This is a genomic window from Planococcus rifietoensis (assembly GCF_001465795.2).
Classification (GTDB): Bacteria; Bacillota; Bacilli; order Bacillales_A; family Planococcaceae; genus Planococcus; species Planococcus rifietoensis.
The window spans coordinates 1,510,290-1,566,501 of sequence record NZ_CP013659.2; the positions used below are offsets into that span (position 1 = coordinate 1,510,290).

Annotated in this window: 63 protein-coding genes, 1 other RNA gene and 1 pseudogene (2 of these 65 only partly in view); 13 read left to right on the top strand and 52 right to left on the bottom strand. The window is 46.9% G+C overall.

Going from position 1 to position 56,212, the window contains the following annotated elements; all coding sequences use genetic code 11:
- The 4 genes from AUC31_RS07440 to AUC31_RS07455 form a co-directional block, all read right to left on the bottom strand.
- On the bottom strand, positions 1-1,790 hold the 5' portion of the coding sequence (locus AUC31_RS07440; protein WP_058380652.1) for a 2-oxoglutarate dehydrogenase E1 component. 1,039 nt of this gene lie to the left of the window's left edge; only the first 1,790 of its 2,829 coding nucleotides appear in the window; its start codon is at positions 1,788-1,790; its stop codon lies off the left edge, out of view.
- Positions 1,791-2,034: 244 nt separating this feature from the next.
- Positions 2,035-3,681, bottom strand: a complete 1,647-nt coding sequence (locus AUC31_RS07445; protein ID WP_058380651.1) for a diguanylate cyclase domain-containing protein — start codon at positions 3,679-3,681, stop codon at positions 2,035-2,037.
- Between the two features lie 18 nt (positions 3,682-3,699).
- On the bottom strand, positions 3,700-4,647 hold the full coding sequence (gene dapF, locus AUC31_RS07450) for a diaminopimelate epimerase (protein WP_058380650.1): 948 nt from the start codon (positions 4,645-4,647) through the stop codon (positions 3,700-3,702).
- Between the two features lie 23 nt (positions 4,648-4,670).
- Positions 4,671-5,747, bottom strand: a complete 1,077-nt coding sequence (locus AUC31_RS07455) for an undecaprenyldiphospho-muramoylpentapeptide beta-N-acetylglucosaminyltransferase (RefSeq protein WP_058380649.1) — start codon at positions 5,745-5,747, stop codon at positions 4,671-4,673.
- 109 nt (positions 5,748-5,856) lie between these two features.
- Between AUC31_RS07455 and AUC31_RS07460 the strand changes: the two genes are divergently transcribed.
- Together AUC31_RS07460 and AUC31_RS07465 are read left to right on the top strand one after the other, a co-directional pair.
- The gene (locus tag AUC31_RS07460; RefSeq protein ID WP_058380648.1) at positions 5,857-7,206 is read left to right on the top strand and encodes an MATE family efflux transporter; all 1,350 of its coding nucleotides are present in this window, start codon (positions 5,857-5,859) and stop codon (positions 7,204-7,206) included.
- A 321-nt stretch (positions 7,207-7,527) separates the two neighbouring features.
- On the top strand, positions 7,528-8,088 hold the full coding sequence (locus AUC31_RS07465) for an alpha/beta fold hydrolase (RefSeq protein WP_058380647.1): 561 nt from the start codon (positions 7,528-7,530) through the stop codon (positions 8,086-8,088).
- A gap of 54 nt (positions 8,089-8,142) precedes the next feature.
- On the opposite strand, the gene AUC31_RS07470 is transcribed toward AUC31_RS07465, so the two are convergent.
- The 19 genes from AUC31_RS07470 to AUC31_RS07560 form a co-directional block, all read right to left on the bottom strand.
- Positions 8,143-8,382, bottom strand: coding sequence for a hypothetical protein (locus tag AUC31_RS07470; RefSeq protein WP_058380646.1), 240 nt, complete (start codon positions 8,380-8,382; stop codon positions 8,143-8,145).
- The gene (locus tag AUC31_RS07475; protein ID WP_058380645.1) at positions 8,379-9,260 is read right to left on the bottom strand and encodes a CobW family GTP-binding protein; all 882 of its coding nucleotides are present in this window, start codon (positions 9,258-9,260) and stop codon (positions 8,379-8,381) included. Before AUC31_RS07475 ends, AUC31_RS07470 begins: the two co-directional genes overlap by 4 nt.
- 63 nt (positions 9,261-9,323) lie before the next feature.
- Positions 9,324-10,853: a lmo1851 family serine protease gene (locus tag AUC31_RS07480; protein ID WP_058383632.1), complete on the bottom strand. Its 1,530-nt coding sequence runs from the start codon at positions 10,851-10,853 to the stop codon at positions 9,324-9,326.
- A gap of 103 nt (positions 10,854-10,956) precedes the next feature.
- Complete coding sequence (deoD, locus tag AUC31_RS07485) at positions 10,957-11,661, bottom strand: purine-nucleoside phosphorylase (RefSeq protein WP_058380644.1); 705 nt, start codon at positions 11,659-11,661, stop codon at positions 10,957-10,959.
- A 69-nt stretch (positions 11,662-11,730) separates the two neighbouring features.
- Positions 11,731-11,946, bottom strand: a complete 216-nt coding sequence (locus AUC31_RS07490) for a YozE family protein (RefSeq protein WP_058380643.1) — start codon at positions 11,944-11,946, stop codon at positions 11,731-11,733.
- A 52-nt stretch (positions 11,947-11,998) separates the two neighbouring features.
- On the bottom strand, positions 11,999-12,424 hold the full coding sequence (gene msrB / locus AUC31_RS07495; protein WP_058380642.1) for a peptide-methionine (R)-S-oxide reductase MsrB: 426 nt from the start codon (positions 12,422-12,424) through the stop codon (positions 11,999-12,001).
- Positions 12,421-12,951 carry a peptide-methionine (S)-S-oxide reductase MsrA gene (msrA, locus tag AUC31_RS07500; protein ID WP_058380641.1) on the bottom strand — a complete coding sequence of 177 codons (531 nt, stop codon included), beginning with the start codon at positions 12,949-12,951 and terminating at the stop codon, positions 12,421-12,423. Before msrA ends, msrB begins: the two co-directional genes overlap by 4 nt.
- 16 nt (positions 12,952-12,967) lie before the next feature.
- On the bottom strand, positions 12,968-13,543 hold the full coding sequence (locus tag AUC31_RS07505; protein ID WP_058380640.1) for a YpmS family protein: 576 nt from the start codon (positions 13,541-13,543) through the stop codon (positions 12,968-12,970).
- A gap of 13 nt (positions 13,544-13,556) precedes the next feature.
- On the bottom strand, positions 13,557-14,354 hold the full coding sequence (locus AUC31_RS07510; protein WP_058380639.1) for a GDSL-type esterase/lipase family protein: 798 nt from the start codon (positions 14,352-14,354) through the stop codon (positions 13,557-13,559).
- Positions 14,355-14,383: 29 nt separating this feature from the next.
- Positions 14,384-15,223 carry a DegV family protein gene (locus AUC31_RS07515; RefSeq protein ID WP_058380638.1) on the bottom strand — a complete coding sequence of 280 codons (840 nt, stop codon included), beginning with the start codon at positions 15,221-15,223 and terminating at the stop codon, positions 14,384-14,386.
- Positions 15,224-15,286: 63 nt separating this feature from the next.
- A complete protein-coding gene (locus AUC31_RS07520) occupies positions 15,287-16,006 on the bottom strand; it encodes a lysophospholipid acyltransferase family protein (protein ID WP_058380637.1) in 720 nt (239 codons plus the stop codon).
- Entirely contained in the window at positions 15,999-16,496 is a 498-nt protein-coding gene (locus AUC31_RS07525; RefSeq protein WP_058380636.1) for a dihydrofolate reductase, read from the bottom strand. The genes AUC31_RS07520 and AUC31_RS07525 overlap by 8 nt, the downstream gene beginning before the upstream one ends.
- Before the next feature lie 19 nt (positions 16,497-16,515).
- A complete protein-coding gene (locus tag AUC31_RS07530) occupies positions 16,516-17,457 on the bottom strand; it encodes a thymidylate synthase (RefSeq protein WP_058380635.1) in 942 nt (313 codons plus the stop codon).
- Between the two features lie 123 nt (positions 17,458-17,580).
- A complete protein-coding gene (locus AUC31_RS07535; protein ID WP_058380634.1) occupies positions 17,581-18,174 on the bottom strand; it encodes a YpjP family protein in 594 nt (197 codons plus the stop codon).
- A gap of 456 nt (positions 18,175-18,630) precedes the next feature.
- Positions 18,631-19,413, bottom strand: coding sequence for a class I SAM-dependent methyltransferase (locus AUC31_RS07540; RefSeq protein ID WP_058380633.1), 783 nt, complete (start codon positions 19,411-19,413; stop codon positions 18,631-18,633).
- Positions 19,410-19,844 (bottom strand): BrxA/BrxB family bacilliredoxin, encoded by a 435-nt coding sequence (locus AUC31_RS07545; RefSeq protein WP_058380632.1) that lies wholly within the window; start codon positions 19,842-19,844, stop codon positions 19,410-19,412. Before AUC31_RS07545 ends, AUC31_RS07540 begins: the two co-directional genes overlap by 4 nt.
- Positions 19,845-20,056: 212 nt before the next feature.
- On the bottom strand, positions 20,057-20,278 hold the full coding sequence (locus AUC31_RS18015) for a hypothetical protein (RefSeq protein WP_418054979.1): 222 nt from the start codon (positions 20,276-20,278) through the stop codon (positions 20,057-20,059).
- Positions 20,279-20,472: 194 nt separating this feature from the next.
- Positions 20,473-21,096, bottom strand: coding sequence for a hypothetical protein (locus tag AUC31_RS07555; RefSeq protein WP_058380630.1), 624 nt, complete (start codon positions 21,094-21,096; stop codon positions 20,473-20,475).
- On the bottom strand, positions 21,071-22,087 hold the full coding sequence (locus AUC31_RS07560; RefSeq protein ID WP_058380629.1) for a hypothetical protein: 1,017 nt from the start codon (positions 22,085-22,087) through the stop codon (positions 21,071-21,073). Before AUC31_RS07560 ends, AUC31_RS07555 begins: the two co-directional genes overlap by 26 nt.
- 276 nt (positions 22,088-22,363) lie before the next feature.
- Between AUC31_RS07560 and AUC31_RS07565 the strand changes: the two genes are divergently transcribed.
- Positions 22,364-22,600, top strand: coding sequence for a hypothetical protein (locus AUC31_RS07565; RefSeq protein ID WP_058380628.1), 237 nt, complete (start codon positions 22,364-22,366; stop codon positions 22,598-22,600).
- A 155-nt stretch (positions 22,601-22,755) separates the two neighbouring features.
- Here the strand turns inward: AUC31_RS07565 and AUC31_RS18020 are convergent.
- From AUC31_RS18020 to AUC31_RS07605, 8 genes and pseudogenes are all read right to left on the bottom strand, one after another.
- Positions 22,756-23,190: pseudogene (locus tag AUC31_RS18020) on the bottom strand (phage holin family protein).
- Positions 23,191-23,292: 102 nt separating this feature from the next.
- The gene (locus tag AUC31_RS17700) at positions 23,293-23,463 is read right to left on the bottom strand and encodes a hypothetical protein (protein ID WP_157073471.1); all 171 of its coding nucleotides are present in this window, start codon (positions 23,461-23,463) and stop codon (positions 23,293-23,295) included.
- Between the two features lie 127 nt (positions 23,464-23,590).
- Positions 23,591-24,427, bottom strand: coding sequence for a DUF6236 family protein (locus AUC31_RS07575; protein WP_058380626.1), 837 nt, complete (start codon positions 24,425-24,427; stop codon positions 23,591-23,593).
- A gap of 76 nt (positions 24,428-24,503) precedes the next feature.
- The gene (locus AUC31_RS17980) at positions 24,504-24,632 is read right to left on the bottom strand and encodes a hypothetical protein (protein ID WP_257721100.1); all 129 of its coding nucleotides are present in this window, start codon (positions 24,630-24,632) and stop codon (positions 24,504-24,506) included.
- Between the two features lie 1,024 nt (positions 24,633-25,656).
- Positions 25,657-25,908 (bottom strand): hypothetical protein, encoded by a 252-nt coding sequence (locus AUC31_RS07585; RefSeq protein WP_237150756.1) that lies wholly within the window; start codon positions 25,906-25,908, stop codon positions 25,657-25,659.
- 29 nt (positions 25,909-25,937) lie between these two features.
- Positions 25,938-26,261: a hypothetical protein gene (locus AUC31_RS07590; protein ID WP_058380623.1), complete on the bottom strand. Its 324-nt coding sequence runs from the start codon at positions 26,259-26,261 to the stop codon at positions 25,938-25,940.
- Between the two features lie 185 nt (positions 26,262-26,446).
- Positions 26,447-26,749: a hypothetical protein gene (locus AUC31_RS07595; protein ID WP_058380622.1), complete on the bottom strand. Its 303-nt coding sequence runs from the start codon at positions 26,747-26,749 to the stop codon at positions 26,447-26,449.
- A 373-nt stretch (positions 26,750-27,122) separates the two neighbouring features.
- Positions 27,123-27,632 (bottom strand): hypothetical protein, encoded by a 510-nt coding sequence (locus tag AUC31_RS07605; protein WP_058380620.1) that lies wholly within the window; start codon positions 27,630-27,632, stop codon positions 27,123-27,125.
- A gap of 477 nt (positions 27,633-28,109) precedes the next feature.
- Between AUC31_RS07605 and AUC31_RS07610 the strand changes: the two genes are divergently transcribed.
- Both AUC31_RS07610 and AUC31_RS07615 read left to right on the top strand, forming a co-directional pair.
- Complete coding sequence (locus AUC31_RS07610) at positions 28,110-28,532, top strand: VOC family protein (protein WP_058380619.1); 423 nt, start codon at positions 28,110-28,112, stop codon at positions 28,530-28,532.
- A gap of 29 nt (positions 28,533-28,561) precedes the next feature.
- Positions 28,562-29,260 (top strand): potassium channel family protein, encoded by a 699-nt coding sequence (locus AUC31_RS07615; RefSeq protein ID WP_058380618.1) that lies wholly within the window; start codon positions 28,562-28,564, stop codon positions 29,258-29,260.
- Between the two features lie 93 nt (positions 29,261-29,353).
- Here AUC31_RS07615 and AUC31_RS07620 read toward each other — a convergent pair whose 3' ends face one another.
- From AUC31_RS07620 to AUC31_RS07635, 4 genes are all read right to left on the bottom strand, one after another.
- Positions 29,354-29,656 (bottom strand): hypothetical protein, encoded by a 303-nt coding sequence (locus AUC31_RS07620; protein ID WP_058380617.1) that lies wholly within the window; start codon positions 29,654-29,656, stop codon positions 29,354-29,356.
- A 71-nt stretch (positions 29,657-29,727) separates the two neighbouring features.
- On the bottom strand, positions 29,728-30,858 hold the full coding sequence (locus AUC31_RS07625; RefSeq protein WP_058380616.1) for a conserved virulence factor C family protein: 1,131 nt from the start codon (positions 30,856-30,858) through the stop codon (positions 29,728-29,730).
- A 20-nt stretch (positions 30,859-30,878) separates the two neighbouring features.
- Positions 30,879-32,771 (bottom strand): ABC-F family ATP-binding cassette domain-containing protein, encoded by a 1,893-nt coding sequence (locus tag AUC31_RS07630; RefSeq protein ID WP_058380615.1) that lies wholly within the window; start codon positions 32,769-32,771, stop codon positions 30,879-30,881.
- On the bottom strand, positions 32,768-33,403 hold the full coding sequence (locus AUC31_RS07635; protein WP_058380614.1) for an HD domain-containing protein: 636 nt from the start codon (positions 33,401-33,403) through the stop codon (positions 32,768-32,770). The genes AUC31_RS07630 and AUC31_RS07635 overlap by 4 nt, the downstream gene beginning before the upstream one ends.
- Positions 33,404-33,565: 162 nt before the next feature.
- Between AUC31_RS07635 and AUC31_RS07640 the strand changes: the two genes are divergently transcribed.
- On the top strand, positions 33,566-33,772 hold the full coding sequence (locus tag AUC31_RS07640; protein ID WP_058380613.1) for a cold-shock protein: 207 nt from the start codon (positions 33,566-33,568) through the stop codon (positions 33,770-33,772).
- 115 nt (positions 33,773-33,887) lie between these two features.
- Here AUC31_RS07640 and AUC31_RS07645 read toward each other — a convergent pair whose 3' ends face one another.
- Positions 33,888-34,085: a zinc-finger domain-containing protein gene (locus AUC31_RS07645; protein WP_058380612.1), complete on the bottom strand. Its 198-nt coding sequence runs from the start codon at positions 34,083-34,085 to the stop codon at positions 33,888-33,890.
- Between the two features lie 141 nt (positions 34,086-34,226).
- Here AUC31_RS07645 and AUC31_RS07650 point away from each other — a divergent pair, with 141 nt between their 5' ends.
- The 5 genes from AUC31_RS07650 to AUC31_RS07670 all read left to right on the top strand — a co-directional run bounded on the left by AUC31_RS07650 (position 34,227) and on the right by AUC31_RS07670 (position 37,242).
- The gene (locus AUC31_RS07650) at positions 34,227-34,922 is read left to right on the top strand and encodes a queuosine precursor transporter (RefSeq protein WP_058380611.1); all 696 of its coding nucleotides are present in this window, start codon (positions 34,227-34,229) and stop codon (positions 34,920-34,922) included.
- Positions 34,919-35,308, top strand: coding sequence for a ribonuclease HI family protein (locus AUC31_RS07655; protein WP_058380610.1), 390 nt, complete (start codon positions 34,919-34,921; stop codon positions 35,306-35,308). The genes AUC31_RS07650 and AUC31_RS07655 overlap by 4 nt, the downstream gene beginning before the upstream one ends.
- Positions 35,309-35,410: 102 nt before the next feature.
- Positions 35,411-35,623 carry a hypothetical protein gene (locus AUC31_RS07660; RefSeq protein WP_058380609.1) on the top strand — a complete coding sequence of 71 codons (213 nt, stop codon included), beginning with the start codon at positions 35,411-35,413 and terminating at the stop codon, positions 35,621-35,623.
- 18 nt (positions 35,624-35,641) lie between these two features.
- Positions 35,642-35,968 (top strand): hypothetical protein, encoded by a 327-nt coding sequence (locus tag AUC31_RS07665; protein ID WP_058380608.1) that lies wholly within the window; start codon positions 35,642-35,644, stop codon positions 35,966-35,968.
- Between the two features lie 260 nt (positions 35,969-36,228).
- A complete protein-coding gene (locus AUC31_RS07670) occupies positions 36,229-37,242 on the top strand; it encodes a PQQ-dependent sugar dehydrogenase (protein WP_058380607.1) in 1,014 nt (337 codons plus the stop codon).
- Positions 37,243-37,288: 46 nt separating this feature from the next.
- On the opposite strand, the gene AUC31_RS07675 is transcribed toward AUC31_RS07670, so the two are convergent.
- The 3 genes from AUC31_RS07675 to AUC31_RS07685 are packed head-to-tail and all read right to left on the bottom strand — an operon-like array spanning position 37,289 to position 39,035.
- Positions 37,289-37,786: a GNAT family N-acetyltransferase gene (locus tag AUC31_RS07675; protein ID WP_058380606.1), complete on the bottom strand. Its 498-nt coding sequence runs from the start codon at positions 37,784-37,786 to the stop codon at positions 37,289-37,291.
- A gap of 16 nt (positions 37,787-37,802) precedes the next feature.
- Positions 37,803-38,813, bottom strand: coding sequence for a S66 family peptidase (locus AUC31_RS07680; RefSeq protein WP_058380605.1), 1,011 nt, complete (start codon positions 38,811-38,813; stop codon positions 37,803-37,805).
- A gap of 12 nt (positions 38,814-38,825) precedes the next feature.
- Entirely contained in the window at positions 38,826-39,035 is a 210-nt protein-coding gene (locus AUC31_RS07685; protein WP_058380604.1) for a hypothetical protein, read from the bottom strand.
- 172 nt (positions 39,036-39,207) lie between these two features.
- On the opposite strand from AUC31_RS07685, the gene AUC31_RS07690 reads away from it, so the two are divergent.
- Positions 39,208-39,852: an SDR family oxidoreductase gene (locus AUC31_RS07690; protein WP_058380603.1), complete on the top strand. Its 645-nt coding sequence runs from the start codon at positions 39,208-39,210 to the stop codon at positions 39,850-39,852.
- A 45-nt stretch (positions 39,853-39,897) separates the two neighbouring features.
- Here AUC31_RS07690 and AUC31_RS07695 read toward each other — a convergent pair whose 3' ends face one another.
- The 4 genes from AUC31_RS07695 to AUC31_RS07710 all read right to left on the bottom strand — a co-directional run bounded on the left by AUC31_RS07695 (position 39,898) and on the right by AUC31_RS07710 (position 42,828).
- Positions 39,898-40,155, bottom strand: coding sequence for a hypothetical protein (locus tag AUC31_RS07695; RefSeq protein WP_058380602.1), 258 nt, complete (start codon positions 40,153-40,155; stop codon positions 39,898-39,900).
- Between the two features lie 152 nt (positions 40,156-40,307).
- Entirely contained in the window at positions 40,308-40,508 is a 201-nt protein-coding gene (locus tag AUC31_RS07700; RefSeq protein WP_237150728.1) for a hypothetical protein, read from the bottom strand.
- A 17-nt stretch (positions 40,509-40,525) separates the two neighbouring features.
- Positions 40,526-41,245 (bottom strand): SDR family NAD(P)-dependent oxidoreductase, encoded by a 720-nt coding sequence (locus AUC31_RS07705; RefSeq protein ID WP_058380600.1) that lies wholly within the window; start codon positions 41,243-41,245, stop codon positions 40,526-40,528.
- A gap of 2 nt (positions 41,246-41,247) precedes the next feature.
- On the bottom strand, positions 41,248-42,828 hold the full coding sequence (locus tag AUC31_RS07710) for an amidohydrolase (RefSeq protein ID WP_058380599.1): 1,581 nt from the start codon (positions 42,826-42,828) through the stop codon (positions 41,248-41,250).
- Positions 42,829-42,994: 166 nt separating this feature from the next.
- Between AUC31_RS07710 and AUC31_RS07715 the strand changes: the two genes are divergently transcribed.
- Positions 42,995-44,308: a hemolysin family protein gene (locus AUC31_RS07715; protein WP_167549934.1), complete on the top strand. Its 1,314-nt coding sequence runs from the start codon at positions 42,995-42,997 to the stop codon at positions 44,306-44,308.
- 40 nt (positions 44,309-44,348) lie between these two features.
- Here the strand turns inward: AUC31_RS07715 and AUC31_RS07720 are convergent, their stop codons facing one another.
- From AUC31_RS07720 to AUC31_RS07760, 9 genes are all read right to left on the bottom strand, one after another.
- On the bottom strand, positions 44,349-45,281 hold the full coding sequence (locus tag AUC31_RS07720; protein WP_058380598.1) for a sulfurtransferase: 933 nt from the start codon (positions 45,279-45,281) through the stop codon (positions 44,349-44,351).
- Position 45,282: 1 nt separating this feature from the next.
- Positions 45,283-48,864 (bottom strand): dynamin family protein, encoded by a 3,582-nt coding sequence (locus AUC31_RS07725; RefSeq protein WP_058380597.1) that lies wholly within the window; start codon positions 48,862-48,864, stop codon positions 45,283-45,285.
- A gap of 91 nt (positions 48,865-48,955) precedes the next feature.
- Positions 48,956-49,714: an SDR family NAD(P)-dependent oxidoreductase gene (locus AUC31_RS07730; RefSeq protein ID WP_083509142.1), complete on the bottom strand. Its 759-nt coding sequence runs from the start codon at positions 49,712-49,714 to the stop codon at positions 48,956-48,958.
- A 40-nt stretch (positions 49,715-49,754) separates the two neighbouring features.
- Positions 49,755-51,248: a carboxypeptidase M32 gene (locus AUC31_RS07735; RefSeq protein ID WP_157073531.1), complete on the bottom strand. Its 1,494-nt coding sequence runs from the start codon at positions 51,246-51,248 to the stop codon at positions 49,755-49,757.
- A 164-nt stretch (positions 51,249-51,412) separates the two neighbouring features.
- Positions 51,413-53,320: an ATP-dependent DNA helicase gene (locus AUC31_RS07740; RefSeq protein ID WP_058380594.1), complete on the bottom strand. Its 1,908-nt coding sequence runs from the start codon at positions 53,318-53,320 to the stop codon at positions 51,413-51,415.
- Positions 53,321-53,368: 48 nt separating this feature from the next.
- Positions 53,369-54,505, bottom strand: coding sequence for a THUMP domain-containing class I SAM-dependent RNA methyltransferase (locus AUC31_RS07745; protein WP_058380593.1), 1,137 nt, complete (start codon positions 54,503-54,505; stop codon positions 53,369-53,371).
- A gap of 190 nt (positions 54,506-54,695) precedes the next feature.
- An RNA gene (gene rnpB, locus AUC31_RS07750) (RNase P RNA component class B) lies at positions 54,696-55,074 on the bottom strand.
- A 48-nt stretch (positions 55,075-55,122) separates the two neighbouring features.
- Entirely contained in the window at positions 55,123-55,416 is a 294-nt protein-coding gene (gene gpsB, locus AUC31_RS07755; RefSeq protein WP_058380592.1) for a cell division regulator GpsB, read from the bottom strand.
- Between the two features lie 75 nt (positions 55,417-55,491).
- Positions 55,492-56,212, bottom strand: the 3' portion of a protein-coding gene (locus AUC31_RS07760; RefSeq protein ID WP_058380591.1) for a ribonuclease H-like domain-containing protein. The gene runs 536 nt beyond the window's last position; the window shows 721 of its 1,257 coding nt (coding positions 537-1,257); its start codon lies beyond the right edge, outside the window; the stop codon is at positions 55,492-55,494.

Sequence of the window (56,212 nt, forward strand, 5' to 3'; positions counted from 1 at the left end):
CAATCGATTTTGCCTTTTCCTTTGAATGGCTCTTCGCGGCGTTTCAGGATGCGCGCCAATTTGCCGAATGCGGAAAAGTCTTGCGGCCATGACAATAATTCATTGTTCATCTTCTCAAGGATATCTTTGCCAACGCCCGTCTCGATTTCTGGGAAGCCGTTCAAAACAGCTTCCGGCATCTCTAACTTCGGATGATCGTCGGATTTGTTTTCTTTTACTTTGTCATAAGCTTCTTGCATCACTTTTTGGATGTCTGCATCAAGCTTTTTGACTTCATCTTCTGAAAGTACGCTTTCAGAAGCCAATTGTTTTCCGTACAATTCACGGACCGTATCGTGCTGATGAACGCCGTGATACATCATCGGGTTCGTCACTAACGGCTCATCCATTTCATTGTGGCCGTAACGGCGGTAGCCGATCAAGTCGATCAAAATGTCTTTGCCGAATTTCTCGCGGTATTCAAACGCTAAGCGTGCAACGGCTACAACAGCTTCCGGATCGTCTGCATTGACGTGCAATACTGGAACTTCAAAGCCTTTTGCCGGGTCGGATGAATAATGCGTGGAGCGGGAATCGTGCTGTTCCGTCGTAAAGCCGATCAGGTTATTGGCGATGATATGAATCGATCCGCCAGTCTGATAGCCTTTAATGCGGCTAAAGTTCAATGTCTCGGTCACGATGCCTTGACCCGGGAATGCTGCGTCGCCGTGTACAAGGATTGAATAGGCTTTATTCGGCTCATGTGATGCCAAGCCGCTCTTGGAAGTCATTTCCTGTGCAGCGCGTGTTTGCCCCGTGACGATCGGGCTTACGACTTCCAGATGGGATGGGTTATAGGCAAGCTTGATTTTCGTTCCTGCTTTCGAACTGTGTGCAGCACCCATATGATACTTCACATCGCCGAACCAGCCTTTAGTGATCTCGAGCGATCCGTCTTCCGGAAGGAACGCTTCATCACCGACATGGGCGAATCCTGCGAACATCATTTCATACGGTTTATGGAGGATGTGCGTCAAGACATTCAAACGCCCACGGTGGGCCATGCCGATCATGATGTTTTCAGTGCCAGCAGATTCAGACATGCGGACCAGTTCATCCATCAAGACGACAAGCGAATCGACGCCTTCGATAGAAAAGCGTTTTTGCCCGACGAATGTACGGTGGACGAACTTCTCAAATCCTTCAACGCGCGTCAAAAGATCCAATACCTGTTTTTTCTTGTCGGCATCGAGTTTCGGCTTCATATCGCCCGCTTCGATTTTCGACTGTATCCAGCTGCGTTCCTGCGGTTGGATAACATGCGCGAATTCGTAAGCGATTTTGTCCGTGTAAAGCGATTTCAGGTAATTGATTGCATCCAGGCCGTTTTTCACTTCGGCTGGAGCGTTTTCCAGGATTAAGGATACTGGGACATCTTTCAAATCGGCTTCAGTCAAGCCGTATTTTGAAATTTCCAGTCTTTCTGTATCCCGCGGCTGGTCTTCCAATGGATAGATATCTGAAGCCAGATGGCCGTGTGCACGGATCGCTTCCGCCAAATTAACCGCTGCGAGCACTTTTTCAAAACGGTTGGGTTCGACTGCCACACCGGCTGAAGCGACACTAGCATCGCCTGTCTGTACAGCAGGCTGCTCTGCAGGCGGGCCGTATTGTTTGAATAGCTCTGCAAACTCAGGATCGATCAATTCAGGGGATTCCTGGTAAAGGTCGTACATCTCCATTACGTAGCCTAAGTTCGGGCCGGTTATGGAATTCCATGGGGATTTTGTGTCCGGTTGATTGGTAGACATTGAATAACCTCCAACTATTTGCCTTATGGCATTCACTTTTATTTATAGGTCTTTCCTATTTTAGCACGCCCCTCGCCTGACTTAAAGCTGCAGGGCTGTAGCGGTACTGAACGAATTTCCATATCAATCTTACTACTTCCACTGAAAAAAACAATGCTTTTGATTGAAAAGATTCGGCTAAAGCGCATTGAAGCGCTTACATGCACATAAGGCAGCAGAATTCCCGTATTTTAATGGAAGAAACTTATGCTTCACCGTGAAAACAAACGATGCCGCCGCCTTTTTTCTTCGCCTCATAGAGCGCATGATCGGCTTTTTGGATCAGCTCCTCGAATTCGCTTCCGTCTTCCGGATACAAGGCGCTGCCAATAGAGCACGTCGGCGAGAATTGCCGGCCATTAATGACCCATCCGTCTTTTAAGGTTTGCTGGATGCGGGAGATGATGTTCTCAATCTGTTTGCGGCTATTGATTGCGGAGATGCCAGGCAGCAGGATGAGGAATTCATCTCCGCCGATACGCGCCGCCACATCGTGTTTTCGGATACTGCGCTCAAGCGCGCGGGCGAATTGGTGGATGAATTCGTCGCCAATTTCGTGGCCGTGCAGGTCGTTGATTTCCTTGAAATTATCGCCATCTATGTACAAAACAGCGACTTGGTCTCCCGTCCGGTTGCTCTTGGCTTCCATTTCACGGAAATGCTTGACCATCATCCGGCGGTTCGGCAAATTCGTCAACGGGTCGTGATACGCCATATGATGCAATTGCTCTTCCATTTCCTTGCGGTCAGTGATGTCGAATAAGATAGACAGCATTTGATAGATGCGCCCTTCAACATCAAACAGCGGAATGATCGTAGCGTCCACCCAGAACGGCTGGCCATTCTTCTTCAAGCTGCGCACTTGCCCGCGCCAGATCTCGCCTTTTTTCAGGACGGACTGGAGATGGGCGAGCTGCTGGCCGGACATGATGGCTTGGCCGATCGACTGGATATTCATCCCAGTCAATTCACTGCTGTCAAAGCCCGTCAACTTCTTGAAATTTTCATTGGCAAATTCAATCATACCGGAGATATCCCAAATGAGTACGAGCGCTGCGTAATTCAGTGCATCTTTGTAGCTTTCCAGAATATTCTCCGTCCGTTTCAGTTCATGCTTCAATAATAATTCATTCGTTAACTCACGGAACACGACATGAAAAGCACGGATGATCCCGTTTTCCTTGATCAATGAATAACTGGCCGAAAACTTTGCCTCGCGCCCGTCACTTTTGATCCGGCTTAAAAAAATCGAACTCGCTTTATGGGTGCTTGTGCTGTTTTCAAGCAGAAGCTTGCCCATTTCGAAAAATTTCTGCTTGTCCTGCGGGATGTCGTCGTAATTACGGCCGAGCCATTCCTTTCGGTGCACGCCGAAGGTCTTTTCGTAAGCCGGGTTCATATCAAGGATCGTAAAATCGGCTGAGATCATCAACATCGGGTCGACTGAATTCTGGACGAGCGATTGATAGAACAGATAATCCTCTTCGATTTTCTTTTGTTCAGTCACATCTCTCGTGATAGCCAGCACGTATTGCACACCCTCATGCTTAAATGGGGTCAGCTCGGTTTCCATCGCGGTTCCCCGGTCTGAGAACAAGCTATAGTCCCTGTACAGATGGCGTTCATTGCGCTTGATCGCAATCCGGTATTGCTTGTGGATTTCAAGCGCCAATTCCCGGGGCATGCTTTCTTCTACGCTGCGCCCCGTCAAATCGACCCCGAAAATCTCACGGCAAACCGGATTGACCCAAGCGTAAACAAAGCCGTTGCCCTGCTGTTGCATGAAATAGACCGGGTCGGCCGCTTTCCCGTATAGCATATCCATTTGCTCTTTCGTAAAAGGTCCCGACATCGAATCCACCGCTTTCTGTTATCTCAGCTCTGCTGTCGCACTGCTGATTTTCTCAATGAATTTTTCATAAGCCGGCTGCTCATCCGATTGTTTTACCAGTTCCAGCGCACCATCTGCCAAAGAGTCACCGGCTTGGAAGCGATATACAGCTACATAGGTTGCATTGCCGCTCAATTTCAATTGATAATGGCCGTCCTCGGATTTTACCGAACAATTAACCATACCACCTGGGTTAAAGACGGAAACGTCCCCGAATGGCACAAGTCCGGCAAGACAGCTGACCAAAGCCGATGCCGTCATGGCCGTACCGCAAGCGTCCGTAAAGCCAACGCCTCTTTCATAGGTGCGGACAAAAATCCCTTCTTTCAATGGCGTCACATAACTTAAATTGACACCATCCGAGAAATAAGGGTTATCACCGTTAAAATAGGCGGCCCATTTCTCCTGATGGGATGGGTCTTTCTGTAATTCCTTGCTGACGATCCCGATCAAATGAGGGTTTGGCACGGCAACGGCCGTAAATGGAATATCAACATCCATAAAAGGCAGCGCTTGCTGGCGCCATTCTGTATGTTCTTCGAGCGTCATCGGCAAATCGGCAAGCTGGAAAGACACCGGCGAAATTTCTACGCCGTACATGTTCACGCCCGCATCAATCTCCGGTTCTTTCTGCACTGCCAAATCTGCTTTCATCGTCTCGATCACTGCCTGGTCAACGCCTTCCCGCTCGCAAACAAAGCGCGCCACACAGCGCAAACCGTTGCCGCACATGGAAGCTTCAGAGCCGTCCGTATTGAAAACGCGCATTTTTGCATCAGCGTGCGTGGATGGCGAGACCGTCAAGAGGCCGTCGATTTGCTCATCAAGTGCTGCCAGTTGCTTCGTTAATTGAGGGAAATCCTCGCGGTCGTTTCCTTCATAGAGAAAAAATGTATTCATTGAACCATGTACTTTCAGTAATTCCATAACGACACCTCTTCAGCTCGAGTTTATTTTGCGTGGGCAGCTACCAATTTCGCCATTTCATAAGCGGTTTTCGGCGGCTCTGCTTCTGTCATTGCTTGGATCAATTGCTCTTCTTCAGCTACCAGGCGCTCAATTGCCGCCATGAAGCTCTTAGCATTCACTTGTTCTTCCTCAAGTACATGGGCAAAGCCTTGCGCTTCGAACAAATTAGCATTTAAGATCTGGTCCCCGCGGCTTTTTTGCTTCGATAAAGGAATGAGCAGCATCGGCTTTTTCAATGCCAAAAATTCAAAGATCGAATTCGATCCTGCCCGGGAGACGACCAGGTCCGTCAAATGCAAAAGATGCGACAATTCATGCGTCACGTATTCAAACTGGCAATACTGTTCGTGGCCTTCAAGGCGTTCATCGATATTGCCTTTTCCGCATAAATGGATGATGTTGAATTGCTTGGTCAATGTATCCAGGTTTTCGCGCACCGCATCATTGATGAGTGCAGACCCTTGGCTTCCCCCCATAATCATCAATACTTTATGGGTATTGTCGAAATGGCATAATTCCCTGCCGCTCGCGGCTGAGCCATCGAGCAATTCGCTGCGAATGACCGAGCCCGTGCAAGTCGATTTCTCTTTTGGCACGTGGCTCATCGTTTCCTTGAAGACCGTAAAGATATGGTCCGCAAAGGGAATCGCCAGTTTGTTCGCAAGGCCCGGCGTGACATCGGATTCGTGGATGATGACAGGCACGCCCGCGAGACGCCCCGCCATCGCGACCGGCACCGAGACGAAACCGCCTTTTGAAAAGATTGCGACCGGCTTCACTTTGCGGATGATGTTCAAGGCTTGCGTTAATCCTGCCCCGACACGGAACGGATCCGTGAAGTTCTTCATGGAGAAATAACGGCGCAGTTTGCCGCTTGAAATGGCGTGATAGGTGATCTCCGGATACGAATCGCGGATCAATTCGTTTTCGATTCCTTCTTTGGAGCCGATGTATTCAACGCGGAACCCGAGTTTTTCCAGTTCCGGAATGATTGCCTGATTTAATGAAACATGGCCGGCTGTTCCGCCGCCCGTTAAAATGATTGTCTTGTTTTCCATCTGTTGTCCGACTCTCCTACTATGCGCATATGTGTCTTCATCACTTTGCACGGTTTGTGTGATATACTCGATTTATTTGGTATTGCAAGTGTATTGGGAGGCTATTCATATGTACGAAACGAAAACGACTCAAGAAAAACTTAAATTGTTAATGAAAATCGTCTTGCCGATTCTCATCACCCAAGTCGCTATGTATATGGTGACTTTTTTCGATATTTACATGACCGCCCGCTACGGGACCGAGGATCTTGCCGGCGTGTCGATCGGATCCTCTTTTTGGGTTCCGGTGTATATCGGACTGGCCGGCATCCTCATGTCCATTACTCCAATTGTAGCACAATTGATGGGGGCCAAGAAAAAAGATGGCGTGAAAGATGCCGTGCAGCAAGGGATTTACTTGGCGGTCATCCTGGCGGCGATCGTCTTCGCCTTCTTCTTCTTTGGCATCGATTGGCTGCTCGGCTTTATGGACCTCGAGCCAGCGGTCAACGACGTAGCCAGCCGCTACATTTTTGCGATGAGCTTAGGGCTGGTGCCGCTGTTCGCCTATAATGCGCTGCGTTCGTATATCGATGCACTCGGTGCCACGCGCGTGACGATGTTCATCACGTTGATGTCGGCACCGATCAATGTCTTCTTCAACTACTTGCTAATCTTCGGAAACTTCGGCTTCCCTGAACTGGGCGGGCCGGGCGCCGGAATGGCTTCGGCGATCACGTATTGGCTCGTGCTGGCGATTGCCGCATTCATAATCCACACGAACGAACCGTTCAAGTCATTCGGGATTTTCCGCAAATGGACGCGTCCTTCCCTAAGCAGATGGAAAGAAATCACCGGCATCGGCGTGCCGATCGGCATTTCAATCTTCGCCGAAACGAGCATCTTTTCTGCGGTCACGTTCATGATGTCCGTGTACGGCACGATCACCATCGCTGCTCATCAGATCGCCTTGAACTTTGCATCGCTCCTCTATATGCTGCCGCTCAGCATTTCGATGGGCGCGACAATTCTGGTCGGTTTTGAAGTCGGGGCAAAACGTGCGTCACATGCCAAACAATACAGCTGGCTTGGCGTCGGTGCAGCCGTAACGCTTAGTGTCATTTCGTCGGGCATCCTCTACTTCTTGCGGGAACCAATTGCCGGGTTGTACTCCTCCGACCCCGCCGTCATCGGGCTGGCTGTCCAGTTCCTGATCTTCGCCGCTTTGTTCCAAGTATCGGACGCTGTCCAAGCTCCGGTACAAGGGGCGCTGAGGGGATATAAGGACGTCAACATCACATTCATCATGGCGCTCATTTCCTATTGGGTCATCGGGCTGCCTTCTGGCTACCTGTTCGCCACGTTCACCGATCTCGGCGCGTTTGGGTATTGGGTCGGCCTGATCGCCGGACTCACTGCAGGCGCCATCACTTTGTCAATCCGCCTGTTGATCATCCAGAAAAAACTGGCTAGCCACTGATAATTTGCAGTGGCAAACCGTGAGAAGCATCAAGGCCAGATCAAAGCCATCGAATTATTCTGTCACTGCCTATCTATATAACATAAAAAAAACACCTTTCACTGAAAATCGGGTATGAAAATACCAGCAACTCAGTGTAAAGGTGTTTTTTTATTGGATGGGCCAGTTATTTGATGGAAGTTAAGATAAATACAACTGAGTGGATTTCTTAAGGTTAGAACAGATAGCTGTGTTTTAAAACCGCTGGATCGGAGAATTAATAAAGTAAACTATTTTTAGTGATTGAATGCAGTCGACATCAAACGACGGGAGGCTCAACTAATGAAACAAGTTTTATTCATCCATAGTGCTGGCCCACAAGGTGAGCAAGAAGGCAGTTCGAGGCTGCTGCAGTATTTGAAGCAACAATTAGATGCCGAATATCAGGTAATTGCACCAAAAATGCCCTACCCTGAAGACCCGCATTACTTGCCTTGGAAACACGTATTAAAAAAAGAAATCGAATCATTGAACGATGGCGCAATTGTGATAACCCACTCACTCGGAGGTTCGGTTTTGTTTAAATTTTTATCAGAACAAGCTCCTCGAAAGTCATTTGCTAAAATCATCGCTGTCGCAGCACCGTATTGGGAAATCAATTCGCAATGGGCAGTCGAAGAGTTTTTACTGGAAGAGAATTTCGGTTCTCATATTGATCCCTTACCGGAAGTCGTTCTTTTCCATAGCGCTGGCGATCCCATTGTCCCTTTCAGCCATTCACAAAAATACTCAGAGAAACTGTCGAATGCGACAGTGAGAAAACTTCCCGGAAATGATCACCTGTTCCCAAATGGGATAAGCGGGCTTGTCTCGGAAATCAGAAAAACAGAGAGTCGAGACTGATAATTTATAAAAAAAGCTGCCGGAGAATTCCCGGTAGCCTGAACAGCTTGCTGCTCATTGAGCGGCAAGTTTTTTATATAGCTGGATTAATTGTGTTTTTTCCTCTTCCATAAGCGCAGACTCGCCAATTCGTTCGACCGCCAACTCCAGCTTTTCTTCCACTGATTTACGGACGCGCGGATGGGTCAGTTCGTCGTTCAGTTCCACGCGTATGCTTGTCTCCAACTCGTCTTGCGTCGTGATGCGCTGCACCCCTTGCCGGTCCGGCCATAATCGTTTATACGCCTCGATCATGGCATTACCAACTCTTCAAGATTTTCACCGATCAGCACAATCTGGTTGCGCAGCTTCATGTATTCTGGCAGCCACTGCACCATGCCGTAAGCGTATTGGAAAGAATGCGGATAGCTATGGCCTGAGAGCGTAAGATAGCCTTTGATGCGATAGACCGTATCCGGCAAATTGCGCAGCCATTCTTCAAACGCTTCGCGCTCGATTGGCTCATCAAATGAAACGATCTTCGTCTGCAGATTCAATTTTGACACCGGTGCTTGTTCGACCGGCCCGCGCTGTGCAGGGCTCACGGATTCGAGCAATTTCAAAGGCACTTTGGCATGGACCGTCTGAACGATGCGCGCCGTCGGATTGATTTGCTGGATCTCAAAAATAGCTTGGCTTTGTTCCGATTCGCTCAGCAAATCCGTTTTATTCGCCAATAATAAATCGGCGTGGCGGATTTGCTCGATGAACAGCGAGCGGATTTGCGGAGACAATTGCTGGCGCTCTAAAAAGCGTTTGCTGTCTGCCACGGTGACAATGCCGCGGAAATTCAAGCGCTCCGCAAACAAAGGCGAGAAAATCGCGTCGAGCGCCTCGACGGGATGCGCCGCGCCTGTCGTTTCGATCAGCAAGACATCGAATTCAGACTCTGCGAGCAAAGTCTGAATTTGTGCTTCCGATTTTTCCGAGCCGCTGCAGCAAATGCAGCCATCCAGGATTTCCTTAAGCGGCACCCCGTCCCCGACTTCTTCCGAATCGAAATTCATCGATCCGAGTTCATTCATGAATACGGCCGGCTTCAAGCCTTTTTCCTTAAATTCCATAATCATCTTTTTCAGCAAGGTCGTTTTCCCGCTGCCGAGAAATCCGCTGAACAAATACACATCAACCATCAACTCACCCTTTCTCTCATTATGCAAGAAAAGGCCCGCCGGAAGCGGGCCTTTTCAACAAACTTATTCTTCTGTGTCGGCTTCTTCATCAGCCGGTTCTTCCGTTGTTAAGCCAGCCTGCTCCATCAGGATATCTGTTGCTTCCTGTAGCTGTGGATCTTCCGTATTGATCTTTTCGCGCAATTGGTCCATGACCGCATACGTCGTGTCTTCGGTCAATACACCGTCCGCTTCCAGATCGTTCGCTTCCTGGAACTCAGTTACGGCCTGCTCCATCTCTTCTTCGAACACGCCGTCGATTTCGCCGACTTCATAACCGAGTGCATCCAGCATTTTCTCTGCCGTTTGTACTTGTTCGGATATGCTGCCGTCTTTCAATTCGACTGACGGATCGAGGAACGGCAAGGACGCATATTCTGGATATGGAACCACTTCGTCCGGCTCGATGCCTTCTTCGTGGATCCAATTGCCATCTGGCGTCAGCCATTTAGCTGTCGTGAACTTCAAGTTCGAGCCATCCGAAAGGTCATTCGCTGTTTGGACGGTCCCTTTCCCGAAGGTTTTCTCTCCGACCAAGGTAACATCCGCGGATTCGCTCATCGCTCCTGCCAAAATCTCAGAAGCTGATGCACTGCCTCCATCGATCAATAATGTGACTGGGATATCCAGTTTGTCGCCGCCTGTAGCGAGATACACTTCAGGCTCTTCGCCTTTTGCCTGCACTTCGAACATTTCCTTGCCTTCTTCAATAAAGAGGTTGGAAATATCGAGTGCCGTATTCAACAAACCGCCTGGATTCTGGCGCACATCAAGGACTGCTGCTTCCATGCCTTGTTCTTCCATTTCAGCAATGGCTTCCTGCAGTTCATCGTAAGTATTCTCAGAGAAACTTGTAATATTGATGTGGGCGACTTTGTCATTGACCATTTCCGCATACACCGTTTCGATCGGAATCTCGTCGCGGACGATCGTGATTTCGATCGGGTCAGCATTTTCGCCGCGCTGGATCGTCAAGGTCACTTCGGTTCCTTTTTCGCCGCGGATCAACATGACCGCTTCGGTCGTAGAAAACCCTTGTATGCTTTCGCCATCAACTTCCAATATCTGATCATTTGGCAAGACGCCCGCTTTTTCAGCTGGCGAGTTCTTAATCGGTGAAACCACCGTTACATAGCCATTGCGCTCTTGGACTTCTGCGCCGATTCCTTCAAAGCTGGAGGAAATGCCTTCCATAAACTGGGCAGCTTCGTTTTCATCCATATAATCGGAATACGGGTCGCCAAGTGCGTCCACCATGCCGTTGATGGCACCGTTGATCAAGTCTTCCTGTTCTACTTCCTCAAAATACTGTGCTTCTATTTGATCGTAAGCAGAATATAATTTCTGGAATTCCTGGCGCTCAGGGCTGTTCACTTCCACTGCTTTATCTTCTCCGAAAGTTAAAGCGAAAACGGTGATGCCCGCTGTCGCGATAATCAAGAAAAAGACGAGCATGATGAAATAGAAGGTCTTCATTCGAATAAAATGCGACTTTGGTTCCTCTGCCGCCTGCGCTTCGGGTTGCTGTTCTTCGCCCGGTCGCTTTTCGTCCATATGTTTCACCACTTTCTTCATTCACCTGACAGCAAGTTTCAAAAATTCTCCGAAACTTGGCGGGGTTAAAAGAAAAAGACTGCCTCGACAGTCTTTTTTCCTGTTAGTCTTGGATCGCTGCGTCCAATGCCACAACAATCATATCATTGAAAGTTGTTTGGCGCTCTTCTGCAGAAGTTACTTCACCAGTCAACAGATGGTCGCTGACTGTCAAGATCGATAGTGCTTTGCGGCCGAATTTCGCTGCTAGCGTGTACAATGCGGAAGATTCCATTTCCAAGCCAAGAATTCCGTATTGTGCCCATTTTTCGTGCTCTGCGTGCTCGTTGTAGAAGACGTCTTCAGTGAAAACGTTCCCGACGCGCAAGTTCAAGCCTTTTTCCTGCCCGGCTGCATAGGCCTTTTGCAGAAGATCGAAGTTGGCAATCGGCGCATACGAGATGCCGTTGAAGATGATGTCGTTCATTTTCGAATCTGTTGAAGCTGCTTGTGCAAGGATGACATCGCGCACTTTAACGTCTTTATGGATCGAGCCGCAAGTACCGACGCGGATCAATTTCTGCACGTCATATTCTTGCATCAATTCCGTCACATAGATCGAGATCGACGGGACACCCATGCCCGTTCCTTGAACGGAAATGCGTTTGCCTTTGTATGTACCCGTATAGCCGAACATATTGCGGACTTCGTTATACAATGTTACGTCTTCTAGGAATGTTTCCGCGATGTACTTCGCGCGAAGCGGGTCTCCAGGAAGCAGAATAGTATCGGCGATATCGCCTTTTTTAGCATTAATGTGGACACTCATCATAAAACCTCACTTTATTTTAGTCGATTTAATCATACTGTTTTTTTTAGACAAGTGCAATGAAGAGCCTCAACCTGCCTCGTATTCTTCCCACATCCGGTCGAATGTGGAAGCTTGGAGAACTGGATGCGCTTTCTCTTCGACATATTGTGAGATTTCCTGAAAATCCGTACTCATTTTCGGAAAGCTGTGGTCCAAAAACATTGCCTCGGCAAATTGGGAATATTCATCCTGTATAAGCTTGCCGCGGTATTTCAATGCAAATTGATAAAACGAGCGCTCCATGAGAGGCTCCTCCTTTCAGCAAAAAGCCCGGACCGGAGTCCAGGCTGCCTTATTATTCAAATAGCCGCAAATACTCGCTATAACCTTGTTGTTCCAATTGGTCTTTCGGAACAAAACGCAATGCTGCGGAGTTGATGCAATAGCGCAAGCCGCCGAGTTCAGATGGCCCGTCCGGGAATAAATGGCCGAGATGTGAATCGGCTGAAGCAGAACGCACTTCAGTCCGTCTCATGCCATGGCTTGTATCGAAGCTTTCTTTGACTTCTTCACCTTCGATCGGCTTGGCAAAACTCGGCCAGCCGCAATGTGCATCGAATTTGTCTTTCGAGCTGAACAAGGGTTTGCCTGAGACAATGTCGACATAGATGCCTTCTTCAAAATGCTGGTCGAATTCGCCCTGGAACGGCGGTTCAGTGCCGTTTTCTTGCGTGACATGATATTGCATCGGCGTCAATTTCGCTTTCAAATCGTCTTTCATTTCGATTCCCCCCAATGGTTTTGGATAAATGCCTTGCGACCGGATCCTGTCGCATAGCGGTTATAATGCGTTGGGTTTTTCTCGTAATAATCCTGGTGATACGTTTCGGCTGGATAAAATTCCTTCGCCGGTAAAATATCCGTTGCGATCGGTTTAGTGAACTTGCCCGACTGCTCTAATTGCTGTTTGGAGGCTTCAGCTGCAATCCGCTGCTCTTCCGTATGGTAATAAATAGCGGTTTTATAAGAATCGCCGCGGTCGAAAAACTGGCCGCCCGCATCGGTCGGGTCGATCTGGGACCAATACACTTCTAGCAGTTGCTCATAAGGGTAAAGCTCCGGCTGGAATGTGATTTCAACAGCTTCCCGATGGCCGGTCATGTTCGTGCAGACTTGCTCATAGGTCGGATTCGGCAAATCGCCGCCTGTATAGCCACTGACCACCGCTTCGATGCCTTCGAGCGAATCAAAAGGCTGTACCATGCACCAAAAACAGCCGCCGGCAAATGTCGCTTTTTCTGTCTTCATCTTACTCCTCCTCACATTATGGCTGAATCGTTACTAAAAGACGGATGTCGTCTTCTTCAAGGTCGAACGATGTTGCGCGTACTGAAACGCCGCCGTTGATGGGAATTTCGGTGAGATTCAACACGACTTCCTCTTCTTTCGGCAGTACTTCCATAAATTCTGGAAGATCCACGGAGTCTCGAAGCAATTTTAACGCTGATTCCGGGGGTATGTCGAGCCGTCCGACTTCGACCGAACGCTGTTCCAACAGCAAATTGCCATCCGGCAGCACGACCGGGTCGAATGTCAAGAGGATCGGCAAGGTCACCCCGAAGACCGTCAACTCGGTCGACAAGCTGACATTATCGGTCACCGACAGGCGCAAGGGCATCGGCTGGCCTTCCATCGCATCAGCGATATACGTATTCGCAATGCCTTCAAAATCGGCTTTGGTCGTATTGACGACGACTGTATTGCCTTCAGGCGGCGGGCTGCTTTCCGCTTGGTAAGTCTTAAAATTATCGGATGGTGTTGTAATGAACAGGAAAAATCCAATGACGGCAATAAGGTTCAACACCAATAGCACGAAAAAGGCAAAACGCCATTTTTTCATCTTTTTTCACCTCCTATCCTTGGAAGCTGATTCCGCATTGCCCCATTCTTTCAGATACCCGCTCAGCCATCAGGTCATAGCCTTTGCTGTTCGGGTGGAAGAAATCGGTATGATATACCAAATTTTCGTTGCCGACGAATAAATCGCTGACGGGCACGAAACAGGCATGCGGATCGTCTTCCACTGTCTCTTGCATGACTCCATTATAGGAGGCGATAATTTGATCGAATTCCTCCACTTCATCCGTCACCAGTGAAAACGGATTGTACAGGCCGACGACGATGAGCGGCGCGGATGGATTCAACGAGCGGATGGATGCATAGATGGTCTCGAAGCGGTTCTGGTAAAGAATTAACTCTTCGGTGAACGCATCGATATTCAGCGAAAACAAATCCCGTTTGACGATGCGCATGACGTCGTTGCCGCCAATCGTCATGAAAATATAATCCGAAGCGAGCAGCGGACCGGACAGCTTGCCTTGCTGGAACAGCGCCAATAATTGGTCGCTTCTTCTGCCGCGCTTCGCCGTGTTTTCAAGGGCGATGCCTTCCACCCCCGGCCATTCCGCCATTTCGAGCGCCAGACGGCCGGCATAGCCCCCACGGTTCTCCGTATCGCCCACGCCTTGTGACAAAGAATCGCCAAGGGCCGTGATGATGACAGTTTGCGGGATGAAGTTTGGCGGGACCGTGTAAGGGGTGAATTCCACCGGCAAGCGCGGCGCCGCTTCTTCTTTACCGAAATTGAACGTTGAAGCACATCCCGCAAGCACAATCGATAAAGCGATGACAATATACAGGATGCGTTTCACGTCCGTCTCTCCTTTATGATTCTTTTAATTTACTCCGTGTAATACATGAACCCGATGGCGCCAATTCCCGTATGCGTGGAAATGACCGGAGTCGTGAAATCATAGCGTACGGCGGTAAAGCCGGTTTCCTTGATTTTTTCGCGCAGCGGCTCGGCCATCGACTGACCGTTTGCCTGGGCGATGCCGACACCTTTGACCACTTTGCCTTTTGTGCGTTCAGCAAAATCTTTCACCAAATAATCGACCACTTGCTTATGGCTGCGCATTTTGGCGACAGGGGTGTATTCGCCGTCGTCAAGCGAAGCAATCGGCTTGATCTTTAAGAACGATCCGATCATCGCACGGCCTTTGCCGATGCGTCCTCCTTTGACTAAATTATCGAGCGTATCGACTACGACATACAGTTTCGTATTGCGCCGCACTTGCTCCACGCGTTCGACGATTTCCTGGACCGTTTTGCCTTGCTTCGCCATGTCTGCAGCTTCGAATACCTGGAACGTCAAGGCATGGGAAATATAACGGGAGTCGATGACGGTAACATCAGAATCGGTCAATTCCGCAGCGGTGCGCGCAGATTCCACGGTGCCGCTCATGCCGCCGGTCATATGGATGGAAATGATTTGGCTTCCATCCTTTCCGAGTTCGTCATACAGCTCTTTAAAGACGCCTGGCGCCGGCTGGGAGCTCTTCGGGAATTCCTCTGAATTCTTCATCAGTTCAAGAAAAGCTTCCGGTTCCAAATCGACACGGTCGAGATAGGTCTTGCCCCCGATCTGGATCGACAACGGCACGACGTGAAGCCCGTAAGCTTCTATTTCTTCTGCTTTCAAATCAGCAGTCGAATCCGTTACAATGTGAATTTTCGACATTCGATCACTTCCATTTCATCTGCTTATAGGGTGTTAATGGGATTAACTTTTCACACAAACGATCTACTGAACATCAGCCAACGCTTGTTCAATGCGGCTTCTGACCAACTGCGCCGCTTTCACGCCCGCAGCGTCCAGCTCTTGTGGAGTTAAGGGTTCAAGCACTTGAACCTTTACACGGGCCGGGCGGATTTGGTTATTGTTGTTCTCCATGATGCGCGATGTGCCTTCGATGGCGATCGGCACAACCGGCACGCCAGCTTCTTTCGCGATGCGCATGAATCCTGCTTTAAACTCCTTGAGCCCCTGGCCTTTACTTCTCGTGCCTTCCGGGAAAATCAGGATGGAATGGCCTTCGTGAAGCTTCCCGATGGTATCAGTGATGGATTTGAACGCGCTTCGGCGATCGGTGCGGTCAAGGAATACGCAATTCATCTCTTCCATATAAGACGGGATGATCGGAAATTTCCTTACTTCTTCTTTGGAAATAAAGCCGAACGGTTTCGGGATCGACGACAACAGCACCGGGATGTCGAAATTGCCTTCGTGGTTGCTGACAAATAACACGGGCCCTTCCGGTAAATAATCGAGCCCGCTCACTTCGACCTGGCTGCCCGTCCGCTTCATAATGCCAGACGCCCATTTCTGGGGTTCGCTATGGATCAGCTTGCTGTATTCCTCTTGGCTCATGCCCGTTTTGCGCTTTTTGAACTTCGCCAGATTAGCAGCAGCAATCGGCAAATAGCCGAATAGATAAGAAAATGTACGGGCGGACTTAATCACCTGACTCTCCCCCTGCGTTTCGTTCGTACACCAAATACGAATACGGGATGCCGTTCGAGTGTTGGCGTTCAGACTCCGATACTAGCTTCCATTCCCTTCCGTATTCAGGGAAAAACGTATCTCCCTCGAACGACTGGTGGACCAGTGTAATATACAGCCTGTCGGCGATCGGCAAGGCTTCACGGAAAATCTGCTCACCGCCGATGATCATCACTTCCTCGTGTTGCTCTTTGGCCAATTCGATTGCATCTTCCAGGTTATGGGTGATGTCGGCGCCTTGTACCGTGTAGTCCGTGTTGCGCGTCACAACGACATTGCGCCGCTTCGGCAAAGGGCGGCCAATCGACTCGAAGGTATTGCGCCCCATTACCATGCCTTTTCCGAGGGTGTGTTTTTTAAAATATGCCAAATCTTCCGGAATATGCCACGGCAACTGGTTATTCTTGCCGATTACGTGATTCGGGTCATGCGCCACCATCAATGAAATCATAAGTTCTCCTCCTTGGCCGTTATACTGCAACAGGCGCTTTGATCCGCGGATGCGGGTCATAGCCCTCAATTTGAATGTCTTCCATGTCCATGTCGAACATCGATTTGCCTTCTGTTAAGTTCAAAGTCGGCAAAGCTTTCGGTTCTCTGCTCAACTGCTCCTGCACTTGTTCTAAATGGTTCACGTAAAGATGCGTATCGCCGGTCGTATGAATGAATTCACCAGGCTCGAGCCCGCATTCCTGCGCAACAAGATGCGTCAAAAGTGCGTAGGACGCAATATTGAACGGCACGCCGAGAAAGACGTCCGCGCTTCTTTGGTATAGCTGACACGACAATTTACCGTCTGCTACGTAAAACTGGAACATGATATGGCAAGGCGGAAGCGCCATATCATCGATGAATTCCGGATTCCATGCCGTTACCAAATGGCGGCGCGAGTCAGGATTGTTTTTGATCGATTCAACGACATTTTTTAACTGGTCAATCTGGCCGCCGTCAGTCGCTGCCCACGATCGCCATTGCTTGCCGTAAACCGGCCCCAAATCACCGTATTTTTTGGCAAACTCGTCATCTGCCAGTACTTTTTCCTGGAACAGCGTCATTTGCTTTTTGTACAGCTCCGCAAATTCCGGATCGCGCTGTGCCCGCCGGCCGAAATCATTCATCTCCGGCCCGTCGTATTCATCGCTTTCGACCCACTGGGCAAATGCCCACTCGTCCCAGATGTGGTTATTATCTTTCAATAAAGTTTGGACATTCGTGTCGCCTTTAATGAACCAAAGAAGTTCCGAGACGATCAGGCGAAACGCTGTTTTTTTGGTGGTCATGAGCGGGAAGCCCTCTGCCAGGTCAAAACGCATCTGATGCCCGAATACGCTGAGCGTCCCGGTCCCCGTACGGTCTTCTTTTTGGGCTCCTTGATCCAGAATATGTTCACACAACGCTAAATATTGTTTCATGCAATTCCCTCCATTATTAGTATCATCATAACAAAAACAACTCGAATAAGAAAAACTTTAAGAGTATCACATCTTAAGAAAGAAATGGGCGCATTAAAAAAAACCGTTATGGTGATAACGGTTTCAGGAAAGCCATTTAGGCGGTGTATTTTTTGACCAGTAGATGTCCCCGATGCTGATGTGACGCTGGTACTGATCGCTTGCCAAATGGTAATGGAAATTGAATGAATAGCCTTCAAGCGGTTTTTTCTCCGTCCGGACATGGAAGCGGATTTCATCTTGCCCGCTGTCCTTGTCATAGACGTGGAAAATTTTTTCGGCATGGTCGCCGGATGGTTTTTCGGAAATCGTCAAATTGCGCAATCTGTCTTTGCTGTATCCGGCCAGTTCCGTGTCGATCACGTCCTGGATCGTCGGCAAAATGCGCGTACGGAATTCCGAGTCGATCACCGGGCCGATGCGCGATCCGAATTTTATGTAGGACTGTTCTTCAGCGGCTTGGCGAAAATCGGCAAGAATTGAGTCTGCCGTCACATAATATTCTGCAGGATCGATCCATTCAAGCGTATACTCTTTTGTTTGCCCTTGGCTTGCATGTGTTTTTGGGCCATCCTCTTCATCGAGCAAGGATTCCCAAATCATATGGTTTGGCGTAATGGCTCCTAGCGTCAGAACCGTTACAGCAACCATCAAGGACTTCTGCCACCAACTCTTCACTAAACATCACCCTCAATTTTGAACATTTTGTCAAGATAGTTATAGTAATAAACGATTTTTAAGTGGAAAGGTTTCATCTTGTTCCATTTCATTGTACAATAAAGCGAGTAAGTACGCCTTGTTTTTTTCAAAAAGGAGGAATTTTCATGGACGCGTCATTATTGATTGGATTGGGTCTATTGTTTATGCTTGTGTATTTGACTTCGCTATCCTTTACAGACTAAAAAAATCTCCCGCTTTGGGAGATTTTTTTATTATGTCGAGAAAGGTAAGAAGCCGTATTTTCCGAAGCTTATCGCTCGCTTTCCGCGGGCGGGAATCGAGCGATAAGCTTCTCCAAACACTAAACCACATCATTGATTTTTGAATGCGGAAAAGATAATCTTTGTTTAATTTATAATGGATTTCAGACTTCTTCAACACTCCGAAAAAAATCTCCCGCTTTGGGAGATTTTTTTATTGGCTCTTATTCATTTGTATGACGCCGAAATGGAATTTCGTATTTGGGCGCACGCGCCGATTGAAGCCGAACGCCTCAAAATCAGTCGAGCGGAAATGCGCTTTCAAGACGACGCTTTTCCTTGCAACGCGCTTCGCTTCCTCTACCCATTCCTCCGTCAATTGCCCGTGGTCTGCATTGTTTCTAAGCGGCGCGAAGTTTGATGCTTCGGCAATCTGTTCCGTGAACATCGGATCCATATAAACGACATCGAAGGAATTATCATCAAGCCCTTTCAAATAATCGACTGCATTTTGAGAGGCGACTTGAATGCGCCTCATCGAATCGTGCAGTTTCGGCATATCCTGATAATTTTTCAAGCCTTCACGGATGATATGGGCGATGACCGGGTCGCTTTCACAGCCAATCACTCTTCCGGTGTCCCCAACGACAAGCGAAGCAATGAGCGCGTCACTCGCCATGCCGAGCGTGCAATCCAGATAGGCATCGCCTGCCTCAAGTCCAGACACTTCAACGAGTGGATCGTTTCCGAGCGGCCGCTTCGAGCGAAATGCCGCCGAATTGGGATGAAAAAAGAACGGCTCGCTTTGTCCGACTGGATAAAGTTCGAGCCGTTCTTTTTTGCAGACGATGACGTCCGCTGCTAGTTCTTCGTGCAGTTTGTAGACCGGCCGCTTATTGCGCTCGACTGCCTGCAGGCCAAGGAACTGTGCGGTCTCTTGTGCACGGCGCTTGGTCGCATCCGTCGGCCGGTAAGCGGTCGTGACGATCGTCTTCACTGCGCTGCTTCCTCGATCGCTTGTTTCACGGCATCACGCACTTGTTCCATCTCAAAGCCTTCGATTTCTTCGCGTGGAATAAAATGCGCAAGCTGCCCGTCTTTTACGACCGCGATTGAAGGAGACGATGGCGGCACTTCCTCAAAATACTGGCGCATCTGTGCTGTCGCTTCTTTGTCCTGTCCTGCAAATACTGTTACCAAATGGTCAGGTTTATGTTCAGCCAATTCCACCGCTTCGCGTACCGCTGGGCGTGCAAGTCCTGCGGCGCATCCGCAGATCGAGTTGATGATCACGAGGCTCACGCCTTGTGAATTGCTCATATGTTCGTTGACGTCTTCTGCCGTCGTCAGCTCCGTAAATCCGGATTCCGTCAGTTCTTTGCGCATTGGGACGACAATGCCTTTCATGTACTCATCGTATGCTTGCATGGTTTCGCCTACTTTCATAAGTTTGTGTTTTCGATTAATTTAAAGGAGGTGTTCACCGTTTACTATAACTTAGTTTAACGAACTTTTATATCTTGCCGTTTTAAATGTGGTTTTTTGTTAGTATTTAAGTACTCGGTTTCTTCTAAAATGTTAGTGAATCTACTCTTTGATTTTAACATGAGTCCATAAAAGTTAAGGTCTTCATACTTTCTTCAAAGTACGGATAACCTGATCAATCTAACGGACTGATATAATTTCATCAACACCCAATTTTGTTCAGATAGGGAATCATTGTAAACGATTATGCTATTGTGTAAATCTAGTTCAATGATTTTCCCTGTATGATAGTAGAACTGGAAATCTTTCCAGATTTGAATTTTAGCTTCGCATTTTTGCATCATTGCAATTTGTACATTTTCCTGCAACGAGTGCAAATGGAACTCATCTAATTCGGTTCTGACGATTTTGTTGTCCTCACCTTTCTATTCTCTTAGCATACCCCGAAGTTATAGCAGCATTCAAAAGTGCGTGTAGGTACTATAGTGATTCAAGCAGTATGAGACTACGCATTATATAATAACAAAGTCCCTCATTGCTGATTTTCACAGTCAATACGAGGGGGTATTTTTCACTCATCATAATCTGCTACGAATAATACATATCGATATAATAAAGTTGCATTACGAAGTGAAATGATAATTGTAAACAATATTGCTCCCAACCATAGAGCTCCTAGTAAACTTAAAGGTATTGTTACTGCAAGTCCTGATAGGAATGAAAATGAAGAAGCAATTCCGCTAAAGCTATTTGAAATTACTTCTAATATCAATCCACCTATTAAAACAATCAACTGAATGAGAATAGCAAATGAAAAGAATGAAACTAACTGTTTAAGTAGTGTACCATCGCCATTTTCAACAGTATGTTGTCTCAAGAACTTCAATACACTACTATTACTGGCAGCGATAATTGCTAAACTAGTAGTGTTAAATCCTGCTAAAATAGCTATTACTGTTAATGCATCTGAATTCATATCTATAACAATTCTTAATAGTTCGGCATTCGAGATATCGATTAATAAAAAAGTACTGAATACAATTATTGACGCAATAATAGGTATGCCCAAAAATGTTTTGAACTCAAAGGAAGTAGTGTATTTCTTATAATTCGTTAAAACTTCTTTGAAATCTCTCCCAGGTTTATTGTAATCATCTGTCTCCTTAACTTTACCTGTTCTCTTCGTCCCGCTCATCTATTATCACTCCCTCGTACTGTGCATTATAAACTTTAGCACCTAAAGGATTGTCTCTTAGCGCTATCCGAGACATGCCATTAATTAAGTCGCTAAGTGATGGAATGCCACTCTCATTAAACTCAACATCTACGTCGAAAGCTCTCTGGATATTTTCTAACTCTATTGTTTTTGTTCTCCCTGAATGCAATTTTCCGTTAACGCCTAAACCATCAAAATAATCAGCTTCGAATAGCCTTCTAAAGTAATTCTCAACCCCAGTCACCGAGCGCTTAGGGATTTTGTTTTCAAAAGAAATTTTCACCCTTGTTACATCCTGCATTCCGTTTTCCTCTGCCCGATTGTGCAAATAAAGTAAATTAGAAACTTCATTACTTGTCGCCGCTGTTTCTGAAATATCTAGATAATAATAAGCTTCTTTTATAGACGCGAACTCACCAATTTCTTCGAAAAAAGTTCTATTTGGAAGACTTGCGATTTTCAAGAAATTATTTTTATGAATTTTAATAGGATCGTTCTGGTTATTGAAAGCAGATTGATACTCCACAATTTTGTCTTTGTGATAACGAATAAATTTACGAATCATTTGTCCTGCAGCCACTTGTTCGGAGTCCTTTTCTACTAATAGTAACCCTGTTCTAGAATCTACAGTAAAATGAACTTCATTCTTCATTCCATGATTTCTAGGTTTAGTGCCTGCCCCAGTCTGTTCCTCGACATCAAGAATTTCTTGCTCTTTGCCGTATCGAGCGGTTGTGAAGATTCCTTCCCAGATAAATGCATCATCCGATTGTTCGAAGGAAATTAAATTTATCATCTTTGTTTTTTCCCTGTTTTTAAAGGCTCTTTGCTTAATTGGAATCGTATCAATAATATTTTTAAAAAAGAAGTGGAAGGTTTCAAAATCAAACCTACCAAAATCATAATTTGTTCCTTGAAACTTTGGTGTAGTGAGTTCATATCCATATATAGTTACTAATCTATTTTCCATTTCGCACCCTTTCCGGGTCCCGTCTAACAAATGATTTTACTCTATTCTGCAATGAATAATTGAATAGATATGAGAGTATGACGAACGGGACCTTCCTTTAAGACTTTTTCACGCTTTCTAATTGTATCATAATGGTAATTTTCTACAATTTCATTTCATTAAAAAAACCACTAACTACTTAGGTTCACTGACCTAGAAGCATGAGACAAATAAAAACCTCTTTCGTTGAAAAACGGGAATGAAAATACCAATAAATCAACATGGAGGTGTTTTTCTGTGGCGACAAGAGTCAGTTATCCAGTAGAAGTCAAGATGAAGGCGATTGAAATGAGGTTGGCGGGGATACTCGTCAAAATAGCTCTAGAGGAATTGAATATCAAAATCCATTCCCAGCTGAAAACGTGGATGAAATGGCACCGAGAGGGAGCGCATAAGCGATTCTATCAACCTGTAGGTAAACATTATGCCTACGGCAAAGGAACTGAAAATGAATCGGAAACCGTGCGACTCTAGGTCGATAATCACTCCTTAAAACAACAGATTGACGTGTTAAAAAAGTACAAGGAATTGGAGAGAAAGTGGTTGGAGTAGCGTTTTTCAAACTGGTCGGAGAGTCAAAGGGAACGATGTCCATCCAACTCATCTGCAAGCATCTGGGCGTTGCGCGCTCAACGTATTATCTCTGAAAAAACAACAGAAATAAAACCGCGGGAATAGTTGAACAAGATCAAGCCATCAGCCAGCTGTACACAGTTCTCTAAAATCGATAATCCTTCGTTCACGATAAAGAAAACCGCAACGCCTAGAATCAACAGGCCTTTTATGTCCTGACCCATGTGAATAAAAAAGTATTCGACGCCGGCAGCCCTAGCCTAAACAAAGAATACTGTGAATTTCTTAATAAGGTTCGCCAGTCCGAGTTTGCTATTTAATGATTTCTTCATACACGCTCGAAGCAGTCCAGTAATCATATCTAGAAACGAAAAAAACAATAGTACGACGGTGGCGGCATCAATCAAGCCTACCAGATAAACTGCAAAGTTTGTAATCGTAGCCTTGATTCCTTTTACCGCCACGACCTCCCATATGAGAATATTCTTCACCCTCTCTCATATCTAAATCTCCCTTGCATATCATCTTTTGAGTATATAAAAAGAGCGTCCCTGGAGACACTCTAAAGAATATTTCAGTTATTCTAATAAATTTTATGCATTACCTAAACTTCCAATCTGAACGTCTTGCTCTGATACTCCTTCAATTCTTGCGATTTCTTCTTTCGCATACTGATCCTCTAAACCTTCCAATTCTAAGGTTTTATACTTGGACTCTGAACCGTATTTACTTAATATTTTATATTCAACATTTACTTTAGCCATTTACTCACCTCCTATAATTGTTATTTGCTGAGTATCAAAAGGACTTCTTTTTAATAAGCTTTATCGGAATTTCTTACTTTCACTTTTTCTGTAAATCAAAGAGTGACCTTTGCAAACATTTTGGTAATCATTTAAATTCTTTTTGAGAATAGTAAAGGTAAGCATAGTCTTTGAGTTCTGGAGGAAGGCTTCTTGGTTTTAGTGACATCTCCGAGCTAACATTTATTGAAGATAGAAGACCTACCGCCAATCCAGTCTCAAAAGTATACTGTCCAGTAAAACTACCCAAAACTGTAGTTCCAGTTTTGGCCGCCATATCTTTCCAATCGAATTCTATTTTAAGACTTTGTGCTAGCCGACTCATGAATGACTCTTCCATTAAGCGATCTATCTCTTTTGTTTTTCTAGCAAGTAATTCTAGGCTTTTAAGCTTATCCCTTTCTTGATCTCCGGAGTTCACAATATCTAAATACAAATTATCGATTAAGCTTCTAAATTCTAGTAGTTCATCTTTTCTTTTCTCTTTAAATTCTAGAATATCTACAAGAGGTACATCTTTTTCTGGTACTGGGAGACTTTGATATAATTCCACCTCAATATTCCGGCTCATTATCCCACTGACCTCGTCAAGAACTAAATTATAGTGAGGTTGTGCTAATGACCAACTTCCAACTTCTTTTTCATTATTTAGTCTAAATGCTTCCATCTGACTTTTTAAAAAAAGGTTTGTAAATTCTCCAGCCATTTGTAGGTTAACTCTTGATCTTTTTAATGCACCAGTCGATTCTAAAAAGTCTGTATCAGCAGTTCCTCCGAAGGTTATTATATTACTTGTAGGAAAATCAATCTGATCCCAGTAAAGCAAGTATTGTCGTAACTTTATAGGTGCAATAGTGCCTCCATTTACACTCATCGAATTTTTTCCGCTCATAACTATTTCTGGCGAAACTACAATCCCTCTCATATGAATCCCTCCTCTTGTTATTTAAATTTTACAATAGGAAGAGGTTTCCTTCAATTTCATTTTTTTCTAATTTCGTTTACTCAACCATAAATCCCATACCGCTATCCAACAAAATCTTTTTCACTTGCAGCTGCAACATAGCCGATACTTCTGCGAACGTCATTTTCTCCAAAATCATTCGTTGTGCCATCAACATCGCCCTCATGATTTCACCTCCCGTCAAAAACATCAGTAGTTTGAGTATCACTTGTACACCAGCTGCGCCATTTCTACCAAGCAAGCATTCTGCCACGAAGTCGGCTCGATCACCTAATGCACGAGCCTGAGCTCGAAGGACTTCGACTTCGGATGGGATGAACGGTTGGGGTTCTGGAGCTTCTTCGTCTCCCACATATTTGGTGCCGTCCCACATTGACCAGCAGAAACCTGATAGAAAATATAGCGATATGACATTGGAGACTTATTGACTTTGAACAGATTGGGAAACGTATTGTTCTGACATTGTTAAGTAAATCAGCTAGTAGTTGGATAGTTCGAAGTGTTATCGATTTTCTGGTTGGCAATACCATTTAAGTCCCATCGACAGCTGCCCAAAGATATGTGACATGTCCGAAGACTTTCTAAAATCATGCGTAGCCATTCAGACAATGTTTAAAATGTTACTAGGCATTATCAAATCCTTTTAAACCAGATGAAATTCTGTAGGAATGAATTCTGAGGGCTTACCAAACATCTTCTCCACTATCGATATCGTCCAGGAAAGTTAAGTTCAAATCACCCTCCTATTTCACAGTTTCCTTAAACATTTCAAGATGCTTGTCGATCATTTCGGTTGCTTTGTCTACATTACTGCTATCGAATTAATAATCACTGGGAGGAACAAGTTGCTGCTCACTGTAATATCATTCCATAACCGGTTCTGCCTACATGGCTCTGTCTGAAATGTCTAGTAAGTGTATAAGCATCTAGTAAGCTTTTAAATTTAAACGATCAGCACGAATTTTCTTTAATTCTTCTATTCGCGCGGATGTAAACATTCTGCACCATTGGGACTTCACCGCCTTCTTACTGTATCAATGTCGAATAGCCGCTGTGTAACGTTCAAATCAATCAAATACTCATCAATAAACATCTGTTGCTTTTACGTAAACTTTACCATCTACAACCAACTTTGAGGTTATTCACCAATTTTCAGACATAAAAAACATCCCTAAGGATGTTTTAATTGATCATTCTAATACACGGATAGCTGGACTTTGATTTTTCACTTTCTTATTCATTACTTTATTGTGATCAACTTGAACCGCGAAAATTTCTGCACACATTTGTTCAGAGAAGGGAGTGTGAACAACCATTTCAACTTGGTACCATTCAGAGTCCTCTGAAATAGTTAAATATTCATCTTCAATTGGAAGTCTTTCGAAATTGTAATACTGATTACTGAAATCCGATTCACCATCACTGTGTAAGTGTACGAACACTTTAGCCAATTTAAATTGCCTCCTTTGCTTTAGAAACCTAATTTCTTCACTACATATTCTTTGCCTGCGGTTGAAAACATATCTTTCCAGCTTTCAAACTTACTCTGTTGCCGTATGTATTCATCCAATCGTTTTTCATCGATACTTTCAAATTCTTTTTGAGTCTCAAACTCAAAAGGACTCTCTTCAAAAAAATCGGTGATATTTGTGAAGTTCGTATATCTTGTCATGAAATTCTGAGTAAACAAATCTTTGAAGTCTACAGAGCTAGTTTCATTTATTTCTTTAGCTCCACTTTCAATTTCTTTGAACCTCTTGTCTAATTGCTTTGATACCTTAATACGTTTAGACATTTCTACACCCCCTCCTATACAATCATTCTATATAAGGAAAATAAATACCTTTTTTACATATGCGTAATTCAGACTTGCTAGAGATTCGAGAGTGACAATTCATTTAAACAGATATAGTTTTACCTCTTTGTTAGACATAATAAAAAGCACCTCCTAAGAAATGCTTGAACACCTGTATGCAAAAATCATTTTATATTCTCGAATACCCATCTTACTATTTTCGGATAAGTGTCCACAGCGAACCAGGTTTCAGATGCATAGGATGCCACAACTCCTACCGGTAGCTCACCTAAATAAGTTTCAACTATTTTTAATTGAGTAACGCCTTTTGCAGCATTTTCTTTATTCTCCTCTAAATACACGTGCTTGCTAAATTCATTTATAATTGCTCTATAAACATTCCCAGCCTCTTCTTCGGTGTCAAAGTCCCAAGATTTTTCATCATCACCATTGCTGGTTGATAATATATAAAATGGGTTGGCTTTCATCTTCTCACCTTCCTTTACTAAATAACATAATTTAATTCTACAGAGAAGTAACCAATACCTTTTAATATAAATAAACCATATTAGAACCTTATTAGAAACATTTGATAAACTAAAAATAAAAACAATAGGCTTGCACCAACACCTCCAATATATTTGGGTACCTTAAGTATATTAAGAATTTCTACTACAACCAACATAACTATAAAAGGTAAAAGCAATACCACTACTATATGCATGACGAACTCATTCATCATTGGCTGGAAAACACTAAAATCTATTTCCAAAGATCCTCACCTCCTACACAATACATATCGGTTGATAAGAGTATTTAGTTTAGAGACAAAGAAAATAACACATCCGAAGAGTTGGTTTTCTACGATTTTTCATATCCAAGTTTACTAATCTCTTTCAGAAAACCTTGTTTATTTTTTTCGTAATCAGTTAGCTTTAATTTTAATGTTTCTCCGATAGATACCCAATCGCCTGTAAAGTCATGTCGTAACGAGACAATAATACCTGTCACCAATACTAACATTTCATAGAAATCATCTTTTTCAGATTCTCGGTAGTTGTAGGCTTGATAATTAGCAAGCCTTCTCACGGTTTCTGGAGATGAGTATAGATAAGTTTGTTTGATTAGGTTTTTTAGATGAACAGAATCTGCCATTCTTTTTTTAACTTTAGGATCATCGTTAGACATCAACATATCGGTCCACTGATTTAGGATCTTATGCATGTCTTCACCACTTCTATTACGGTAGTAATTCGATATTTGCAAATATTTTGTGTCTGCAAACTGTTTTTTATTTTCAATGAGTTTCCATATAATATTTACTATTGCAGTTACCACGCTGCTAGTTAAAACCAGGATTATCCAATCCAATTTAAATCCTCTCCTTCTTGCTTAATATTAACAAATAAAGTAATTATCATGGGAGGAATTTAAAAATGATTTTCGGTACTTCACACTGTAGTGGAGCTATTCAACTTCCCGAACCTATAATTAAGTGTAAAACAAAAAATAAAAAATGATGAAATTGAACAAATAACACATCTAGAACATTTTTCAAAAATGATTTTTATTAAAGAATCTGTAATGCGTTATTTAGGGATATGAGATAGCCTCATACGAAGACCAATCCATTTCAGATTTATCAAACATTATATTTTTCATATTTGGCTTCGTCACCCGTATGAGTTCTTCTGCTTAAGTACGTTTTTATTCTACTCGAATCCTTGTCCTTCCATTTGCCACCAAACTCCAGCTTCTCATCACTGTCAAAAGCTACCATAATAATTTAAAACCTGATAGGCATTCCCCAGCTTCTGATAAACTGAAGCTAAAAAGGAAGTGAATCGTATGAAACCAAGAATCTCTGTCATTACCATTGGTGTGGATGATCTTAAGCGATCGCTGGAATTTTACCGAGACGGCCTGGGCTTACCGACAGAAGGAATTGTCGGGGAAGAGTTCGATAACGGAGCCGTGGCCTTTTTCGATCTACAGCCAGGGCTGAAACTTGCCATTTGGAAACGCCAAGACATCGCCCACGAAACGAAAGTATCGATTGGGCCGCCAAGTCCTACAGAATTCACTCTCGGCCATAACGTCAACAGCAAAGCCGAAGTCGATGCGGCAATTGCCCAGGCTGAACAAGCGGGAGCCATTATAACCGATCCGGCTCACGATACCTTTTGGGGCGGTTACTCTGGCCATTTCCAAGATCCGGACGGCCATTTATGGGAAATTGTATGGAATCCTGCATGGGGAGAAGTGGATTAACTCCTGTTTCAAATTAAAGGGGGATTAACATGAAATTACGCAATTTCTTTTACGAGGTATTCCTGTTCCTGCTGGTAATTGTTTCTGTCGTCATTGCGCTCGTTTCCAACGAACGTTTCACTTTAGTTCATTGGATCATCTGGGGGATTTTCTTCGTTGATTATTTCATCCGCTTCTTTGCCGCTGAACGCAAATGGCATTTTATTAAGTCCCACCCATTGGAATTGATCGCCATCATTCCGCTGGATGCGATTTATCAGGCGGCGCGCTTTTTCATGTTTTTCCGGATGTTGAAATTATGGGGCATCCTCCCCCGCTTTTTGAGGCCTGTGTATGCCGTCCTAAAAACGAATGGCTTGGAAAAGCTGCTGATTTTCGCGGTCATTTTGATTTTCCTTGTGCCAATCCCAATGATCCTAATCGAACCCCAAATCGTTAATTACACCGATGCCATCTGGTGGGCTATTGTGACGATTACGACTGTCGGATATGGCGATATCACCCCTGAAACCGGCGTCGGACGTTTGTTGGCGGTCATTTTGATGTTTGTTGGAATTGGCATTATCGGAACCTTCACCAGCGCCATTTCTGCCTATTTCGCCTCCCGCAGGCGAGCACTGGAAGAAGACCATGTACTCGACATCGTCAATTCGATCAAAAAAATCGAAAAACTGACTGTAGAAGACCACCAGCTCATCCAGCGTTATTTGAAGAAAAAAATGGAATGATATGCCTCTAAAAGCTTATACCGCTATGCAAAAAGAGTCGCCCGCTTGTAGAATTCCACAAGCGGGCGACTCTTTTTTATTCGTAATAACATTTTATTTGTTCTTATATTGCCCGTTGATATAGGACAGCATGTCTCCGAAGCTATCGTAATGGAACCAGTCATAGCGCATTTTTTGGTCCACTTCGCCTTCCTCATCGATATGCATGGAATTGGCGCTCAGCTGCAGGATTTCCGTATCTTCCACATCTGTCGGTTCTTCTTCGAAAGCATGATCGGCGAATTTTTTCTTCACCGATTCATAAAACCTGTCGCGCTCATCTTCTTTTTCAAATTCCCACGATTCGTATTTGCCGCGGCAAAGAACTTCTATTGAATATACTTGTTTTTCAGCCATGTTCTCTCTCCTCCAAGTAAAGCGTCGTATTGCTCTTTACCTCAAGGAGACAGGTGGGAAACATTTGCCTCTTACTTATTGTCTTTCATCGTCTGGCGGGCTTCGGTCATTTGCTTCCATACCGAACCGCGCGCTTCTTCGCCTTGTTCGATGCGGGCAATCGCCATCTTGATCTGAAGCTTCACTTCGAACTCAGGGTCATTTTCCGCTTCCTTAAGTGCCGGAAGCGCTTTTTCTGTCCCGGTTTCATACAAGAACATCGCGGCACGCCAGCGCACGAGCTTATTCTTGTCTTGCAAGGTTTCGATCATGATCGGCTCGAACGCTTCGAAGCCAAGGTCGCTGATGGTGTCACCAGCTGTGCGGCGGACCGCCCATGACTTGTCTCTCATCGCCTGTTCAGCGTAAGGTAAGACCGCTTCGTCGTCGATATCGCCGAGATAGATGGCTGCTTGGCGGCGGATCGACATTTTGTCGTCTTCCAATGCCTTGCCTAACAGCGGCAAATCTTCAAGATCCGCTTCAACCAATTGCCCGAGCAATTGGAAGCGTGTCTCCCAATCCGGTGCGTCGAATTCTTCCAGCGACACTCTGCGTTTGTTGATTTTGCCAGCCGATTCATTCGATTCGGTTTTGCTTGTCAAAGACACCAAACGGTCATCGGGGTAAGCCGCTTCGATTTCTTCGACGATGCTTTTGCCGATTTCCTCTTTTTCGCCGTAGCGGACGCCGTAATCTGCCCATTTGCGCTGGAAAATGAAGTTTTCATCGGTTGGATCCATGACTTTGTTCATCGCCTGCACAAACCGTTCCGGCATCGCAAAGCGCTCTTCCGACTGCGAATCGAACACTTTTACTTGCAGCGGAATGCCTTTGAATTCCTGGACATGGACATACACTTCGCCGAAATGCTCATCGATCTCGAGTTCTTCTTCGGAGCCATTGCCTTCGCCGAAGACTTTACGCACATCCGCAAGAATGCCTTCCCAGTCGGATTTCGCATTGCGTTCGACTGCTAGGAAATCTGCCACATGGTAGATGCCTTTGACGCCATCGATTTCTAATATTTGCTGCACTTCTTTCGGCGCGCCTTCTGTCTGGTCTTTCTTGTAATTATGGCTTTTCCCGAACGGCAATTCCTGATCGATGATCACTTTCATCGTATTCGGGCTTGGTGTCGGTTCAATAGCTACTATTTTCAAGATAATCCCTCCTGTGTAAATTACGCTTCTGCCAGTTCCTGCAGATAGCTCCACCGTTCGATCAATTCATCGTACTGGGCGGTGTAGGCATCGATTTGGTTGGTCAATTCCTGCAATTTATCAAAGTCAGACCCAGCTTTGGACATTTCTGCCTCGGTCTGTTCGATCTTCTCTTCCACTTCCGCGATTTTGTCGAGTATGCCGTCATATTCCTTTTTCTCGAGGAAACTCATCTTTTTCTTTTTTTCCGGTGCCTGCGGTACAGGTTCAACAGCCGGTGCGTCATTTGCCACAGTAACAGCTTGCGGCTCAACTACCGGCTTCTTTTCTTTCAGCCAGTCCGTATAGAGTCCTTGGTACTCGTCGACAGTGCCGCTGCCAAGCGTCCATAGCTTTTTCGCAATTCGGTCAAGGAAAAAGCGGTCATGGGAAATGGTCAAGACAACGCCCGGGAAATTCTCCAAAAAGTCCTCTAAAACAGATAAAGTCTGGATATCCAAATCATTTGTCGGCTCATCGAGCAATAAGATATTCGGTTTTTCCATCAATAATTTCAGTAAGTACAAGCGCTTGCGCTCGCCTCCTGACAATTTGCCGATCAAAGTACCGTGTGCATTCGACGGGAACAGGAATCGTTCAAGCATTTGTGTCGCGGACAAGCGTACGCCTTTTTCCGCTTCAAAATCGCTCGACACTTCCTGGATGTACTCGATCATGCGCTGGGATTCGTCCATTTCCGGCAAACGCTGCGTGAAATGGGCAATCTTGACGGTGCTGCCGTAGTCCAACGTGCCGCTTGTCGCTTCCAAGTCGCCAGCGATCAATTTCATAAGTGTCGATTTCCCTGCGCCATTCGGGCCGACGATGCCAATGCGGTCGCCGCCTTGCAAGAGGAAGTCAAACGAATGGAAAATTTCATGGTCGCCGTATGAAACGCCCAAGTTTTCCCCTTCAATAATCTTCTTGCCGAGTCGCTGGCTCTGCATTGATAATTCAAGGCTCGTATTATCGGACGTTGATTGCAGATCTTCCGACAATTGGTCAAAACGCTGGATGCGCGCTTTTTGTTTCGTGCTGCGGGCTTTCGCACCGCGGCGAATCCATTTCAGCTCTGAGCGGAAACGGTTGTGCATCTTCTGTTTGGTCGCTTCGGCCATTTCTTCGCGCACGGCTCTGGCTTCCAGATAATCGCCGTAGTTCCCTTTATGCGTATACATCGTCTGATCCGCCAGTTCAAAGATATGCGTCGAGACCGCGTCAAGGAAGTAGCGGTCATGCGTCACGAAAAGCATGGCGCTGTTCATGCGCAAAAGTGTTTCCTGCAGCCATTCCGTAGAGCCTGCGTCCAAATGGTTGGTCGGCTCATCCAAAAGAATTAAATCAGCTGGTTCGATCAATGCTTTTGCAAGTGCTACGCGTTTGCGCTGGCCGCCGGATAATTCACTGATCTGCTGGTCGTACATATCGATGCCAAGTTTGGTCAAGGCGGTTTTCGCCAAGGCGTTGATGTCCCAGGCATTTTCGCGTTCCATGCCTTCCTGGATTTTCATCAATTCTTCCTGCAATTGTTCAGATCCAGAGTCAGCAATCATGTTTTGCAGCGCTCTTTCATAAGAGCGGTTGAGCGCGAGCAGCGGCGAGTCGCCGGAGAAGACAGTCTCAAGGACGGTCAACGATTCATCGAACTCAGGCTCCTGCATCAAGTAGGTAATCCGGTATTTTTTCGGATGGTCCATTTCCATCGTGTCGGATTCGAGATCCCCTGCGAGGATCGACAAAAGAGTCGACTTGCCGGTGCCGTTGACGCCGATCAAGCCGGCGCGTTCTCCCGGATACAATGAAAATTCGACATTGGTAAAGAGGGTCTTGACCCCCACTGATTTGCTTAAGTTTGTTACGTGTAAGTGGCTCATTTTTTCCCATCCGTTTCGTTTTGTAGTTGCTCTAGAAAGGATAGCATAAATCGGTGGCGTTCTTCAGCCATTTGCTTTCCGCTATCCGTCACCATGCGCTCTTTCAAAAGCAAAAGCTTTTCGTAAAAATGCGTCACGGTGCTCGTATCGCCGTTCCGGTATTCGTTTTCAGTCATCGCTGTGCGCGCTTGTTCATTCCGGTTATATAATTTGCGGCCTTTTGCGCCGCCGTAGGCAAAGGCGCGGGCGATGCCGATGGCGCCAATGGCATCGAGCCGGTCAGCATCCCTCACGATTCTGCCTTCAAGCGTTTCCGGCTCCTCGTTCGTCCCGCCTTTAAAGGAAACGGTCCGAATGATTGAGCGGATGTCACTGCGCTCTTTGTCCGTCAGCTCAAGCTGCAAGAGGATTTCTTGTTCCGGGTCTTCCCCTGCTTTTTTGTATTTCGGATCGGAGACGTCATGCAACAGCACGGCAAGCTCGATCAGCGCCAGATCGCCGCCTTCTGCCTGTGCAATATGGCGGGCGTTCTCCAGCACGCGCTCGATGTGCTGCCAGTCGTGGCTCGCGTCAAACTGTTCATAGATGCTTTTTACTTTCATGCGGCAGTCCGCTATTACTTGGGGATTCATGGATTCTCTCCTTTAAGGTGTCCTGACTCCATTATAACGTGAAACCGGCTGAAACGGCGCCCCATCGCCGTATTGACCTTATATGCACCATCATGTATAGTTAAGCCATCCATTGGCTCTAAGGCTAAGGGTTTGACAATCTGAATATTAGGGGGAAGGTCCATGCACCACGGAATTGTGAAATGGTTCAATTCAGAAAAAGGCTATGGCTTTATCGAATGTGACAACGGTGATGATGTTTTTGTCCATTTTACCGGCATCCAAGGTGATGGTTTTCGCTCGCTGCAAGAAGGCGCAGCCGTTTCGTTCGATATCATCGACGGCAATCGCGGGCCGCAAGCAGCAAACGTCGTGCAGGACCAACCATAAAAATTGAAACAGCAAAAGACCCAGGAATTTTTCCTGGGTCTTCTTTTTTATTCAAGTAAATCTGTGCATACTGGATTGCTATGCTAATGAAAACACCCTGCAACTGCTCGAGGGTTTACTTACCGCCCGTGCCAATTTTATTTAATTCCTGCCCCAAAAACTGCAATTGGGTGCCGACTGTGCATTCGCTGATGCAAAAGCGGTGCGCCGCCGTTTTTCCTTCGTCCTTGCGGAGTTGGGCTTTGACAAAGCAGCCTTCACAATACGTATTGAGCATTTCATCGATTTCGTTGATGATGGATACTTTTTTCATTCGGGTCCCTCCGCAAAATGTCATTCTATTATTCTACTATGAATTTGTTTTTTTCTGCAACAATCGGTATACTGGCTTGGGACATTTTCGTCCTTAGCGGTTCGAAACTTCCCGCTCTACCAAAACTAAGGAGGAAGCAGTTTGTTTAATGAATTTTTAGGGCTAGGCTTCGCCCTGTTCAATTTTGTGTTATTGCTCATCATGTATAAAGTGTTCGGCAAGACCGGGCTGTTCGCCTGGGTCGCGTTCGCCACCATCCTGGCGAATATTCAAGTGACAAAGACGATTGAGATCATCGGTTTGACCGCAACGCTCGGCAATAGCTTGTACGCCTCGACTTTTCTCGCAACCGATATTCTCAATGAAAAATACGGCAGAAAAGAAGCGAAGAAAGCAGTATGGCTCGGCTTTTCCTCACTTTTGATCATGGTCGTGACGATGCAGTTCGGCCTTCAATTCATTCCGGCGGACAGTGATTTTGCGCACGAAGCACTCGAGACAGTCTTCGGATTGGTGCCGCAAATCGCCATTGCCAGCATGATCGCTTACTTGCTCGCGCAGCATATCGACGTCATCGTCTTTTCGGCTTTGCGAAAAATCTTTCCGAAAGACAGCCAGTTCTGGATTCGCAATAATGGCTCGACTTTGCTTAGTCAATTGATCGATACCTTGATCTTCACATCGATCGCTTTTTTCGGCGTCTTTCCGTTCGATGTCTGGATCCAGATCTTTATTTCAACGTATGTATTGAAATTCATCGTGTCGGTGCTGGATACGCCGTTCGGCTATATCGCGAAGAAAATTCGGCCGCTCGATGAACAGGAGGCTGTGCGATGATCGAATTGTTCGTGGACGCATCGACTGCTGGCGGTGTCAACGTCAGCGCAGTCGGCGTATTTTTAAGAGGCGAAGGGCATTCCATCAAATGGAGTGAATACGTCGGCGAAATGGATAATCACCAGGCCGAATTCACGGCGCTATTAAAAGGGCTGAAGCTCGCTCGTCCGCTCGCGACCGGCATGGTGTCCATCAAATCGGACTCAAAACTCGTCGTTGACGCCTTCGAAAAACGCTTTGTGAAAAATCCGGTCTACAAAAAATTGCTGGACGAGTCCTTGTCGATTGCGGACGAATTCGATTATTGCTTCATCAAATGGATCCCCGATTCCCAGAACAAGGCGGCTCACACACTTGCTAACGACAAACTAAAAGAGCATAAATAAAGAAAGCAGCCGTTCAACTGAGCGTCTGCTTTTTACTTTGGGATGCCAGAAATCGCACGATTCTGATATGATGGAGTCATACTGATTTACTGGAGGCTATTTATGAGATCGAAACTAGGCACCGCACTCGATATTTTCATCATCCTGATCGGCCCATTCATTATCTATGCACGCATCGTGGACATCATGCAAAACGGTGTATCACTCTATCCGTTATTGTCGGTAATCATTGTCGGGCTTGCACTCGCTTTCGCCGTCTTCAATTTGGTCCAGCTGTTGAAAGAAAGACAAAACAGCACACCGCGCAAAAAATAGCAGAAATGAGGATATCCCTTGAAAACGCTTTTATTGTATCTTGTTCCATTAATCGTTTATGCACTGATGAATAATCTGGTCAACGACAGCTTTACTTGGCCCCAATACTTGATTCTGTTGTTCGCTTTCCTGGCGTTCCAGCTCGGCCGGCTGCGCTATCCGAAAAACGAAGTGCCGCCTGCTGCAAAAGTAACACAGGCCGTCTTTTACGTTTTGACGGTCGCCATCATTTTCCGCGATAAGTATTTGGACGCTGGGCTGATCAATTTAATGATTGTCCTCGTAGCAGTGTTTGTCATCGTCGAATGGATTATCGCCAAACCACAGCAAAAAACGAATGCATAACTGCAAAAACGCAATAAACGCGAAGCCTAGACTACGGGCTTCGCGTTTATTTATGCAGTCCCTTTAAATTACATACCACAGGATGAACAGCACGACCGCGATACTGATCCATGTGATGATGCGGACCAAATTGCGTTTTTTACGCAGTTCTTCTTGTTCTTTCACGTCTTTTAGCAGTGGCATTTCTCGCCCTCCTTGCTGTATTTCATTTCCCAACGCTTCCTGCTTCGATTATGATGAATAAAAAGGAGGTTTTCAAGTTGAAAAAATGGCTTTTTCCCGGGGTTCTGGCAATAGCACTTGCCGGATGCAGCAATGGGCCGGCGAATCCCGATGAAGCGACCGCACCTGCAGATGCAATCGCGACAGACCTTGAAGCCCCTTGGTCAATCAACAAGCAAGGAGACGCTTTCTATATATCAGAACGTCCAGGCACAGTCGCTTACATTGATGCTGAAGGAAAGTTGGAACGCCAAGACGTCAATTTCTCTTCGCCCTTGTCCTCGGCTTCTGAAGCCGGATTTCTCGGATTTGTGCTGAAGCCTGATTTCGATGACTCACAGGAAGCTTACGGCTATTATGTCTATGAAGATAATGGAAATACTTATAATAAAATTGCGGAATTCCGGTTGGACGGCGGCAGCTGGTCGGAAACGGCCGTTCTCTTGTCAGGCATTCCAACAGGCAATGTCCATCACGGTGGCCGGTTAGAATTCAGTGAAGACGGCACGCTGTATGCGACCATCGGAGACGCATCCGAACCTGATCTTGCGCAGGATCCCGCTTCAGTCAACGGGAAGATTCTCCGCCTCAACGAATTCAATGAATTTGAAATCTATTCGCTCGGCCACCGCAATCCACAAGGCTTGGCGTGGGACGGGGAGACAATGTATGCAGCAGAACATGGCCAATCCGCAAACGATGAGATTAATATCATCGAACAGGACGCCAATTATGGCTGGCCCGATATCGAAGGAGAAGAAACAGCAGATGGCTTAGAAGCACCTCTAGCAACTAGCGGCGATGATGATACATGGGCGCCAAGCGGGATCGATTTCCACGACGGTGCGCTGTATATCGCAGCACTTCGCGGGACGGCGATCAAAGTGATGGATCCAGAATCGGCAGAAATCACCGATTCCATCGAAGGGTACGGCCGTATCCGCGATGTCCATTCTGACGGCGACGATTTGTATTTCATCACGAATAATACTGATGGCCGGGGAACCCCGACAGAAGGCGACGACAAACTGTATATTTTAAATGAACAATAAAAAAAGGCGGAGACCAGTGTCTCCGCTTTTTTCTATTTTTTCTTTTTTACAGCTTCAGCACCATCAACAACTCATCGATATAACGGCTGTCTGCCTTCTGGGCATTCGGCGTTGTGCCGATGCGCTGAAAGCCGGATCGTTCGTAAAAACGGATGGCGCGCGGGTTGGCAGAATTGACGGCGAGTTCAAGCTGTTCGAGCCCATCCCATTCCCTTGCAAATGCCAGCAACTGATCAAAAAGCGTGGACGCAACCCCTGTCCCTCTCGTTTCTTCCGTTGCATAGACGGCGAGTACTTCGGCTCTGTGGCTGGTCTTCTTCCCCGATAATCTGAGCAGTGTCATCATCGCGAGCAAACGGCCTTCGTCATAAGCCCCGAATGTCACAGCGGAAGGATTGGCAAGATTGTTGGCGGTCGCACTCAACGGACTTTGGTTTGCTTCATTGAAATCAGTCGAGAACGCATCGGCATCTGTCTGCAATGCGATCAAGCGGAGTTCACGGTACTGTTCAGCATCTTCTGGTGTTAACTGGCGATAATCCATGGCATTCATCCTTTCTTTAGCGGAATTCCTGGACGACACGTCCTTTTCCGTCGTCAACGTGGAAAATCGCGTGCGCCCCGTTGACCAAAATCACTTGCGGTGGCTGATGGCCAATATCGGCATCATAAACGATGGGAACTTTTAATTGCTCCGCCAGTTCCTGGTACACCATCTCCGCGGTATAGCCTTGCACGGCATCGTTCGCTTCGCTTCTGCCGAAGACGATTCCGGAACAATTATCGAACCAGCCTGCATATTTCATCTGCAGCAAACTGCGCTTCAAATCCGGTGTGTTCATTTCACAGTTTTCCAAAAACCAGACGACCGGCTCCCCTGAAATGAATTTCTTTCGGAAAGCATCCACGTCACCGTATGGCGTACCGATGAGGTGGCGAATCACGTCGATGCATCCGCCAAGGAGTCGGCCTTCCAGCCGCTCAGCTTGTCCCGATACGGTTTTCCAGTCGGTCGGCTCGGTCAAATTGAAAACGCCAGGAGCCGGCTTGTCATGGCTCCAATTTTTTTGGTGCCGCTCAGAAGAGACTTGTTTAATGACCGCGCCTTTCGTCGAAGACAGCACATCCACCCAACGCGCAGTAGTCGGATCGGTTTCACTGCCGCGCAAGTCGACGATATTGGTGCCATGTGCCGTCGCGATTCCGGTATTTAACGTAATTGCCAATGACAGCAAGCTGACGTCCGAATACCCAAGAAGCCATTTCGGCGTGAACTTCTGAAAATCCAGATGCTCCAATACTTCCAATAACAACTCCCCACCCCATGGCGGAATGATCGCGTCGACTTTGGAATCACGCCAAATGCTGAGCAGTTCTTTCGCGCGGATGGCTGCAGGCGATGACTTCGCTTCTTTTTGGGTCCAGGCATTCGCCGTAGTTTTGACAGCAAATCCTTGTTTCTCCAACTGGGCTGTAGCTCCTTCAAGCAAATGATGAAGTTCTTCAGACACCCCTGAAGAAGGTGCCGTGACGCCGATGGTTCTTAACGCTCGATCGGGATAGCGGATCATTGTCTCTCCTCCTTACCAATTGATATAATTGAACAACACATAAACGATGCCCAGCAGTAAAGCGGCTCCAAAACCGGTTAAGACGACGTGGACCAATCCGTCCACCAAAAGATTCGGCTGCTTGTCGAGACGTTTGCCTTTGAACTGTGAAAAATCCGGCGGCGTTTCTTTTAGATTGCGTTGCTGTATGGACAGGTCATTTTCCTCGAATTGTTTGCTCATATATAAACACCCCTATAATTTAACATTTTTAAATTATTTTTCTTTTTACAATTATACTAAAAGTTGCGCCAAGAAAACATGCTAGTTTTTTGCATCATATCCTATATTTTGGCTATAGTCCGATTTTTCGGGTATAGGGTGTAGGTAGCCAAATTTTAAGGAGGAAATTGAAATGAAGACACTCGTAATTGGAGCAAACGGCAAGATTGGACAGCATTTGGTGCGCCTGCTTGCGAAACATCCAGAGCACACAGTGAAAGCGATGATCCGCAAACCAGAGCAACGCCCGTTTTTTGAAGAGTTAAAAGCGGAAACTGTCGTGGCAAGCCTCGAAGGAAGCGTGGAAGAACTGCAAAAAGCGATGACTGACTGCGATGCAGTAGTCTTCACAGCTGGCAGCGGCGCTTCAACCGGTGCAGACAAAACGATGACTGTCGATTTGGACGGCGCGGCAAAAGCGGTAGAAGCGGCAGAACTAGCCGGCATCGATCGCTTCATCATGGTCAGCGCCATCCATGCCGATGACCGCTCCCATTGGACTAAGGAAATGACGCCGTACTATATCGCCAAACACCACGCTGATCGCATCTTGCAATCGAGCAGCTTGGCGTATACGATTGTCCGGCCCGGCTTATTGACAGACGATCCGGCAACAGGGCAAATTGCTGCAGCCGGGAAACTCGATCCCGGCAGCATTCCGAGAGAAGACGTCGCAGCTGTCATCGTCGCGTGCCTTGAATCCACAGATCTTACAGACAAAGTATTCGAGCTGACCGCAGGCGACAGCCAAATCGAAGACGCCTTAAAACAAATTTAATGAAACGAAAAAGAAGGTGAAGACTTTCTCTTCACCTTCTTTTTTTCATGCTTTTGTATACTCCTGGCCTTTCCAATTGCGGTAGCCGATCACCACTTGGAAAACGAATGCGATCGAACAGACCACAATGGCGATATAGCCAAGTATCGTAATCGGCTGCATCAAAATCGACTGAACGACAAGCAATAGCATCAAAGCCGCGATTCCGAAATTGACGATATAGGGTTTATCGTAGTATTTCTTTGACGCGATCCCGACAAAAACCGCCACCCCAATTATTGCGATAAATAACAACGTGTCCATTGAATTCCATCCTTTTGTTGAAAGATTAAGTCATTTTTTAACATCAACTACAGCTACTATAGCATAATTCACATCCAGAAAGCGGCTTGATTTCGGCTAAAACAACAGCCAAAAATCCCCAATCCACAAATACTGGATTGGGGTTTTTTAGCTTAATGCGCTTTTAATTCCGCTACAAGCTTCCGATAGTAGTCAAAATCGAATTCTACGCTTCCTTTTTTATAAAACCATAGCACGGCATCTTTATCCCCACGTTCGAGCATATGTGTGACAAGGGCTTTTGGGCTCGACACATCGACGCCTGCTTGGTCCGCTTCACGCAATTTCGTTAGCATTTGCTGTTTCGTAGCCAATTGGGCTTCCCCCTTTTTCATTTCGGCAGCTCCCTCAAATCAAGCAATACCGGCAGTTCATTGAAATCAGGGCGTTGCATCAACTGGATCAAGCCTGATGCTGTGTCTTCCGGGGTGCTCAGTTTGCCGCTGCGCTTATAATCACGGAAATGCTCGATCTGCGGGAAATCCTCTTCCCCGCTTTCCCGTATTTTTTCTTGCATGCCGGTATCGATAATGCCCGGTGCCACCGAAACCGCTTTAAGGTTTTCATATTCAGCATCGAGGCATGTCGTGTAATGGTCGAGACCCGCCTTGCCGGCGCAATAGGCGCTCCAGCCTTTGACCTGTTTTCTGCCGGCACCTGATGAGATATTGACGATGCGGCGCGTCTTTATGGACTCTGTCCCGCCCAAGAAAGCGGAAGACAAAGCCATTGGCGCCGTCAAGTTCAAAGTGATGCTCTTCTCGATGTCCTGTCCGTCGTTCGCGGCGGCAAAGCCGATTGGTTCGACCGTCCCGGCATTATTGACCAAAGTAACCGCTTCGGCTTCAGCTGAAATTTCTGTTGCCGCTCGTGACATGACTTTGGAAATCCCAGCGATATCGGTCAAATCATGGCTGATGAACAGTGCACCTGTCCAGTCTTCAGGCTGCGTGCGGGCAATGCCGATTACTTGATGACCGGACTCTGCCAATTGCTTGCTGAGTGCAAGGCCGATGCCTTTTGAAGCACCGGTGATGATAAACGTTTCCATCTTCACACCTCCACGCCATTTTTCTCGTACATGACTTCGCCTGCGACGACTGTCATTTCCACTTCAGCGTCTAGCAATTGCTCCTCAGGCCCTTCGAACAAATCACGGTCAAACACGGTGAAATCCGCATCGAAGCCTTCTTTGATCAAGCCGCGGCGGTGCTCCATAGAAATCGCTTGTGCACTGCCGTACGTATACAAGCGGATCGCTTCGAAGCGGCTGAGTTTTTGTTCCGGCAAATATCCTTCATGCGTCTCTTCAGGCTTTCTGCGTGCAACAGCCGCAAATAAACCTTGGCGCGGGTCGACTTCTTCAATCGGCGCATCGGATCCGCCTGCGCAGATGATGCCCTCATCCAATAGCGTCTTCCAAGCATATGATAACGCGAGGCGGTCTTCGCCGAGACGCTCCACTACCCACGGGAAATCTGAAGGCACAAAACTTGGCTGTAGATCAAGCGCCACATCAAGGCGCTTCAAGCGTTCAAGCAAGTCTTCTCTCAGTACCATCGCGTGGATGAGGCGGTCCCTCTTGCCTTCAGGCGTTGGGTGGGCTTCGATCGCATCGAGCGCTTTTTCCATAGCGAAATCCCCGATGACGTGGATAGCGACCGCTTCCCCGTGTTTTCTCGCGACCGACACCAGGCGTTTCAGTTCTTCATCGGAATGAATCGCCACGCCGCTAGTCGATGGGTCGTCTGTATAAGGGCGGCTAAGCAGTGCCGTTCTGCCTCCGATCGAACCGTCAGCGAATAATTTCATCGGGCCTGGATCGATAAACGGTTCTAAGTAGTCGGCGTTCTCCATCATCTCCTCAAAAGCGATATGGGCGCGCAGCAAATGGGCGCGGAATTTCGTTTCCTTGCCGATTACGTTTCGGAAAGCTTGCAGCGGCCGTGAGTAATGGCCGTAATACCCCATATCTTCTGTATGGCCTCCCGTTAGCCCGAGCTTGAGCAAATCGTCGACCGAGGTTTTCAGCGCTTTCGTCAAATAGTCGACGCTCACTTCCGGCACGACTCCTGCGACGAGATCCTGGGCTGCATCGAGCAAATACCCTGTCGGTTCACCGTTTGTATCACGCACGATGACGCCGCCTTCTGGATCTTCAGTTTCTTTTGTGATCCCTGCCAGTTCAAGCGCGCGCGAATTGGCGAGCACCGCATGGCGGCACACGCGTTTTAACATCATCGGCGATTCGCAGATGGCATCGAGTTCGCTGCGATGGAAAATTTTCCGGTCCGGGAAATTATTTTCATTCCAACCTTCTCCGATAAACCATTCATCTCCAGAATGGCCTTCCGTCGAGCGGATCAATTGCTGTTTCATCTCATCTGAACTGTCGATCTTCGATAAATCGACACGCATCAACTTTTCTCCGTGCTGGATCAGGTGCAGGTGGCTGTCAACAAGCCCCGGATACATCGTACGGCCGGCTAAATCGATTTCCTTATCGGCTAGTTGACGCAATTCTTCGTAAGACCCTGTTTTTTCTATGTGGTCGTCAGAGACCAGCACCGCTTCTACGGTCTCGCCTTCTGTTGCCATTGTATAAATCTGTCCCCCGTAAATAAGCACCTTCATCTAAAACCACTCCTTTTCTCTTTGTTCATCATAAATATATTTTTCAGTGCATTCAATAAGTTTGGCTGGAAACGGCTAAATTTTTCTGCGCCCGCCCGCAGATACAAGCTTCCCCATTTATGATATACTATGCACAACTTTAGAAAGCTGAGGTGAGCTCCCGGACATGGGGGACGAATTGGACAGTATATTTTATCTTTATATCGCAACCGCAAGTATTCTTTTATTTTTTACCGCTTTTTTTGTTGGAGCGGAATTCTCCATCATCCGGGTGCGCTTATCGCGCATCGAACAAGCCTTATCGGAAGGGCGTAAAAATGCCAATTGGCTGGAAAAAATCAGCAATAATTTGGATTATTATCTATCCGTTTCGCGCTTTGGCATCGCAGTGACAGCAATTGGTCTTGGCTGGTTGTCAAAAAACATTGCCGAATTGCCTTCTGTACAGGCAGTGGCAGACAACGCCGGACCAAATGCGGCAGGACCAATCGCTTATATCACTGTGCTCGTCCTGGTCTTTTTCATTCGGGCGATCATTGGGGAACTGGCGCCGAAAGCATTGGCGGCCCAGTACGCAGAACGCGCGGCCTTTCGCCTCGCCCCTGCACTGAGTCTTGCCGGCAGTGTATTTGCACCCGTACTATGGCTGCTTAACGCAGCGGCACGGCTTCTGTTGCGCCCGCTCGGCATTCGAACTTTGCAGCCGGAATATGGCCACTCCGAAGAAGACTTGAAGCATCTGATGCATGAAAGTTACCAAAGCGGCGAAATCAACCAGAATGAATTGGCGTATATGCAAAACATCTTTTCATTTGATGAACGGCTTGCGAAAGACATCATGCTGCCGAGAACGCAAATGATTACCATTTCATTGGAAATGGATCACGCTGAATTAATGGAGATTATCGAAGAACATCAATATACTCGCTACCCGGTAACCGAAGACGGCGATAAAGACGCCATCATTGGCTTTGTCAATATTAAGGAATTGCTGACGAGCTATACGACGGCCGGGGATCTCTCGAAAAGCTTGACAATTCACGATTTGCCGTTCGTCCATGACCAGGCGCCGATCCAAGATGTGCTGCTGCGCATGCAAAGCCAGCATGTCCATATGGCAATTGTCGTCGACGAATACGGCGGGACAGCCGGTGTCATCACCATGGAAGACATCCTGGAAGAAATTGTCGGTGAAATCCGCGATGAATTCGATCACGATGAAACCGATGACATCAAACGGATAGATCATCATAATTTCCTCGTCAACGCCCGTGTGCTGCTGTCAGAACTCGAAGCCCGCTTCCCGATCGAATTCGAAGAAAGTGAAGACATCGACACTATCGGAGGCTGGGTCCAGATGATGGACACAGATATCGAAGAGGGTGGCGTCATCGATTTGACCGACTTCCGCTTTATCGTACGCGAGATGGAGAACCACCAAATCATCACTGTCCAATTAAACAAGAAAAATAAATCATAAAAAAACGGCATTGCTTGTCATTAGCAATGCCGTTTTTTATTTACTTTTTATCTTCCAAGAGCGATTTTTCGTATTCAAATTTCTTCATCAGCATCTCACCGGTGTAGCCTTCTTCGATCAACTTCGCCAGTACCGCTCTCGTCTGGTCATCAGCTGCTTCTGGATGCTCATCGCGGTCGATTTCCACGACACTATCCTCATCGGAGATCCAGTCGGAATAGCTGCCGACATACAATTTCAAGCCTTCGTATTGTTTTTCGGCAAGCATGGCATACAGCGCAGCCGCCGTTACGCCGCTGCCGCAATATACGACAGCTGGTTCTTTTGGCTGCAGCAATCCGCCGAACTCTTCATCGGTGCGGAATGCGCCATTCGACACCAATTGCGACCAATCGTAATTGCGTGCACCCGGGATGCGCCCGGCGACGGCGTCGATCGGTTCGTTGATGCCGGCATAGCGTTCCGCAGAACGGGCATCGATCAAGACGCCCAATTCTTTGCCGTCGACGATTTGCTGGACGTCTTTACGCGTCGCAAGCAATCCATCGTTAAACTCCGGCGTAATGGATGAAGCTGAATAGGATGTTGATTCTGTCGAAGTGGCAATGCCTTGCTGCTTCAGTTCGTCAAAACCGACACGGCTGATAAAAGCGTGTTCGAATCCGGCATAAGAAAGCAACCACCATGCTCGTGCGGCATAAGGAGAACCGCCCTGGTCATAGACGACGATCGAATCCGTCAATTCCAAACCAGCTGCTTGGAACAATTGCGTCAGCTGTTCTTTGCTCGGCATCGGGTGGCGGCCGTTTTCAGACGCCATATCGGATAAATCGTTCTCCAAGTCCCAATGGATCGCCCCTGCCACATGTTCCGCCGCAAAGCGTTCGCTTCCCCATGCGGAATCCTTTAAGTCAAAGCGTGCATCGATCCAACGGTAATTCTCTGTATCTGTCGTTTCAATAAAAACAGTCATGTTATCCCCTGCCTTCCATCAATTTTTCGTGCAATTTCTTCCATTGCGCCAAAATTTCGCTTTGCTGCAACAAGCTGCGCTCGGATTCGATCTGTTCAATCGCCTGGCGCAACAGATGCTGACGGAGCCCTTCCGCTTCCTGTTCGATCCAGAATTCCGCCCATTCGGTCAACGCAGCTTTTTCCTGTTCCAAGTAACGGCTTGCATCCGGTTCCATCATTCCCTGCAGTGCATCGCGCATCGCTTCTTTTTCGTTTTTCTCAAAAAAGCTCTTGTTGTTTTTATAATACGATTTAGCTGGGGAATAATCAGCATCCCCAAACGGCTGGCCTGCTTCGATCAACTGGGCTTCTTTCACTTCATATGGAAGGAACGAAAACTCCGAATTCCAGTCCTTCAGTTTAACGGCATCGTCTTTAAAGCGTTCCGTCAATTTCTTTTCGACAAATCGTGCAAGCCTCAGATTAGTCACTCTCATCTCCTGCTGGAAATCAAAAGCCGTCATTTCCTGCAAATCGCGCATTGCCGTATCAAGCGCTTGCTTCGAGGATTCCCTTGCGAATAGCGAAGGATTGAATGCTTCCTTGAAGAAATCGTTGAAGCGGTAAAATACGCGCTGTTTCACATAATACAGCAATTCACCGAGTTCTTGGTTCGCTTCTTGCTCCAATACCGGTGCCATTGTTTCGCTATAGCGTTTACGTACTTTCTGTTCCAATTGCTTTAATTCTTCCAAGCGCTCGTCTTTGCGTTCCAGGTTCTTTTCGGTCGACTGAATCAAATTGCGGAAACGGTCCACTGTCTTCTGTTCTTCTTCCGACAATGACTGGACCGCCATCCCTTTCAGCTCTTCTTTCAGGAAATGCTGGAAGTTTTCTTCGAACTCCGGCATGCCGGAAATGTCGCGGTCTTTTAAGGCTTGCAGGCTTGAAACGCCGAACAGGCGCGGGAAGCGGATGCCGAAGCGCTGCAATTCGTTGCCGACATAGTCGATGACTGCCTGTTTTTCCTCTTCGTTATTCGCCAAATCGATGGCATTGACGACAAAGAACATTTTGTCCATTTCGAAAGCGTCTTTCACGCGGCCAAGCTGAATCAAAAATTCGCGGTCCGCGCGGGCAAAGGCGTGGTTGTAATATGTGATGAACAACACAGCATCAGCATTACGGATATATTCGAATGCGACATTCGTATGACGCGCATTGATCGAATCCGCACCTGGCGTGTCCACCAAGGTAACACCGTTTCTTGTCAGCTCGCAATCGAAATAAAAGTCGATTTCCTCGACAAAACAACTGCGTTCTTCTTTAGCAACATACAAGCTGAATTCTTCGCGGTTTACGCGCAAGGTTTCGCCAAGATGTCCGGAAAAGGCTTCATAGCCGCCTTTAAAGGCCAGCAGGAACGATTTGTGGATTTGCTGCTCGGTTGTTGCATCGTCCGGCAGCGCATCGGTTTTCGCATAGGCTTGTTCCAATGTCTCCACTTTCACGCCGAACACGGCAAATGAGTTTTTAACATCTTCGGTCATCGCCGAAACGGTTTTCAAGCGCACATCAGCGGTTTCATGCGGATGTGCGTCGGTCACCGGGCGGATGCGGTTGATGGTCGCAGTCGTCGGGTTCGGGGAGACTGGCAGAACCGTCTCGCCCATCAATGCATTCGAGAACGATGATTTCCCGGCACTGAATGCGCCGAACAAAGCAATGGTAAATTCCTGGCCTTCCAAACGCTTCGCTTTGCGTTTTAAATAAGCTACCGTTTCCGAGAATCCTCGCACCGGCTCCAAAATATCGGCAGTTGTCTTCACGCGCGACAGTACTTGCTGTTCATCAAAAGATGCCAGTTCGTGTGTCGGGGCACTTTCGCCATCGTCCCATTGCTGCTGTTCTTCCTCTTCGAGCATCGATGGCGTGAATTCTACCATGTCTTCAGCTGACAAATGAAACGCATCTTGCCATCCGGCCACTTGTTTTTCTGCCGCATCCATCTGTTTTGGCAAAATGGCTGTGAAGGATTTTTTCACTTTATCGATCGCTTCGTCCATTTCCTCGAGCGTGCGGATCGCAAGCACCTTTTGTTCAAGCGACTCGGATTTCATGTCGATCTCTGTTCCCGCATCGTCTGGAAGCCCTTCGAAGCCTTCTTGCTGGCGGGCTTTCCATGGATCGGTTTCCTGTATGAGCCAGCGCTGCACTTGAGCGGTCAGGCTCTTGCTGACATTGAGCACTGTATCCGCAGTCATCGTAGACGTTTCTGGAACATTCTCCTCGACAACTTCAAACGGCAAGTCAAATTTTATTTTGTCGATTTCAAGCGACTCGGTATCTGTCAATAAGCCCGCTTCTCGCAGCGATGTTTTCATCAACTTTTTCAAATGGCCGGACATTTGTGAGTCGATCGTTTTCGACAACTTGTCATGAAGGTCTTTTTTGCGGTTTTCTCGCTCTTCTTCGGTTTTCTTGCCGCTGAACAACAAACCCACTTTGAATCCTGGTTGACGCGCTTCTATATAAGCACTGAGCGCATCCCTCACTTCATACGGCATGATATTGGCGTTTTCAAGCAGCTCTTTGCGCTTTTTCTCGAAATTCGATCGCCAATTGTCGTAATCCTGGACAGAACTGCGGCGCTTGATCAGTTCGTGTTCTTTTTTCAGGTCTTCGCGTGCAGCCCATTCTTCCTCTGACAACACATTTGCGAAGGCTTCGAGCCGCTCCGCTTTTTCATCTTCCAAAAAGCCGATGTGCTCATCTTTTAATTGACGAAGTGCAGACGCCGATGCTTCGCCGAGATGCCCTTGCCAATTGTCCATAACTGAGGAAACGAGCTGTTTCACTTCTGGAAATTCATTGCCCGGGAAGTCATGGACTTTCAATGAAGTGAAAAAGATGCCTTTCGGTTCGACGCCCCAAGCGGCAAAACTATCCGCAACCGATTGCTGGAATTCCGCGAACGACATCTCGCTTTCCTGATGCTTATCGATCTGGTTGACGATCAAATAAAGTTCCGTGTATTTCTGCAATTCCTTTGTGAAATTGAAATTGAGTTCGGATTGCACATGGTTGTAATCCATCACATAAAACACCATGTCTGCCACGTGCAAAGCCGATTCAGTCGACATCCGGTGGGCATCATCCGTTGAGTCGACGCCTGGCGTGTCCATGACGGTGATCCCTTCAGGCAACACAGAAGTCGAATGCCCGATGTCGATTTGCGTGACGTCCCCGCTCTTACAGAAATCCTTCACTGCCTGGAAATCATAGTTTTCAGGGAAATACACGGGACGGTCTCCCCTGCGGTTGACGATGGCATAGTCTTTTTCTGCCTTATGGACATTGACGATGTTCGCGCTTGTCGGGATCGGGCTCGATGGCAATAATGTCTCGCCCGTCAAAGCGTTGATCATGGACGATTTTCCGGAGGAGAAATGGCCGGCAAACCCGATGATGAATTGGTCTTTTAAGATTTTGCGCGCAAATAATTCCGCTTTTTCTTCACGTTCCGTATCTTCATTGTCTTTGAAAATCCGGTAAAGATGCGCTGTTTCGATTAATTCCTGTTTATGGTCTGTCGCTGTCATATGTATATCTCCTTCACCGTTACTTCTATTCATCATATCATTTTTTCCAGCAGAACGAAAAACATCCTTCCATTACTGGAAGGATGTTTCTTCATGAAAATCCGTGGATCGACATGCCGCCGTCGATGAACAAAGTCTGCCCGGTGATATAGCCCGCTGCATCCGATGCAAGGAACACAACAGGAGAAGCTACTTCCGGCAATTCGCCGACGCGTTTCAGCGGTGTCACTGCAAGGATCGAATCCAGATATTCCTGATCCGACAGCAAATTCTCCGTAAGCGGCGTACGGAAATACCAAGGGCCGATTGCATTGACGCGGATGCCCCGCTCGCCCCATTCCATCGCCATCACTTTCGTCATTTGAATAATTGCTGCTTTAGAAGCCGCATAGACGACGCCTGTTTTCAGGGCACGGTCTCCGCCGACAGAACTGACGTTGATGATCGAAGCTCCTTTAGTCATGTGTTTCGCCGCTTCCTGTGAAAACATGAATACACTCTGCGCATTGGTATCCATGATTCTATGCCACTCACTATCGGTCGCATCGTCCAGTTTGGAACGAATATTCATCCCTGCATTATTGACCAGGATATCGACGCCCCCGAACCGCTCAACCGCCTTTTCGACTGCCAATTGAATATCGTTTCGGTCAGTCACATCCGCAACTGCATAAGCTGTGCGATCGCCAGCCATTTCCTCCATCACTTGCTCGAGGTCACTTTCGGTCCGTGCGACAAGCAGGACATTCGCTCCTGCTTCACCAAGCGCCAATGCAATCGCACGCCCGATGCCTTTTCCGGCTCCGGTAACGATTGCGGTCTTGCCTTCTAAACGAAAAGATGCCAACACAAAAAATCCCCCTTTAGTCATTTCTATTCATTTCATTACTTTAATCCAATTGATAGATTTTTGCATATTTCGTTTCCAAGTATTCGGCCAGATAATTTCCATTCAAGCCTTCGCCAGTCGCTTCTTCCAAAAGCTCAAGCGGCTTCTTGACAGCTCCGTGTTGGTGGACTTTTTCAGTCAGCCATTCGGTCACTGGGCCGATTTCTCCTTTTGACAGCAATTCATCGAAATTCGGGATGTCTTTTTGCATGGCATTCTTGAACTGCGCTGCATATAGAAGCCCCAATGCATAGGAAGGGAAATAGCCAAAACTGCCGCCTGCCCAATGGACATCCTGAAGTACGCCTTCCCCGTCATGTTCCGGACGGATGCCTAAATATTCCTCGTATTTATCGTTCCACAAAGCCGGGAGATCTTTCACTTCATAGTCGCCATCGAACAAGCCTTTTTCCAATTCATAACGAATCATGATATGGAGTGCATAAGTCAATTCATCGGCTTCGATGCGGATCAATGAAGGCTTTGATTCATTGATGGCTTCAAGAAATTCATTGAGCGCCACTTCCTTGAATGAATCGGGTGCGTAAGACAGGAATTTTTCATAGTTATGGCGCCAAAATGACTCATTGCGCCCGACAAAGTTTTCAAAGAATAATGACTGCGATTCATGGATGCCCATCGATGAGCCGCCGTCGACCGGCAAGCCGCTTAAATCACTGCTAATGTTCTGTTCGTACAAAGCATGGCCTGCCTCATGAATCGTGCCAAAGACAGCCGTACGGAAATCCTGTTCATCGTATTTTGTCGTTACCCGGACATCTCCGCGGTTCACCGCAATCATGAATGGATGGACTGTTTCGTCCAGTCGGCCCGCTTCGAAGTCATAGCCCAATTGGTTCAGCACTTCCAAGCTGAAATCCTGCTGGGCTTGTTTTGGGAAATGCCCATATAAGAATTCGGTGTTTGGCTGATTTTCAGACGCCTGGATTTGTTTGACGAGCGGCACGATGCGCTCTCTCAATTGCCCGAATACCTCATCCAGTTGTTCGGTTGTGACGCCCGGCTCATACTGGTCGAGCAAAGTATTATAGACACTGCCGTTTTTCATTCCCCAATAGCCGACAAAGCGGCGCGTCGTTTCCACGAGCTGCTCAAGGTAAGGTTGGAACATGGCGAAATCTTCCTGCTCTTTCGCCTCTTCCCATACGGATTCCGCTTTGCTCGTCAAGACGACAAATTCGCGGTATTCTTCTGGCGGAATTTTGGCGTTTAATTGGTATTCACGGTCCGCTTCTTCCACAGAGCGCTGCATTGCAATTGATAAACCGTCCTGTTTTTTCAGCTCAGCGATTAGCTTGCCGTATTCCTCGGATGTCGACATCGCGAACAGTTCTGAAGACAAGGTCCCGATCGTCTCTGAACGCAGGTCTTGGCCTTTTTTCGGTGCACCTGTCCGCATATCCCAATACAGCAAGGAGATGGCTTCGTTATAACTTGTCATTTTCTGGTGTAGTTCCCTGAATTGTTGTTCCATTGACACAATATTCCTCCTTCTTTTCCGGTCTATTGTATCATAAGCAGTCATTTCCACGCCGCATCAGCTTTTGGGAAATTCATTTTTTAGGGCAGGATATCAGAAAAAACATAAAAAAAAATCAGCGGAGGAAATCCCCCGCTGATTCGTAACTGCTATTTTATTCAGCGATTTTTCGCCGGCACCGGCAAGACATTCTGCCAGAGGTGTTCAATGCGCAATTCCTCTTCGGTCAATAGCAAATGGATTTCGCCATGATCGGAAGAAGAACGGATGAGTCGTCCGACGCCTTGCTGCAGACGCAGCTGCATGAACGGCAAGTCGATCTCTTCTAGCGGATGTTCGCTGAATTTACGTTTCGCGTCGAATACCGGATCGCTCGGCGGCATCGGCAAGTCGACAATGATGACTTTCGTCAAGGCATCGCCAGGCAAATCCATCCCTTCCCATAGATGGTGGGAACACAGCACTTGGAATTTACCTTCCTGGAAATCACGCACGACGGACGATAGCTCACGGTCGCCTTCGAACTCGATGGCAAGTGGCGTGTCTGTCGGCACTGCGCGTTTGAATGATTGCATGGCGGCTTTTGATTTGAACAACACCAAGGTTTGTCCGCCTTCCGCTGCCAACTCCAGTACTTTTGGCGCTTTTGCCTGCTGTGCAACTGGATGCTTGAAGATCTCCATCACTTCTTCGTATTCAAATGGCGATGGCACTGAGAACGATTCGAAATTGTCGATCCCCAAAGTATCCGCCAAATAAGTGAAATCTTTCGCGACAGACAATGTGGCGGAAGAAAAGACAATCGGCAGTTTGCCATCGAATAATTTCTCCTCGAGAATATCCGTCACAAGGCGTGGCATGATGACCAAGGTTTCAATTTCATCTTTTTCTTCAAGCCAACTGATCGCGTCGCCATTTTCAACAAACAAGCCCATCGAGAAGTTATACTGCTCAAAATACTCCTCGGCCAAATTGAGTTCATATTCAGGAATGCTGAACAATTCTCCCTCAAAGACGAACTCTTCCAATAGGCTGTCAACGGTTCGGATCAATTCTGTTCCGATGCGTTTCAGCAGCGGGTCTTCCTGGATCGCTTTGCGGTCTTCTTCACTTGGAATCAAATTGCTGCGCAGTACACGGAAAAATTCGGTATGCAAATCGATGGTCCGTTCAATAAGGCCAAGTGTCTTTTCACGGACGCCGTCGACCATGACTTTTTCTGTCACGTCGTAAAGCGAGCTTTCCTGCACTTCATAAGTAAGCGCGCGCTGTGCTGCAAACTCCAATAAATGGCCTTCATCAAGCACGATTTGGGAAACTTCCGGAAGCAACGGCGCCTGGCCTTCATGCTTGCGGTTTTCTTTCGTCCAAATATGCTCCATCAGGAAATCATGTGAACAAATGACAAGGTCAGTTGCTTCGCGGTAATGGTTACGGTGCAGCGTCTGTCCGCATTTATTACGCATATCGCATGCGTTGCAGTTTTGGATCGGGTGATAGTTGACTTGCTGCCACTGGTCATCGGTCAATTCCGGATAACTTGAGCGTTCGCCATATGGATACATTTGCTGCATTGAATAGGTTTTGTTGACGAATTCTGGAAGCGTATCTTCGATATGGTCGAGAAAATCCGCTTCGCTGCGTTTTTTCGCCCCTTCGAAACGCTGCAGGCATAAATATTGGTCGCGCGATTTCGCAAGGCGGACATCGAGGTTCAAATTGAACAACTCATCCAACCGGTCGATATCGCCGCCTTTTTTCACCAATTGCTCGATCAATGCCTCATCGGCACAAGAAATGAGCGCGGGCTTTCCTGTATAGCGTGCGTACGCAATCGCTGGCAATAAATACGCCATCGTCTTGCCTGTTCCTACACCAGCTTCTGCAAATAGCACTTGTCGTTCTTTCAACGCTTTTTCCAATTGAAACGACATGAAAATCTGTTCATCACGAAGTTCATACCCTTTTTCAGGCAGAATATCGTAGAAGATATCCCCGATCCAGTCGTTCAATGAGTCAAAGAACGTTTTATCTTTGGATAACGGAAATGGCAATGCTTGTCTCATATAAAACCCCTCACAGAGAAACGGAAGGGCTGGCGCCCTTCCGTTTCCTCATTTATTTTTTGGACGTTCTCCCCAAAATTGGAACAGGTCCGTGCGGATAAAGCCATTGTATAATTTGCGTTTTTTCGTCGCTTTTTGACCGTAGAGTTTTTCAAAGCCTTCCATTGAAGACAGCATATAAACAGACCATGTCGGGTATTTCGAGAACATTTGCCCCATATCCTCGATCATTTCTTCGATGACTTCCACTTCACCGATCCGCTCGCCGTATGGCGGGTTTCCGATGACAACACCGTTCTCTTCCGTCGTCGTGAAATCTGTCACTTGGCGCTGCTGCAAGCGGACAATTCCTGCAAATCCCGCTTCAATGACGTTTTCTTCGGCGATTTGGATCATCCGGTGGTCGATATCCGTACCGAGAATATTGAGCGGCTGATCGTAATCCGCTTGTTCTTCCGCTTCAGCTCGGACTTCATCCCAAATCTTGGATCCAACCCATGGCCATTGTTCGCTATCGAATTCACGGTTATAGCCCGGTGCGATATTTTGCCCGATCATTGCCGCTTCGATAACGATTGTCCCTGAACCGCAGAACGGGTCGACGAACGGGCGGTCTGGGGTCCAGCGCGACAACTTGACGAGCGCAGCTGCCAAAGTTTCCTTCAGCGGTGCTTCGCCTTGCCCGACGCGGTAGCCGCGTTTATGGAGTCCGGCTCCGCTTGTATCGATCGATAACTGCACTTTGTCTTTTAGGATCGATACTTCGATCTTAAAGCGCGGTCCCGACTCATCCAAAAAGGCGTTGCGGTGGTATGCTTTTTTCATTCGTTCGACAATCGCTTTTTTGACGATTGACTGGCAGGTCGGCACACTGTGAAGCTTCGATTTAACCGATTTTCCCTGTACGGGTAATTCAGCATCGACTGGCAAATATTTCTCCCATTCGATTGCTTTCGTCTGTTCAAACAAATCATCGAATGTCGTCGCTTCGAATTCGCCGGCGATCAGTTTCACGCGGTCAGCTGTTCGCAGCCAAAGATTCGTTTTCGCGATATCGCGGGCCGTTCCTTCGAAAAATACTTTGCCGTTGTCTGTCGTCGTTTCGTACCCAAGTTCTTTTACTTCATTCGCCACGATGGATTCGAGCCCCATCGCTGCAGTGGCCAGTAATTTATAACTAGTCATAACAACTTCCTTTCCGTCTTCCTAATACCTGTTTTGGTCATATAGCAGCTACTGCTGACACTACCAGATGTCGATAGGCGGCAGCTTGAACCATATATAATTTTTTACTTCAAATTTTTCTTCATTCATATGAAGAAAGGCTCCCCAACAGGAGAGCCTTTCAAAAAAGATAAGTTAAGACCATTCAAAATTCTATAAGCCATGTTTTGTCTCCACGTACTCAAACAGCCAAAGCCTCGTACTAGCGGATGGCAATCATCTATCTGCGGATTCACTCCGCCTCTTCCGTCGGTTCATTTCCCTTGGAAAAGTGCCCCTACCATAATTTGGGTTTCTCACTCGCGGGGTTTACCTCGTTCCACCTGCATAGTTTCCTAGACAGCTCCGTCACTGTGGCACCTTCAGGGTATTTCGGCCATATCCGAAGACTTAGGCGTTCTACCCGCCGTCAGCATTACTGCTGCCCCAGCTTATTGTTTCGCTGAGCGCGATCACTACGGTCATCGCAGATCCGTGTGAGCATGGACTTTCCTCTCCCGCATCAAGTGCGGGAGCGATTGCCAGAATTTCAAATGGCTAACTAAGTATACGCTATTCAGCCGCTGTTGACAAGCTTGTTATCTGTTATCCAGCTTGTTGCCGAATACGTGATTTTCCAAATGGGACAATCTACGCAAAATATCAAAATTGGTCGTTCCAGGCGCGGGAGTTGCTTGCTTTTTTGGCGATTCCTCCAGCTCCGTGCGCAATCGACGGTTTTCATTTTGCAATTGTTCGATTTTTTTGTTGTACAATTCATAGTCTTGAATGACTTCATCCAGGAAATGATCTACTTCGTCCTGATTGTAGCCGCGCATGGCTGTTTTAAAGTCTTTTTCTAAAATGTCTTTTGCTCCATATTTAATATCCATTCGAATCGTCCTTCCATTAAAAGAAACTTCGTGAAATATGTCTATTCCTTACGGCTAGTATAGCATAAGCGATATTTAACGTGTTCTGTGAACCGTAGATTCGGCGGCTTTTTTTCTTTTTTTCTCCTCGAGCCGCAATTCGCGCTTGGCCAAGTCATCCAATATCGACTGCCTGACTTTCGTATGGCTGGCAGCTTCTTTTGCAAAACCGGTCATGACAAGTGCCTGCGATGGGTCTTTGAATTGATGTTCGTGAAGTTTCGCTAAATGCACCCATGCCTCCACTTCCACAGGGCCGCGCAGATGAGGCGCTGCTTCTTTGAACAATTGAAGCGCTTCCGCAAATTCGCCTTTGCGTTTTTTTTGGACTGCCAGCAAAAAGCGGGCAAGCGCCCCGGCGTCTCCGCGCTCAAGCGTGACATGCTCGAGATAAGCGGCGCTTTGGTCGAATTGCTTCAAGTCCGCGTACCATTTGCCGATATTCGTATAGGCGCCGCTCGATTCGCTTGAGAGGTCCTCCATCAGCAAATCGGATGACCGGATGTACAGCGACACAAGCGAGAGGATGTCCAGTTCATTATGGTATAACACTTTCGCCAAGCCTTCCGGAAAACCGCTTTTGACTGCATCGAGATAAATTGCGGGGATCAAATATCCCGGCACGTCACCGCTGCGGGCAAAGCCGAGCTTTTCTTCTTCGATGACGCTGAGCTTGAGCCGCTGCAATTCGTTTTTCCAGATCCGTTTCGTGCCGTGGAATAAATCGATTTGCTTCGGGTCAGGCAGTTTCGGCAAG

What these genes read in the sequence shown, in the direction of transcription:
- AUC31_RS07445 (WP_058380651.1), bottom strand. Translation starts at nt 3,681, where the DNA reads ATGTCGGGACCTTTTACGAAAGAGCAAATGGATATGCTATACGGGAAA.
- dapF (WP_058380650.1), bottom strand. Translation starts at nt 4,647, where the DNA reads ATGGAATTACTGAAAGTACATGGTTCAATGAATACATTTTTTCTCTAT.
- AUC31_RS07455 (WP_058380649.1), bottom strand. Translation starts at nt 5,747, where the DNA reads ATGGAAAACAAGACAATCATTTTAACGGGCGGCGGAACAGCCGGCCAT.
- AUC31_RS07460 (WP_058380648.1), top strand. Translation starts at nt 5,857, where the DNA reads ATGTACGAAACGAAAACGACTCAAGAAAAACTTAAATTGTTAATGAAA.
- AUC31_RS07465 (WP_058380647.1), top strand. Translation starts at nt 7,528, where the DNA reads ATGAAACAAGTTTTATTCATCCATAGTGCTGGCCCACAAGGTGAGCAA.
- AUC31_RS07470 (WP_058380646.1), bottom strand. Translation starts at nt 8,382, where the DNA reads ATGATCGAGGCGTATAAACGATTATGGCCGGACCGGCAAGGGGTGCAG.
- AUC31_RS07475 (WP_058380645.1), bottom strand. Translation starts at nt 9,260, where the DNA reads ATGGTTGATGTGTATTTGTTCAGCGGATTTCTCGGCAGCGGGAAAACG.
- AUC31_RS07480 (WP_058383632.1), bottom strand. Translation starts at nt 10,853, where the DNA reads ATGGACGAAAAGCGACCGGGCGAAGAACAGCAACCCGAAGCGCAGGCG.
- deoD (WP_058380644.1), bottom strand. Translation starts at nt 11,661, where the DNA reads ATGAGTGTCCACATTAATGCTAAAAAAGGCGATATCGCCGATACTATT.
- AUC31_RS07490 (WP_058380643.1), bottom strand. Translation starts at nt 11,946, where the DNA reads ATGGAGCGCTCGTTTTATCAATTTGCATTGAAATACCGCGGCAAGCTT.
- msrB (WP_058380642.1), bottom strand. Translation starts at nt 12,424, where the DNA reads ATGAAAGACGATTTGAAAGCGAAATTGACGCCGATGCAATATCATGTC.
- msrA (WP_058380641.1), bottom strand. Translation starts at nt 12,951, where the DNA reads ATGAAGACAGAAAAAGCGACATTTGCCGGCGGCTGTTTTTGGTGCATG.
- AUC31_RS07505 (WP_058380640.1), bottom strand. Translation starts at nt 13,543, where the DNA reads ATGAAAAAATGGCGTTTTGCCTTTTTCGTGCTATTGGTGTTGAACCTT.
- AUC31_RS07515 (WP_058380638.1), bottom strand. Translation starts at nt 15,223, where the DNA reads ATGTCGAAAATTCACATTGTAACGGATTCGACTGCTGATTTGAAAGCA.
- AUC31_RS07525 (WP_058380636.1), bottom strand. Translation starts at nt 16,496, where the DNA reads ATGATTTCATTGATGGTGGCGCATGACCCGAATCACGTAATCGGCAAG.
- AUC31_RS07530 (WP_058380635.1), bottom strand. Translation starts at nt 17,457, where the DNA reads ATGAAACAATATTTAGCGTTGTGTGAACATATTCTGGATCAAGGAGCC.
- AUC31_RS07545 (WP_058380632.1), bottom strand. Translation starts at nt 19,844, where the DNA reads ATGCAAGCATACGATGAGTACATGAAAGGCATTGTCGTCCCAATGCGC.
- AUC31_RS07555 (WP_058380630.1), bottom strand. Translation starts at nt 21,096, where the DNA reads ATGAGCGGGACGAAGAGAACAGGTAAAGTTAAGGAGACAGATGATTAC.
- AUC31_RS07560 (WP_058380629.1), bottom strand. Translation starts at nt 22,087, where the DNA reads ATGGAAAATAGATTAGTAACTATATATGGATATGAACTCACTACACCA.
- AUC31_RS17700 (WP_157073471.1), bottom strand. Translation starts at nt 23,463, where the DNA reads ATGGCTAAAGTAAATGTTGAATATAAAATATTAAGTAAATACGGTTCA.
- AUC31_RS07575 (WP_058380626.1), bottom strand. Translation starts at nt 24,427, where the DNA reads ATGAGAGGGATTGTAGTTTCGCCAGAAATAGTTATGAGCGGAAAAAAT.
- AUC31_RS17980 (WP_257721100.1), bottom strand. Translation starts at nt 24,632, where the DNA reads ATGAGGGCGATGTTGATGGCACAACGAATGATTTTGGAGAAAATGACG.
- AUC31_RS07590 (WP_058380623.1), bottom strand. Translation starts at nt 26,261, where the DNA reads ATGTCTAAACGTATTAAGGTATCAAAGCAATTAGACAAGAGGTTCAAA.
- AUC31_RS07595 (WP_058380622.1), bottom strand. Translation starts at nt 26,749, where the DNA reads ATGAAAGCCAACCCATTTTATATATTATCAACCAGCAATGGTGATGAT.
- AUC31_RS07610 (WP_058380619.1), top strand. Translation starts at nt 28,110, where the DNA reads ATGAAACCAAGAATCTCTGTCATTACCATTGGTGTGGATGATCTTAAG.
- AUC31_RS07615 (WP_058380618.1), top strand. Translation starts at nt 28,562, where the DNA reads ATGAAATTACGCAATTTCTTTTACGAGGTATTCCTGTTCCTGCTGGTA.
- AUC31_RS07620 (WP_058380617.1), bottom strand. Translation starts at nt 29,656, where the DNA reads ATGGCTGAAAAACAAGTATATTCAATAGAAGTTCTTTGCCGCGGCAAA.
- AUC31_RS07630 (WP_058380615.1), bottom strand. Translation starts at nt 32,771, where the DNA reads ATGAGCCACTTACACGTAACAAACTTAAGCAAATCAGTGGGGGTCAAG.
- AUC31_RS07635 (WP_058380614.1), bottom strand. Translation starts at nt 33,403, where the DNA reads ATGAATCCCCAAGTAATAGCGGACTGCCGCATGAAAGTAAAAAGCATC.
- AUC31_RS07640 (WP_058380613.1), top strand. Translation starts at nt 33,566, where the DNA reads ATGCACCACGGAATTGTGAAATGGTTCAATTCAGAAAAAGGCTATGGC.
- AUC31_RS07645 (WP_058380612.1), bottom strand. Translation starts at nt 34,085, where the DNA reads ATGAAAAAAGTATCCATCATCAACGAAATCGATGAAATGCTCAATACG.
- AUC31_RS07655 (WP_058380610.1), top strand. Translation starts at nt 34,919, where the DNA reads ATGATCGAATTGTTCGTGGACGCATCGACTGCTGGCGGTGTCAACGTC.
- AUC31_RS07660 (WP_058380609.1), top strand. Translation starts at nt 35,411, where the DNA reads ATGAGATCGAAACTAGGCACCGCACTCGATATTTTCATCATCCTGATC.
- AUC31_RS07675 (WP_058380606.1), bottom strand. Translation starts at nt 37,786, where the DNA reads ATGGATTATCGCCAGTTAACACCAGAAGATGCTGAACAGTACCGTGAA.
- AUC31_RS07680 (WP_058380605.1), bottom strand. Translation starts at nt 38,813, where the DNA reads ATGATCCGCTATCCCGATCGAGCGTTAAGAACCATCGGCGTCACGGCA.
- AUC31_RS07685 (WP_058380604.1), bottom strand. Translation starts at nt 39,035, where the DNA reads ATGAGCAAACAATTCGAGGAAAATGACCTGTCCATACAGCAACGCAAT.
- AUC31_RS07690 (WP_058380603.1), top strand. Translation starts at nt 39,208, where the DNA reads ATGAAGACACTCGTAATTGGAGCAAACGGCAAGATTGGACAGCATTTG.
- AUC31_RS07695 (WP_058380602.1), bottom strand. Translation starts at nt 40,155, where the DNA reads ATGGACACGTTGTTATTTATCGCAATAATTGGGGTGGCGGTTTTTGTC.
- AUC31_RS07705 (WP_058380600.1), bottom strand. Translation starts at nt 41,245, where the DNA reads ATGGAAACGTTTATCATCACCGGTGCTTCAAAAGGCATCGGCCTTGCA.
- AUC31_RS07710 (WP_058380599.1), bottom strand. Translation starts at nt 42,828, where the DNA reads ATGAAGGTGCTTATTTACGGGGGACAGATTTATACAATGGCAACAGAA.
- AUC31_RS07715 (WP_167549934.1), top strand. Translation starts at nt 42,995, where the DNA reads ATGGGGGACGAATTGGACAGTATATTTTATCTTTATATCGCAACCGCA.
- AUC31_RS07720 (WP_058380598.1), bottom strand. Translation starts at nt 45,281, where the DNA reads ATGACTGTTTTTATTGAAACGACAGATACAGAGAATTACCGTTGGATC.
- AUC31_RS07725 (WP_058380597.1), bottom strand. Translation starts at nt 48,864, where the DNA reads ATGACAGCGACAGACCATAAACAGGAATTAATCGAAACAGCGCATCTT.
- AUC31_RS07735 (WP_157073531.1), bottom strand. Translation starts at nt 51,248, where the DNA reads ATGGAACAACAATTCAGGGAACTACACCAGAAAATGACAAGTTATAAC.
- AUC31_RS07740 (WP_058380594.1), bottom strand. Translation starts at nt 53,320, where the DNA reads ATGAGACAAGCATTGCCATTTCCGTTATCCAAAGATAAAACGTTCTTT.
- AUC31_RS07745 (WP_058380593.1), bottom strand. Translation starts at nt 54,505, where the DNA reads ATGACTAGTTATAAATTACTGGCCACTGCAGCGATGGGGCTCGAATCC.
- gpsB (WP_058380592.1), bottom strand. Translation starts at nt 55,416, where the DNA reads ATGGATATTAAATATGGAGCAAAAGACATTTTAGAAAAAGACTTTAAA.